Consider the following 56,619-nt stretch of genomic DNA (forward strand, 5'->3'; position numbering starts at 1 on the left):
CCAATCACGCTAGCACACGTTTGGATCGGCGATCCAAACGTGCGATGATGGCGTCGTGACGAAGCGGCGTGCGGACGGCCTGTCCAAGGAAGTGATCGTCAAGGCGGCGACCGGGCTCCTCGACGAAGGCGGCGAGGCGGCGCTGACCTTCCGGGCGCTCACCGCGCGCCTGAGCACCGGCTACGGGGCGATCTACCACCACATCGCGAACAAGAGCGACCTGCTCGCGGCGGCCACCGACGACATCATCGCGGGCGTGATGACCGGCGTGGTCGGCGGTGCGGAGCCGCGGGAGGCGCTGCGCACGGTCGCGCTGCGCCTGTTCGACGCGATCGACGCCCACCCGTGGGTCGGCGCCCAGCTGTCCCGGGAGCCGTGGCGGCCCGCGCTCCTCGAGGTCTACGAGCGCATCGGCGGCCTGCTCGACGCGCTCGACGTCCCGGGGGACGCACTGTTCGACGCCGCCGGCGCCCTCGTGAACTACGTCCTGGGCGTGGCCGGGCAGAACGCCGCGAACGCCCGTCTCCTCGCCGGCGACGCCGACCGGTCGGCCTTCCTGGGCGGTGTCGCCGCCCAGTGGGCCCGGCTCGATCCGGCCCGCTACCCGTTCGTGCGCAAGGCGGCGACGCGGCTGGCCGAGCACGACGACCGCGAGCAGTTCCTCGCCGGCGTCGACATCTTCCTGGCCGGCGTCGCGACCCTCCGCTAGACGGCTTCGAGCTCCGGCTCGGCGTCCGGCACCACGACCCGGCGGCGGACCAGCAGCCCGGCGAGCGCGACGAACAGCCCGGCCACGGTGAACCCGGTGACGACGGCGATCGCCGGCGTCCAGCCCCGCAGCAGCGCGGCGGGGGTGACCTCGCCGCCCCCGGCCGCGGTCAGCACCGCCGTCACGACGGCGAGGCCGATCGCGCCGCCGACCTGCAGCGAGGTGTTGACCAGGCCGCCCGCGAGGCCCTGCTCGCCGTCCGGGATCCCGGCCGTGGCCTGGATGTTGAACGACGGGAAGGCCAGCGTGAAGCCGAGGCCGAGCAGGACCATGCTGGGCAGCACCGAACCGACGTACCCCGAATGCTCGTCGACGCGCAGGAAAAGCGCGTAGGCGAAGACGTGGGCCACCACCCCGGCGAAGATCCCGCGGGTGGTCCCGACGCGCTCGATCAGCGGATCGACGCGCGGGCAGCCGAACGCGACGATCATCGCCGCCGGCAGGAACCCCAGCGCCGTCTGCAGCGGCGTCCAGCCGAGCACGCGCTGGAAGTAGAGCATCACGACGAACTGGACGCTGATGAAGGAGGCGAAGAACAGCGCGGCCCCCAGGTTGGCCCGCGCGAGCGGCCCGGACCGGAAGATGCCCAGGCGCAGCAAGGGGTTCCGGCTGCGCTTCTCGATGAGCAGGAACGCCACCAGCAGCACGAGGGCGACCGCGAAGGTGACGAGCGTGCGTGGTGCGGCCCAGCCGGTTTCGGGTGCTTCGACCACGCCGTAGACCAGCAGCAGCGAGCCCCCGACCCCGGTGAGCGCGCCGGGCAGGTCGTAGCCACCGGCCGGCTCGGTCCGGTACGCGGGGATCAGCTTCCAGGCCACGACGACCACGGCCGCGGCGAACGGCGCGGGCAGCAGGAAGGTCCACCGCCACCCGAGCTCGGTCAGCAGCCCGGAGAACACCAGCCCGGCGGAGTACCCGCTGGCCCCGAACACGGCGAAGATGCTGATCGCCTTGTTCCGCGCGGGCCCTTCCCGGAACGTGGTGGTCACGATGGACAAGGCGGCGGGCACGGTGAACGCCGCGGCCGCCCCCTTGATGAAGCGGCTCGCGACGAGCAGCGCCCCGTCGTCGACGAGCCCGCCGAACAGCGACGCCAGCGCGAAGAGGGACACGGCGGCGAGGAAGACCCGCCGCCGCCCGAGCAGATCGGCGGTGCGCCCGCCGAGCAGCAGCAGCCCGCCGAAGCCCAGCACGTACCCGCTGATGACCCACTGCAGGGCATTGGTGGACAACCCGAATTCGGCCTGGATGGCGGGCAGCGCGACCCCGACCATCGACCCGTCGAGCGCGTCGAGCGCGGTGACGATCGAGACGGTGAGGAGAACCCCCCACAGACGCGCGTCCCACCGGGTCGAGGCGGTGGACAGGTACGTGGAAGAACTCATGGGACCGACGTTAGGTTCGCACGTCCCCGAAGCTCGTCTCATGAACTGCGGTGCGCTCGCCGGGGTCCCGTCCGCCGCGCGCGTCTGGCACGATCGGCTCGTGACCGGGACCCGGCGGACGCGCGGATTCGTGCTGGCGGCTGCCCTCCTCCTGGTCCTCACCGCCTGCACCAGCGGCTTCGCCGACGTCCGGCTCCGCATCGCCGCCGGAAACCCCGGCGGCGTCTACGACAAGCTCGCCCAGACCCTCGCCACCGCCTGGCAGGCCGGGCTCGACATCGAGCGGCCGCAGGTGCTGCAGACCCAAGGGTCGCCCGACAACGTCAAGCGGGTGCTGAGCGGGCAGGCCGAAGTCGCCTTCGTCGCCGCCGATGTCGCCGCGGACCAGTACCGGGCCAATCACGGGCTCGCCGCGCTCGCGCGGATCCACGACGACTACCTGCACGTCGTCGTGCGGTCGGACTCCGACATCCGGTCGGTGGCGCAGCTGCGCGGGCACCGGATCGCGATCGGCTCGCCGTCCTCCGGGGTCGAGTACATCGCCGGGAAGCTGCTCGGCGCGGCCGGACTGACCGGTGCGGTCAGCACCATCACCCGCGGCCTCGACGAGTCCGTCGCGGGGCTGCTGAACGGGGACGTCGACGCGTTCTTCTGGTCCGGCGGGCTGCCGACGCCGAAGCTGGCGGAGAACAAGAGCCGGCTGCGGCTGGTCGACATCGCCGACCTGATGCCGAAGATGCAGGCGATCAGCGAGGTCTACGGCACCGCCACCATCCCGGCGAGCACCTACGACCAGCTCCAGCCGGTGACCACGCTGGTGGTGCCGAACTTCCTGGTGGTGCGCACGTCGATGCGCGACGACGTCGCCGAGGCGCTGGTCAGCGGCCTGTTCGCGGCCCGGCAGCAGCTCGTCGTCGCCAACCCGGCGGCGCTGTCGATCGACGTCCACCCGGGTATCGAGACGCAGCCGCTCCCGCTGCACCCGGGCGCGCTCCGCTACTACCGGGCGCAGAAGACCTAAGCCGCCGGGAACGTCATCGAGATGCGGAGGCCGCCGCCTTCGGGCAGGTCCAGCACCAGCTCGCCGTCGGAGTGGGCGACGATCTCGCTGACGATCGCCAGCCCCAGTCCCGAGCCGGGCACGTTCTGGTGGGCCGGGCTGCGCCAGAACCGGTCCAGCGCGCGGTCCAGCTCGTCCGGCCGCACGCCCGGTCCGTGGTCGCGAACCGACAGGCGCACGCGGTCGCCGTCGCGCTCGACGGCGACCCGGATCTCGGTGCCCGCCGCGGTGAACTTCAGCGCGTTGTCGAGCAGCGCGTCCAGGATCGTCTCGGCGCCGCGCGGCGGCATCCGCACGCACACGCCGTCGCCCGGGGTGTCGACGACCAGCCGCACGTCGCGGGCCTCGCCGACCACCGACCAGTCGGCGACGCGCTCGGCGACGGCCTCGTCCAGCACGACCGGGTCCAGCTCGCCGCCGGAGGCCTCCGCGCGGGCCATCGACAGCAGGCCGTCGAGGATCTGGTGCAGCCGGCCCGCGTCGACCCGCGCGGCCTCCAGGTCGGCGGCGGCCGGCTCGTCGTCGACGTGGCCTTCGAGGTTGCCGAGCCGGATCTTCAGCGCGGTCAGCGGGTTGCGCAGCTGGTGGGAGGCGTCGGCGACGAACGCGCGCTGCGCGGCCAGCGCCCCGGACACGCTCGCGGCCATCCGGTCGAAGGACCGGCCGAGCTGCCGCAGCTCCGGCGGCCCGCCGCTCTCCCCCACCGGCTCGGCCTCGCGCCCGCTGACCACGGACGCCACCAGCGCGCCGGTCGCGTCGTCGAGCCGGTGCACCGGCCGCAGGATCCACCGGACCACCGGGATCGCCACGGCCAGCGCGAGCGTGAACGCGAGGATCCCGCCCGCGGCGAGCAGCAGCCACCACCACAGCACGTCGGCCCGCTCGGCGCCGGTGTCGGACACCGTCAGCACCGCGCCGCGCACCTCGCCGTCGGCGAGCACCGGCTCGGCCAGCACCAGCGGCGTGTCGTCCCACGGCATCAGCACGCCGCCGGGCTGGGAGCGGCGGCCGGCCAGCGCCTCGTGGACCGGGTCGCTGATCCGTTCGGCGTGCACGTCGAGCCGCGCGGCGTTGGGGCCCAGCGCGCTGGCCACCGCCTTGCCGTCCTGGTCGAACACCACCACCTGGACGCCGTACACCTCGGTGTAGCGGCGCAGGTCGGGCTCGATCAGGGTCGGCTTGTTGTCCAGCAGCGGGCGCTGCGCCAGCGACGCGAACCGCGCGGTGTCGGTCAGCCGGTCGAGGAAGAGGTCCTGCTGCGCGCCGGCGGCGATGGTGGTGGCCAGCGGGATACCGAGGCCGAACACCAGCAACGCGACCAGCGTCAGCACGATGCCCTGCAGCCGGACGCGCACCCCGTCAGCTCCGGGCGACCTGGCCGCCGAGCCGGTAGCCGACCCCGCGGACCGTCTCGATCAGCGCCGGGCGGCCCAGCTTCGTCCGCAGCGTGGCGACGTGGACGTCCAGCGAGCGGCTCTCCGCGGGACCGCGGTGGCCCCACACCTCGGTGAGCACGTGCTCGCGCGAGCAGACCGCGCCGCGCGCGCCCGCGACCAGCGCGAGCACCTGGAACTCCTTGCGGGACAACGCGACCGCGCGCCCGTCGACCAGCACCTCGTGCCGGGACAGGTCGACGCTGACGTCCCCGACCCGGATCACCACCGGCTCGGTCGTCGTGTGCTCGCCGCGGCGGCGGCGCACCGCCTCGACCCGGGCGAGCAGCTCCTCGACGTCGTAGGGCTTGACCAGGTAGTCGTCGGCGCCCGCGCGCAGGCCCTTGATCCGGTCGTCGACCTCGCCGCGCGCCGAGACGACGATGATCGCGACGTCGCTGACCGCGCGAATCTGGTGGCAGAGCGTGACGCCGTCGATGTCCGGCAGGCCGAGGTCGAGCAGGACGACGTCGACTTCGTTCACCCGCTCGAGCACACCGGCGCCGGTGGCCAGCCGGGCGATCGCCAGGCCGCGGCGGACCAGCGCCGGGATCAGCGCGCCCGCGACCCGGTCGTCGTCCTCCACCAGCAGCACCCGCACGCCGTCGCCTCCCATGGTGACCTGCTTCACCGGCCGGTAGGGACGAACTCTAGGACCTCGGCGCGCCGGGTGCCGAATCGGACATCGATACCCACTTGAAACCCTAAGAATGGGTCAAGCCGCCTTGCGAGCCGGGAGCACGGCGGTAGGTTCTCGCCATCGCGTGGTGACCCACGCCGCGTTCGACCGATCCTGGAGGCCAGATGACCGCGGAGGTGGCGGCGCCGATGATCAAGGCGGCCGCCGTGAACAAGTACTTCGGCGACCTGCACGTGCTCAGGGAGATCACGCTCGAGGTGCCCCGCGGCCAGGTCGTCGTGGTGCTCGGTCCTTCGGGCTCGGGCAAGTCGACCCTCTGCCGCGCCATCAACCGGCTGGAGCCGATCAACTCGGGCGAGATCGCCGTGGACGGCGTCCCGCTGCCCGCCGAGGGCAAGGCGCTCGCGGCCCTGCGCGCCGACGTCGGCATGGTGTTCCAGTCGTTCAACCTGTTCGCGCACAAGACCATCGTCGAGAACGTCATGCTCGCGCCGGTGAAGGTCCGCAAGACCTCGCAGGCCGAAGCGCGCAAGACGGCGATGGAACTGCTGGAGCGCGTCGGTATCGCCAACCAGGCCGACAAGTACCCGGCGCAGCTCTCGGGCGGCCAGCAGCAGCGCGTCGCCATCGCGCGGGCGCTGGCGATGCGGCCCAAGGTCATGCTGTTCGACGAGCCGACCTCGGCGCTGGACCCGGAGATGGTCCAGGAGGTCCTCGACGTGATGACGGGCCTGGCCAAGGACGGCATGACGATGCTCGTCGTCACCCACGAGATGGGCTTCGCCCGCCGGGCAGCCGATCGGGTGATCTTCATGGCCGACGGTGAAATCGTCGAGGACACGACGCCCGAGGAGTTCTTCACCGCGCCGAAGAGCGAGCGCGCGAAGGACTTCCTCGGCAAGATCCTGACCCACTGACAGAACGTTCCGCGGCGCCGTCGTGCCGCGGGTGACGACACACAGGAGAAATTCACATGAGGATCCGCACCCTCGCGGTGGGAGTGCTCGTCGGTGGCCTGACGCTGACCACCCTGACCGCCTGCGGCAAGGAAGGCACGCCGAGCACCCCGGGTGCCGGCGACCAGAGCGGTTCGAACGCCGCCGCGCTGCCGTCCTACCCGGTCGCGACCGGCGTCGACCTGGCCGGCTCCCCGGTGTTCGCCAAGATGAAGTCGGCGGGCGCGCTGACCGTCGGCGCCAAGGACGACCAGCCCGGCCTGGGCCAGAAGGACCCGACGACCGGCAAGTTCGGCGGCTTCGACATCGAGATCGCGAAGCTCGTCTCGGCCAGCCTCGGCTTCGACCCGGAGAAGATCACCTTCCGCACGGTCGACTCGGGTGCCCGCGAGCAGACGATCGCGAACGGCGACGTGAACTACTACGTCGGCACGTACTCGATCACCGACAAGCGCAAGGCGCTCGTCTCCTTCGCCGGCCCGTACTTCCTCGCCGGCCAGGACCTGCTGGTGCGCAAGGACGACACCTCGATCACCGGCAAGGACACCCTCAAGGGCAAGAAGGTCTGCTCGGTCACCGGCTCGACGCCGATCCAGAAGGTCCGCTCGGAGAACCTGACCGAGCCGGGCAACATCGTCGAGTTCCAGAAGTACTCGCAGTGCGTCGAGAAGCTGCTGTCGAAGGACGTCGACGCGGTCACGACCGACGACGCGATCCTCAAGGGCTACGCGTCCCAGGACCCGGACAACCTGAAGGTCGTCGGCCAGCCGTTCTCCACCGAGAAGTACGGCATCGGCCTGAACAAGGACGACAAGGTCCTGCGCGACAAGGTCAACGAGATCCTGCAGAAGGCGCTGGACGACGGCACCTGGCAGAAGATCTACGACGCGACCCTCGGCAAGTCGGGCTCGGCCGCCAAGAAGCCGACCATCGAGAAGTACTGACGTGACACCGAGGCCGGTGGATCGGGGTTCCCGATCCGCCGGCCTTCCCACATCCACCACCTGACCACCGCCTGAAACGGACGCGGGGAAGGCTCATGGACGTCCTCTTCAACAACCTGGACCTGTTCGGTCCGTTCTTCCTCCGCACGATCGAACTGTTCGTGCTCTCGGCCGTCGGCAGCCTGGTCTGGGGCACGATCCTGGCCATGCTGCGGGTGAGCCCGGTACCCGTCTTCCGCGCCGTCGGCACGGCATACGTGACGATCGCCCGGAACACCCCGCTCACGCTGGTGTTCGCGTTCTTCGTGTTCGCGTACCCCCTGCTCGACATCGTCAAGGTCGACTACTTCCCGGCCGCCGTGATCGCGCTGACCGTGTACACCTCGGCGTTCATCTGCGAGGTCGTGCGCTCGGGCATCAACACCGTGCCGGTCGGCCAGGCCGAAGCGGGCCGCGCGCTGGGGCTGACCTTCGGCCAGATCCTCGGCCAGGTCGTCCTGCCGCAGGCGCTGCGCTCGGTCGTCCCGCCGCTGATCAGCACCCTGATCGCGCTGCTGAAGAACACCACCATCGCCGCCGGTTTCTCCGTCGCCGAGGCGGGCGCGATCCGCTCGTACCTGTCCGAACGCGGGGAGAACCAGCTGGTCGGCCTGCTGTGGGTCGCCCTCGGCTTCATCATCCTGGTCACCGTGCTGTCGTTCGTCCAACGCAGCCTGGAGAAGCGCTGGAGCGTGGCCCGATGAGCAACGTCCTGTTCGACGTCCCGGGCCCGAAGGCCCGGCTGCGCTACCGCACCTACGCGGTCATCGGCACCCTCGTGGTCGTCGCGTTCATCGCCTACATCGGGTGGCGGTTCTACGACAGCGGCCAGTTCACCGCCCGCAAGTGGGAGTGGCTGCAGTACGCGCAGGTGCAGCGCGACCTGGGCAACGCGGTGCTCCAGACCCTCCAGGCGTTCGCGGCCGCGGCCGTGCTGGCCCTGATCTTCGGTGCGATCTTCGCGGCCGGGCGGCTGTCCGACCACGCGTGGGTCCGCCGGATCGCCGGGTTCGTGGTGGAGTTCTTCCGCGCCATCCCGGCCCTGATCCTGATGTTCCTGTTCTACTTCGGCCTGCCGACGCTCGGCGTGCCGATGACGCCGTTCCTCGGCGTGGTGTTCGGCCTGACGCTCTACAACGGCTCGGTGCTGGCGGAGGTCTTCCGGGCGGGCATCCAGTCGCTGCCGAAGGGGCAGAGCGAAGCCGCGTACGCGCTGGGCATGCGCAAGACGCAGGTGATGTTCCTGGTCCTGCTGCCGCAGGCGATCCGGGCGATGCTGCCGACGATCATCAGCCAGCTCGTCGTGCTGCTGAAGGACACCGCGCTCGGCTTCATCATCACGTTCCAGGAACTGCTGTACTACGCGCGGTACATCGGTTCGCAGGGCACGTTCGGGCGGCCGATCGTGCCGTCCACGATCGTGGCGACCGCCATCTACGTCGTGATGTGCCTGCTGCTGACCGCGCTGGCGACGTACCTGGAGCGGCGCAACCGGCGCAACAAGAAGGTCATCGGCGGGACGGGCGGCAAGGTCGAGCAGATCGCGCTCGGTTCGGCCGTCGGCGGTGCCGCGACCTGATCTCCCGGCTGCGGAAAGGCCCCCGGCGGTTACCCGCCGGGGGCCTTTCCATGTCCACCGATCTCCCCTAGCGTCGGTGCCCATGGGTGTCGCACTGGTGACCGGAAGCTCCCGAGGCCTGGGCCGCACGATCGCCCGGCGGCTGGCCCGTGACGGCTTCGCCGTGGCGGTGAACGGGCTGCACGACGATCCCGACCTCAAGGCCGCCGCCGAGGCGGTCCTCGCCGAGGGCGGCCGGGCCGCGGCGTTCGCCGCCGACGTGACCGACCGGCGCGCGGTGGGCGAGCTCGTCGACGCGGTGACGGCGCTGCTGGGCCCGATCAGCGTCCTGGTCGTCAACGCGACCGGCCCGCAGCCGGACGTCCCGCTGTCCGATGTGGACTGGCCGGCGCACCTGGGGCAGCTGGACTTCTTCGTGCGCTCGCCGGTGCTGCTGGGCCACGCGGTGCTCCCGGGCATGCGCGCCCGCGGGTACGGCCGGATCGTCCACATCGATTCGGAGGTGGCGGACCGCCCGCCACCCGGCCGCTCGGCGTACGCGACGGCCAAGGCGGCCCAGGTCGGCCTGGCCCGCGCGTGGGCCCGCGAGCTGGCCCCGGACGGCATCACGGTCAACTCGGTGGCCCCGGGCTTCGTCCCGGTGGAGCGCCACGCGGACGTCCCCGAAGCCGAGCGCGCGGCCTACCTGGCCGACGTCCCGGCGGGCCGCCTGGGCACCCCCGAAGACGTGGCCGCGGCGGTGAGCTTCTTCGCGTCGGAGGGCGCGGGCTTCATCACGGGCCAGCGGCTGCTGGTCGACGGCGGCCGCGCGCTCGGCTAGCCCAGGCAGCCAGTACCGCCGCGACGGCCAGCACGAGCACCAGCGCCAGCGTCAACGCGGCCCACGTGGCGACGTGCAGCTGGAGCATCCCGCCGGCGAACGCGCCCGCGAGCATCGCCGCCACGGCGGCGACCTTCCGCAGCGGGTGCGAACCCGTCCCGCCGGCCGCCTTCGAGTCGGCCGCGAAACCGGTCAGCGTCATCGTCAGCACGGTCGTCGTCAGGTCGGGCGCGCCGATCCGGCGGACCGCCGCGTTCTGCAGCCCCATCGCCAGCCCGAGCACGACGATCAGCAGTTCGCTGCACGCCCGCGTGCCGCTGCCGAGCGTCGCGCACAGCACGACGGCCACCGCGATCAGCCCCGCCTGGACCGCGGTCGCCCGGCGGAGGGCGCCGTGGTCGTCCCCGGCCCGGGCGAGCCGCCCGCCGGCGAGGGCACCGGCCAGGAACGCCAGCACGGCCGTCAGCGAGGCGAGCACGGACAGCGTGGTCTCCCCCGCCGCGGCGAACCCGAGGAACACGACGTTCCCGGTCATGTTGGCCACGAAGACCCGCCCGAGCCCGAGGAAGCTGACGGCGTCGACCACGCCGGTGACGACGGTGAGAGCCAGCAGCAGCGGGGCCAGGTCCCGCGGTTCCGGTTCGGCCATGCGGGCAGTCAACCACCGCGCGCCCGGTACCGCCGCCGGGGCCCCGCCGGTTCGCGCGGAACTGTTCGCACCGGGGCGGACGCGCCGTGAAACCGGTGGCCCGGAAGGATTCCCGGAATTGCCGCCGGGAATGCCTTCTACTCCGCGAAGGTGCGAAGCACGCTTCATTGTGCGAAGGTGCTTCGCAGCGCTTCGCGCGCGAAACCCGTTGTCACACAGGCAGAACAGCAACATCCCTTCCGGTGAACCGCCGCGTGGCAGGAGCCGTTTTGTCGGTGCTTGCCTTTAACGTGCGGGGCATGACCGAAAAGAGCACGGTGCGCACCCGGGAGATGGGTGTCGAGCTGAAAAACCAGCGTGAAGCGAGACAAATGTCGCTGCGCGAGGTCGCCCGGCGCGCCCACTGGTCGGCGTCGAAGGTGTCCGGCTGGGAGAACGGCCGCCGGATCTCGCCGATCGACGCGGCGATCTACCTCGCGCACTGCGGAACCGACGCCGCCGAACGCGACCGGCTGCTGCACCTGACCCGGCCGCCGAGCGAGCTGTACTGGGTGCGGCCGTACTTCGACAAGCTCGTCGACCCGATGAAGTCGCTGATCATCCAGGAAAACCTGGCGACCGCGGTGATCTCGAACAGCCCGCTGGCCCTGCCGGGCATGCTCCAGACCGAAGACTACGTGCGCTCGGTCTACGAGCTGTCCGGCCGGTACACCACGGACCGGCTCAAGGCGCTCGTCCAGGCGAGGATCGACCGGCAGCAGCTGCTGCAACGGCGCAACCCGCCGCAGTGCCTCTACTTCGTCTACGAGCACACCCTGCGGTCGGTCCTGCGCGACCCGGCGCTGATGCACGAACAGCTGCAATACCTGGTACTGGCCACCAATCTCCCGCACTGCACCATCCGCGTCGTCCCCGCCTCCGCGCCGCCGTACCACCTGGCCGGCAGCCGGTTCACGATCCTCGAGTTCGCCGAACACCCGCCGGTGGCCTACGAAGAGACCTTCGCGGCCGGGCTGTTCATCGACGAACGCGTGGCGGTCGAAGCCTTCTACATCTTTCGCACGCGGCTGGAACAGGTTGCCCTGTCGGAACACGAGTCCCGGGCGTTCCTGGTCCGGCTGGCCGAGGAGTTCGACGCCATGGCGAACTGAACGTGCGCTGCCGCCGGGTGCGCCCGGGGGACGCGGCTCGCCGGTGGCGCTGCCGACGAGGACTGGTGCCGACTGCTTGAGATCGATCAGCCGATGCGTACCGGAACCCCTGGACGAGCCGGCCGGGCTGCGAACACTCGCCGACCACCCCGGGCAGGTGTCCGGCGCGGGCCGGGCCGCGAACCGGACGCGGGGTCAGTCATCCGGCGTCCACCCCGAACCCGAAGGCCCTCCCCACGCCGAGATCATCCGGTCAGGCGCCCCCGCGCTCGCCCCCTCCCCGGACATCACACCGCGCCGACCCGTTTCCCGTCGTGCCACACGGCTCGGATGCGGCCCGGCAGGTCGGTCACGTCCAGGTCGGTCCCGTCGAGCAGCACCACGTCGGCCCGCAACCCCACCGCGAGACGGCCCCGGTCGTGCTCCAGCCGCAGCAGACGGGCCGCCTCGGAGGTGGCCGCCTTCAGCGCGGCCGCGTCGCCGAGCACGGCGGCCAGCAGGCGCAGCTCGGTCGTCAAGTCGACATGGGGACGCGGGGCCAGGTCCGAGCCGGCGGCGATCGGGATGCCCGCTTCCGCCGCGAGGCGGACCGAACGGCGGTGCACCTCGGCGAACTCGCTGCCGCTGATCGGCGAGAGCGTCGGGACGTACCAGGCGTTCGCCAGCGCGGCCACGGCGTCGTCGTCGAGGAACGTGCCGTGCTCGATGCTGCGGGCACCGGCGCGGGCCGCCGAGGCGACCGCTGCGGCGGTGTGGGCGTGGGCCAGGACGTCCCGGCCGGCACGGCGGGCCTCGTCGACCAGCGCGACGAGTTCGTCGTCGGTCGGCCGGACGTCCGTGCCCTCGCGCACGGCCCGCATGGCGCCGCTCGCACCGACTTTGATCCAGTCGGCGCCCGCGCGCACCATCCGGCGGACGGCCGCGCGCGCCGCGTCGGGCCCGTCGAACAGCGGATCCGGCAGCGAGGGGTCACCGTAGTGGTCGACGGTGCCCGCGGGCGGCTCCCAGCTGTCGCCGAGCCCGCCGGTCGGCGACAGCTGGCGGAGGCTGACGAGCAGGTCGGGCCCGTCGATCCAGCCTTCGCGCAGCGCGTGCTTGACTCCTGCGTCGGCGCCCCAGGCGTCCCGCACGGTGGTGATCCCGCGGGCCAGCAAGCCACGCAGCACCGGCACGGCTTCGAGGATCCGCGCGCTGCGCGGCAACGGCTCGGGCCGCGGGAAGGCGACGTGCACGTGGCAGTCGATGAGCCCGGGGAGCAGCAGACCTCCCGAGCAGTCGACGCGCCCGTCGCCGTCGAGGCCGGGGCCGATCTCGGCGATCCGGGCGCCGTCCAGCCGGACGTCGGCCCGTGCCGTGTCCCCGGTTTCGGGGTCGAAGACGAGCGCCCCGGCGAGCAGCGTCACGCGAGGTCCTTGCGGTAGACGAGGAAGTCGCACGACGTCGCGAGCGAAGGCGCGAGGTGCGGGTAGTCCTCGGCGAGGTCGGCGCGGTGCGTCACGCGGTAGCCGAGCCGGGCGTACCACTCGGCGAGGAACTGCTTCGACGGGTGCGTCCACTCCCGCGGCACGAGCAGTTCGAGCTGCATCTCGCGGCAGCCGGCGTCCCGGCACGTCCGCTCGGCGAAGCGCACCAGCTCGCGCCCGATCCCGGCCCCGCGCCGGGCGGGATCGGCGGCGAGCATGCCGAACTCGCCGGTCGCGTCGTCGAGCCGCCGCACGCGGACCGAGCCGGCGAGAGCACCGTCCACCGAAGCGACGGCGATCTCCCCGGCCCGCACGAACGCGCCGACCTCGTCAGCGGACGTCCGATCGGTGCTCTGCCGCCAAAGCCCCTTCTCCGCCTCGCCGTAGACGAGGTTGACCAGGTCGGCGATCCGCCCGGCCGAAGCGAGGCCGGACGGCGGCACGAACGCGATCTCCATGCCCCCACCATGCCAGGTGGGTCACCTCATTTGTCGCGGCGGAACAGCTTGTTGCCGAGCCAGACGATCGGGTCGTACTTGCGGTCCGCGACGCGCTCCTTCATCGGGATGAGCGCGTTGTCGGTGATGTGGATGCCTTCCGGGCACACCTCACTGCAGCACTTGGTGATGTTGCAGTAGCCGAGGCCGTGCTCGTCCTGCGCCGCGTCCCGCCGGTCCGCGACGTCGAGCGGGTGCATCTCCAGCTCGGCGATGCGCATCAGGTACCGCGGCCCGGCGAAGGACTCCTTGTTCTCCTCGTGGTCGCGTACGACGTGGCAGGTGTTCTGGCACAGGAAGCACTCGATGCACTTGCGGAACTCCTGCGAGCGCTCGACGTCTACCTGCTGCATCCGGTACTCACCGGGCTTGAGGTCCGCGGGCGGGGTGAACGACGGGATCTCCCGCGCCTTCGTGTAGTTGAAGGACACGTCGGTGACCAGGTCGCGGATCACCGGGAACGTCCGCATCGGCGTCACCGTGATCACCTCGTCCTCGGTGAACGTCGACATCCGCGTCATGCACAGCAGGCGCGGCTTGCCGTTGATCTCGGCCGAGCACGAGCCGCACTTGCCCGCCTTGCAGTTCCAGCGCACCGCGAGGTCCGACGCCTGGGTGGCTTGCAGCCGGTGGATGATGTCGAGGACGACCTCGCCCTCGTTCACCTCCACCGTGAAGTCCTGCAGCTCGCCGCCGGTGTCGTCGCCGCGCCAGACCCGGAAACTCGCCTTGTAGCTCATGCCTTGCTCCCGGGGTGCGCTTCGAGCTCGCCGTCGGTGTAGTACTTCCCGAGTTCGCCGAATTCGAACAGCTCCAGCAGGTCCTGCCGCAGCGGCACCTGCTCCTTGACCACGACGTCGATGTCCGGGACGACCGGGTTGTCCCCCGCCGTCGCCGAGCACACCAGCAGCTTGTTCCGCCACTCGGCGTCCATGCCGGGGAAGTCGTCGCGTGTGTGCCCGCCGCGGCTTTCGGTCCGCGTCAGCGCGGCCTTCGCGACGCATTCGCTGACCATCAGCATGTTGCGCAGGTCGATCGCGAGGTGCCAGCCGGGGTTGAACTGCCGGTGCCCCTCCACCGTGACGCGCAGGATCCGCTGCCGCAGCTCGGCGAGCTTCGTCAGCGCCTGCTCGATCTCCCCGGCCTTGCGGATGATGCCGACGAGGTCGTTCATCGACTGCTGCAGCTCGGTGTGCAGGGTGTACGGGTTCTCGGCCGTGGCGCCCTCGGGCGGGTCGAAGGGCGCGAGCGCCATCTTCGCCGCGGCGTCCACATCGGACTGGTGAACCGCGGGCCGGTCGGCGAGGCCGAGCACGTACTCGGCGGCGCCGAGCCCGGCGCGGCGGCCGAACACCAGCAGGTCCGACAGCGAGTTGCCGCCGAGCCGGTTGGACCCGTGCATCCCGCCCGAGCACTCGCCCGCCGCGAACAGGCCGGGCACGCTCGCCCCGGCCGTGTCCGGGTCGACCTCGATGCCGCCCATGACGTAGTGGCAGGTCGGCCCGACCTCCATCGGCTCGGCCGTGATGTCGACGTCCGCGAGTTCCTTGAACTGGTGGTACATCGACGGCAGCCGCTTCTTGATCTCCTCCGCGGGCAGCCGGCTCGCGATGTCGAGGAAGACGCCGCCGTGCGGGGATCCGCGCCCCTCCTTGACCTCGGAGTTGATCGCGCGCGCGACCTCGTCGCGGGGCAGCAGATCCGGGGTGCGGCGGTTGTTCTCCTGGTCGGTGTACCAGCGGTCGGCTTCGTCTTCGCTCTCCGCGTACTGGCCCTTGAAGACGTCGGGCACGTACTCGAACATGAACCGCTTGCCGTCGGAGTTCTTGAGCACGCCGCCGTCCCCGCGCACGCCCTCGGTGACGAGGATGCCCTTGACGCTCGGCGGCCAGACCATCCCGGTCGGGTGGAACTGGACGAACTCCATGTTGATCAGCTTCGCGCCCGCGCGCAGGGCCAGCGCGTGGCCGTCGCCGGTGTACTCCCACGAGTTCGACGTCACCTTGAACGACTTGCCGATGCCGCCGGTGGCGAGCACGACCGCGGGCGCCTCGAAGAGGATGAAGCGGCCGCTCTCGCGCCAGTAGCCGAACGCGCCGGCGATCTTGCCGTCGGTGGTGAGCAGCTCGGTGACCGTGCACTCGGCGAAGACCTTGATCTTGGCCTCGTAGTCGCCGGTCTCGGCGAAGTCCTCCTGCTGCAGCGAAACGATCTTCTGCTGCATCGTGCGGATCAGCTCGAGGCCGGTGCGGTCACCGACGTGCGCGAGCCGCGGGTAGGTGTGCCCGCCGAAGTTGCGCTGACTGATCCGGCCGTCCGCGGTGCGGTCGAACAGGGCGCCGTAGGTCTCCAGCTCCCAGACGCGGTCCGGCGCCTCCTTGGCGTGCAGCTCGGCCATCCGCCAGTTGTTGAGGAACTTCCCGCCGCGCATGGTGTCGCGGAAGTGGACCTGCCAGTTGTCGTTCGAGTTCGCGTTGCCCATCGACGCCGCGCACCCGCCCTCGGCCATCACCGTGTGCGCCTTGCCGAACAGGGACTTGCACACGACGGCGACGCGGAAACCGCGTTCGCGAGCTTCGATCACGGCGCGCAGACCGGCGCCACCGGCACCGATCACCACCACGTCGTAGCTGTGCCGTTCGACCTCGGTCATGAAGAGATTCCACCTCGGAACTGGGGACGTCGTTGTCGGGAAGAAAACGGATGCGCTAGTTGACGAATCTCAGGTCCGAGATCGCGCCGCTGGCCACGAGCATGACGTAGAAGTCGGTCAGCACCAGCGTGCCGAGCGTCGTCCAGGCCAGCGCCATGTGGCGGGTGTTGAGCTTCGAGACCTTGGTCCAGATCCAGTAGCGCACCGGGTGCTTGGAGAAGTGCTTCAGCCGGCCGCCGGTCACGTGCCGGCACGAGTGGCAGGAAAGCGTGTACGCCCAGAGCAGGACCACGTTGCCGAGCAGGATGATGTTGCCCAGCCCGAAGCCGAAGCCGCCGGTCTTGCCGTGGAACGCCGTGATGGCGTCGTAGGTGTTGATCAGCGAGACGATCAGCGCCACGTAGAAGAAGTAGCGGTGGACGTTCTGGATGATCAGCGGCAGCCGCGTCTCGCCGGTGTACTTGGCGTGCGGTTCCGCGACGGCGCAGGCGGGCGGGGAGAACCACACGGCCCGGTAGTAGGCCTTGCGGTAGTAGTAGCAGGTCAGGCGGAACCCGAGCAGGAACGGCAGCACGACGAAGCCGAGCGGGATCCAGCCGGGTAGGTCGCCGAACCAGTGGCCGAAGTGGCTCGAGCCCTCGACGCAGGAAGTGGACAGGCAGGGCGAGTAGAACGGCGTCAGGTAGTGGTAGTCGGGCACCCAGTACGCGGTGCGCACGAACGAGCGGACCGTCGCGTAGATGATGAACGCCGACAGCCCGAGCACGGTCAGCAGCGGCTGGAGCCACCACCGGTCCGTGCGGAGGGTGCGCTCGGCGATCCGGGCCCGCTTCGGGGCCCGGACGCCGGTGCCGACGCCGTTGTCAGCCGGAGCGCTCACCGCTGGTCGCGCTTGTAGCCGCCGACGCCTTCGTCATCGGCGCCGTGCCAGAGCGCCGGGTCGTAGGGGGTGTCGGGTACCGGGACGCGCTCGGCGGGCTTCGCCTGCGCGGGCACGGCCAGGGGCGTGCCGTCGAGGTCCGCGGTGTCGATGTCGAGGCGCTCCACGTCGTTCGCGAGCCGGCGCACCGCCGAAGCGTCGCCGTAACGAGAGCGCAGTGCGCCGACGCACTGCCGGAGCTGGCCGATGGTTCGCCGCAGCTCGGCGATCTCGGAGGTGGACATCATGCCTCCCGTGGTGGTGGGGCCGACAGGGAACCGGCCGGGCGATCCCTCGCCCCTACGGCTTTGCCGCGCGTCGTGCAGTGTGACAACTAGCACACTAACGGTTCGTGAGGTGATCGGGGTCACGCGGGTCGATCTTCTGAATCGATTTTGATTCGGCGTTTTCCCGAGGTAGTGTGGCCAGTGTCACGACCCTGAGGCGTCAGCGTTGCCGTCCCGCGGACCACCACACACCAGTGATCCGGAGCCGGACATGAGCCCCGCCCCCACCACGAAGCTGCACCGAGTCGTCGCCGACGTCACCGCGCGCATCGCCGAGCGCAGTGCCGCGACCCGCACCGCCTACCTCGCCCGCACGGCCGCCGCACACGAAGAAGGCCCCGTCCGCCGCGGTCTCGCGTGCAGCAACCTCGCCCACGGGTTCGCCGCGATGGACGGCGTCGACAAGGAAGCGCTGCGGGCCGCGCGCGCCCCCGGCGTCGCGATCGTCTCCTCCTACAACGACATGCTTTCGGCGCACCAGCCGATGCAGGAGTACCCGGCCTGGCTGAAGAAGTCCGTGCGGCAGGCGGGCGGCGTCGCCCAGTTCGCCGGCGGCGTCCCGGCCATGTGCGACGGCATCACGCAGGGCCGCGCCGGCATGGAGCTGTCCCTGTTCAGCCGCGAGGTCATCGCGATGTCGACGGCGATCGCGCTCTCCCACGACATGTTCGACGCGGCGCTGCTGCTGGGCGTCTGCGACAAGATCGTGCCCGGCCTGCTGATCGGCGCCCTGTCCTTCGGGCACCTGCCCGCGGTGCTGGTGCCCGCCGGGCCGATGAACTCGGGCCTGCCGAACAAGGAGAAGGCCCGCGTCCGGCAGCTGTATGCCGAGGGGCTCGCGACGCGCGAAGACCTCCTCGACGCCGAAGCGGCGTCGTACCACTCGGCCGGCACCTGCACCTTCTACGGCACCGCGAACTCCAACCAGATGGTCGTCGAGGTGATGGGCCTGCACCTGCCCGGCGCCAGCTTCGTCCAGCCCGGGTCCGCTTTGCGGCGCGCGTTGACCGAAGAGGCCGGGCGCCGGGTCGTCGCGATCTCGCGCGGCGAGGAGTACACGCCGGTCTCGCGAATCCTCGACGAGAAGGCGTTCGTCAACGGCGTCATCGCGCTGCTCGCGACCGGCGGCTCGACCAACCACACGATGCACCTCGTCGCGATCGCCGCGGCCGCCGGCATCCAGCTGACCTGGGACGACTTCTCCGACCTGTCGGCGGTCGTGCCGCTGCTGGCGCGGGTCTACCCGAACGGCAGCGCCGACATCAACCACTTCCACGCCGCCGGCGGCATCCAGTTCCTGGTCGGCACGCTGCTCGACGCGGGCCTGCTGCACGAAGACGTGCACACGGTCGCCGGGTTCGGGCTGCACCGCTACCGCGCCGAGCCGATCCTGTCCGACGGGGAGCTCGTCTGGCGCGACGTCCCCACCCGCAGCCTCGACGAAGAGGTGCTGCGCCCGGTGTGGCGCCCGTTCGCCGCGGACGGCGGGCTGCGGATGGTCGAGGGCAACCTCGGCCGCGCGGTGATCAAGGTGTCCGCGGTGGCGCCCGAGCACCGCGTCGTCCAGGCGCCGGCCCGGGTGTTCACCACCCAGGAAGCGTTCACGGCGGCGTTCCAGGCGGGCGAGCTGGACCGCGACGTCGTCGTGGTGCTCCGGCAGCAGGGCCCGCGGGCGAACGGCATGCCGGAGCTGCACGGCCTCACCCCGGCGCTGGGCGTGCTGATGGACCGCGGGCACGCCGTGGCCTTGCTCACCGACGGCCGGATGTCGGGGGCGTCGGGCAAGATCCCGGCCGCCATCCAGGTGACGCCGGAAGCCGCTGCGGGCGGCCCGATCGCGCGCATCGCCGACGGCGACGTCATCCGCCTCGACGCTTCCTCCGGCAGCCTCGACGTGCTGGTCGGTGACGAAGAACTCGCCCGCCGTGAGCTTGTGGACTCGCCGCCGTCCGAAGCATCCTGGACGGGCACCGGCCGAGAGCTGTTCGCCGCGTTGCGCCGTGCCGTCGGCCCCGCTGACCAGGGCGCTTCCGTCTTCGGCGGCTTGACGCCGGAGCACTTCGGAACGCCCGCTTTCGCAACCCAGGAGGTTGGTCAGTGACCACCGGTCAGGACCTGCTCGCTCTGTCCCCCGTGATGCCCGTCGTGGTGATCGACGACGCCGCCGACGCGGTGCCCACGGCCCGGGCCCTGCTCGCGGGCGGGATCGGGGTCATCGAGCTGACCCTGCGCACCCCGGCGGCGCTGTCCGCGATCGAGCGCGTCGCGGCCGAGGTGCCGGACATCGTGATCGGCGCCGGCACCGTCACCGCGCCGGAACACGCGAAGCAGGCCGCCGACGCGGGGGCGAAGTTCCTCGTGACCCCCGGCTGCACCGACGCGGTCGTCGACGCGTGCTTCGAGACCGGCCTGCCGTTCCTGCCCGGCGCGAGCACCGTGTCCGAGGCGATGCGGCTGGCCGAGCGCGGGCTCACGGCGCTGAAGTTCTTCCCGGCGGAGGCGTCGGGCGGGATCGCGTACCTGAAGTCGATCGCGGGCCCGCTGCCGTCGTTGAAGTTCTGCCCGACCGGCGGGATCACGGTCGCTTCGGCGCCTTCGTACCTGGCGCTGCCGAACGTCGGCTGCGTCGGCGGTTCGTGGCTGACGGCCTCGCTGGAGCCCGCCACGATCGAGAAGCTGGCCGCGGAAGCTTCGCAGCTGTAGCGGAGATCACCCCGCGTCATCACCGCGCCCGAACGGCGGAATACGCGTCCGCATTCCGGGAGCACCGTTCCAGCACCCTGGAACGGTGCTCCGAGCGGGTGTGGCGGCGGTCATGAATCCCGCTGAATGGAGCAATCGCGGCGCCGGTGGGTGATTTACCGGCCTGTTATCGTTTCCCTTCGCTGTTTCGAGCGAGGAGATCCGGTGTCCCTGACCGATGTGGTCGCCCCCAGTCCTGCCCCCGAGAACGTCGCCGCACTCGTCGGCGAACGCCTTTCGCTGTCCGCCCTCCACCAGCTGGGCGGCACCCTCGGCGGCTATTCTTTCGTGAAAGTCGTGGTCGACCGGGAAAACTCGGTGATCCACTTCCTGAACGACGCGCGCCATTCCTTTCACGCGATCTATATCGGCGAAGAGATCCTCGGCGTCCCCGGGGAACGGGTGCGCGCGGAGATCGACTCGTACAACCAGGCTTTCTACCACGCACCGGACCGCCGGTTCCTGCTCGGCATTCTCGCCCGGCACCCGCAGCTGCTTTCGCTGGAGACAGTCGAGGTCGACACGATGCCGGCCGCGCTGATCCGCGAGTTCCACGCCTTCGTCGCGGAGTACGTCGACCCGGCGCTGCCGCTGGTGTTCAAGCCGGCGAACCAGCTGCAGGAGCGGATCGTCCGGGAGATCCCGCCCGAGGAGCTGCCCCGCGTCTTCGCGCACGAACTGTTCTCCACGGCGCCGTTCGTGGCGCTGAACCCCGGCACGGCCACCGGGCGGCTGCGCGCGTTCCGCACCGAGGCCGAGTACCGGGCGGCCACGCTGGACTGGACGGACATCATCGTGATGGACCGCGTCCCCGACGACGTCCCGCGGCTGTCCGGCATCGTCAACGCCCGGCACACGACGCCGTTGTCCCACACCAACGTGCTGGCCACCGGCTGGCAGATCCCCAACGCCGTCCAGCTCGGCGCCCTCGCCGAAGTCGAGCGCCGCGGCCTCGACGGCAAGTGGGTCGAGTACACGGTGGACGCCCAGGCGCTCACCCTGCGGGAGATCCCCGAGCCGGCCGCGGCGACGCCGCCGAGCTGGTACGCCCAGCGCGTCACGCTGGAGCAGCCGGAAGCCGACCACAGCCCGATCGTGAACCTCGCGCGGCTGCGCGCGGCCGACCGGCACCGCTACGGCACCAAGGCGGCCAACCTCGGCGAGCTGCACCACGTCCTGGCCCACGGTTCGCAGCGGCTGCTCGGCTTCTACCAGGTGCCCCGCCCGCCGCGGGACAACCTGCTGCCGTACTTGGCCCGCCTACTGGACATCCCCGCCGATTCCGCCACGGGCCCGGCGGTTCCCGACCTGACCGCCGCGGCCCGCCGCCTGCTCGACGAGCGTGTCCGCGTCCCCCGCGGGATCGCGCTGCCGTTCTCGCTGCAGCGCCGGTTCCTGGAGTCGTCGCCCCGGATCCAGCAGGCCATCGGCAAGCTGAAGATGGCACTGGAGCTGGACGCGCGGGAGATCGAGCCGCTGTGCGTCGAGCTGCAGACGCTGATCCGGACGGCCCGCATGCCGGGCGCGCTGGCCGGCGAGATCGACTCCGCGCTGGTTTCCCAGCTGGCCGGCGTGCGCGCGTTCGTCGTGCGCAGCTCGTCGAACGCCGAGGACCTCGCCGGGTTCTCGGCCGCCGGGATCTACGAGTCGCTCAACCACGTCACCACCGCCGAGCGGATCTTCGCCAGCGTCAAGGAGGTCTGGGCGTCGCTGGTGTCGGTGCGCAGCGTCCGCCTGCGCCGGCAGGCCGGGATCTCCCTCGACGACTGCTACATGGGTGTCGTGATCCAGGAGCAGGTCACGGCCGACTTCGGCGGCGTGCTGGTGACGACGAACCCGATGAACCGCGCGGACTTCCGCACGGTGTACGTCAACGTGTCACCCCGGGTCACCGACGTCGTCGAGGGCTCGGCCCTGCCGATGCAGTACCTGTATTCGACGGTCGAGGGCGGCGGCCGCACGGTGTCGCTGGGCGACGCGGCCGAGGACCTCGACGAGGCCGCCCACGAGCAGCTGCAACGGCTCGCCGTCGCCGGTCGCCTGCTGCAGGGCCACTTCTCGCCCGATTACACGTTCGATTCACCGGTGGACATCGAGTGGCTCGCCGACCGCGAGCACCTCCACCTCGTGCAGCTGCGTCCCTATTCCGTTTGATCTTCCGGGAGACATCACCATGCTGGGCTTGCGCCTGCCCGCGAAACCGGCCGTTCAGCGCGCCGTCCGGCTGACCTACGGGTTCCAGTTCTTCTTCGGCCTGCTGCTGTGGGTACCGATCTTCTACCAGTACCAGAAGCTCGTCGGCCTCTCCGACGGCGAGATCTTCGGCATCCAGAGCATCTACTACGTCGTGTTCTGCCTGCTGGAGATCCCGACGGGCCTGATCGCCGACCGCTTCGACTACCGCACCTCACTGGCCGCGGGCGCCGGCGTGCTGGTGGTGGCGAACCTGGTGCCGGTGTTCCTGGGCTCGTACACCGGCTTCCTGGTGCACTTCGTCCTGATCGCACTGGCCCGCTCGCTGGTGTCCGGCGCGCAGAGCGCGTACCTGTACGAGTACCTGCACGCCCACGGCGAGGGGGAACACTACCTCCGCGTCGAAGGGGTCGGCCGCGCGTACAGCCTGGTCGGCAAGATCGTGTACTGGCCGGTGATCGGCCTGCTGATGACGTGGAACCTCCCTTCCCCGTACTGGCTCACGGCGATCAACGCGGCCGTCGCGCTGGCGTTCGCCTGCAAGCTCCCGCCGATCCCGGGCGGCCGGCGTACGTCGGGCAAGACGGCCTCGCTCCTGTCCGGCGTCGGCGGCGCGTTGTCCGCGCTGCGTTCGTCCCGGTGGCTGGCGCTGCTGATGGTGCAGGGCGTCGCGATGTTCACGCTCGTCCGGATCTGCCAGGTGAACCTGTTCCAGCCGATCCTGGAGTCGAAGTCGCTCTCGGTGAACTGGTACGGCGCGATCCTGGCCGCGATGACGATCTTCGAAGCACTGGGCGCGGCCCGCCCCCACCGCCTCCGCCGCGCGATCGGCCCGGTGGGCTCGGTGTTCACGCTGACGATCGTGATGGCGTCGTGCCTCGGCTTGCTGGTCTGGGCAGGGCCGTTCGCGGCAGTGGTGCTGCTGTGCGTCTTCGCGGTGGCGACGGGCATCGCCTTCCCGGTGCAGAAGCAGCTGCTGAACGACTCCATCCCGGACTCCCGCTACCGCGCGACCCTGCTGTCCATGGAGTCCATTGTGGACCGTGCGGTGTGCGCGCTGGTGGCGGTGGCACTGGGCGCGTACCTGGCGGCCGGGCAGCTGAACGAGTTCCTGCTGCTGTCGACCGTGGTCACGTGCGCCGCGATGGGGCTGCTGGCGGTGCTGCTGCTCGCGGTCCGCAAGCACCGCTCCGACCGCCGGGTGCCGGTGGTCCGCGCACCGGCGCCCGAAACCGTCAGTCGATGAACGCGTCGTCGAGGAGGGTGGACTCCGCGCCGTACTCGCGGAGTTCCTCCTTGATGACGGTGTACGCCAGCCCCTGCGGGTAGCCCTTGCGCGCCAGGAAACCGAGCAGCCGCCGCAACGCCGTCTGTTCGTCGACGTTGCCCAGCGAGCCGAGGCGCTTGCGGACCAGTTCCCTGGCCATCTGCTCCTCGGACTCGCGGTCGACCTCGCCCGCCGCCTGCGCGGCGACCTCGTCGTCGACGCCCTTGCGCCGCAGCTCGGCCAGCAGCGCGGTGCGGGACAGGCCCTGGGTCTCGTGCCGGGACTTCACCCACAGCTCGGCGAACTCCGCGTCGTTCACCAACCCTGCCCGGTCAAGCTTGCCGAGCAGGGTTTCGCTGGTCTCCTCGTCGAACCCCTTGCGGCGCAAGGCCTGCCGGAGCTCCTCCTGAGTGCGGGCACGCACGGCCAGGAGGTCGTAACAGATCTCCTTGGCCTTCTTGTACCGCTCCTCGGGAGGCAACTCCGCCGGCGGGATCTTCGGCGCCCTCGCCACCTGTGGAACTCTCCTTCGATCAGAAGTCGACCGGCGCCGGCACGGCTTCGACGGCCTCGGCGTCGACCTGGGCGCCGATGCCCAGCTTCTCCTTGATGCGCTTCTCGATCTCGTTGGCGATGTCCGGGTTGTCGCGCAGGAACTTCCGCGCGTTCTCCTTGCCCTGGCCGAGCTGGTCGCCCTCGTAGGTGTACCAGGCACCGGACTTGCGCAGGATCCCCTGGTCGACACCCATGTCGATCAGCGAGCCCTCGCGGGAGACGCCGATGCCGTACAGGATGTCGAACTCGGCCTGCTTGAAGGGCGGGGCCATCTTGTTCTTCACGACCTTGACGCGGGTGCGGTTGCCGACCGGCTCGCCGCCGTCCTTGAGCGTCTCGATGCGGCGCACGTCGAGCCGGACCGACGCGTAGAACTTCAGCGCCTTACCACCGGTCGTCGTCTCCGGGGAGCCGAACATGACGCCGATCTTCTCGCGCAGCTGGTTGATGAAGATCGCGGTGGTGCCGGAGTTGTTCATCGCACCGGTCATCTTGCGCAGCGCCTGGCTCATCAGGCGGGCCTGGAGACCGACGTGCGAGTCACCCATCTCGCCCTCGATCTCGGCCCGCGGCACGAGCGCGGCCACGGAGTCGATGACCAGGATGTCGAGCGCACCGGAGCGGATCAGCATGTCCGCGATCTCCAGCGCCTGCTCACCGGTGTCCGGCTGGGAGACCAGCAGCGCGTCGGTGTCGACGCCGAGCTTCTTGGCGTACTCCGGGTCCAGCGCGTGCTCCGCGTCGATGAACGCCGCGATACCGCCGGCGCGCTGCGCGTTGGCCACAGCGTGGAGGGCGACCGTCGTCTTACCGGAGGACTCCGGGCCGTAGACCTCGATCACGCGGCCGCGGGGCAGCCCGCCGATGCCGAGCGCGACGTCGAGGGCGATCGCACCGGTCGGGATCACGGAGACGGGCGCGCGGCCGTCCTGGCCGAGCCGCATGACCGAGCCCTTGCCGTACTGCTTGTCGATCTGCGCGAGCGCGAGCTCGAGCGCCTTGTCCTTGTCGGGTGCTGCAGGCATGGAAGTCCACCTCGCTGGTCGAAGCCCCGGCTCTCCGGGGGCTCTGTGTCGGTTCTTCAGCTGTCCGGTCCGACGCTAGCGGCGGGGACCGACAATTCCAGGCGCGGCGCCCAATCTGTGGATCGCTGGACCCGATGTGGACAACACGATAGACGAACACGTGTTCGAGGTCGGCAGCGACACACCCTTGCGCTAGGATTTTCGCCCGCCCGGGTCAGGACCCGTGCGTATCCGCCCAGGTCAGCGACGTTCGAAGGGGACATCGAAGGCGTCGCAGACCTCGCGCCAGATCTCTTTCGCCGGGATTCCCGCGGTCAGCGCCTGGTCGACGGTGCGCCCGCCGAGCCCGCTGAGGACGTGGTCCCTGGCCAGTACCTGGGCCCGGCCGGGGCCGAACTCCTCGGCCATCAGCCGCCGGAAAACCGTGATCCGCATCGGACCCACTCTAACCGGCGGGCACGAACGGTCCGTTCGCGCCCGCCCAGCCCGGCGTCGGCAGTGCGGTGCCGTCTTGAATGAGTCATTCAGGTCTTCGGAGGTCCTGAACGACTCATTCAAGACCTCCCGGCCGGCGTCACTCCCCCGGCAAAGTCGCGGCCGCGCGGTCTGCCCGGCGTCGCGGGGACGTCATGAACGGGTCGTTCATGACGTCTGGCGACGGGGTCCCGGCAAAGTCACGCGGCCGGGCCGCTCCGCCGTCGGTGACCCGCTCGCCCGACGTCTTGAATGACTCATTCAGGTCTTCGGAGGTCCTGAATGAGTCATTCAAGACGCTGGCGCACCGCTGCGGGCTGCACCGACGCGACTTTGCCGGAGCCCTGACGTCTGGCGAGCCGGCGTCACTCCCCCGGCTGGACGCTCGCCTCGAAGTAGTTGGCCAGCGTGTCCGGCGTGGTCGCCTCGGCCTGCTCGCTCGAGTTCAGCTGGTAGATGAACCCCACCAGCGGCCGGTCCGACACCGTGAACACGAGCACCGCCGCCGTCTTGCCCGCGGCGGACGAGTAGTGGCCCTTGAGCCCGTTGCCGCCCCAGTCGGCCTCGGTACGGTCGCCGCCCGCGGAGGAGAGCAGGCCGTCGGTGTACTCCTTGAGCGTGTCGGCGCTGTCGCCCTGGACGTAGGTCACCTGCGTGCCCGCACGGCCCGGCGCGGAGCAGGTCGAGGCCACGCCGAGGCTCTTCGCCGGCGCCGCCGGGCCGTTGCCCATGCCCGGCTTGCAGTCGCCGGTGTCGGCGATCTTCCCGGCGAGCTGGCGCAGGCAGCCGGTGAGCCCCTTGTCGTCCGCCTGGCCCGGCGTCTTGCACTGGTCCGCGGTGTAGGTCGTCACCGAAGACGACGACGTCAGGAAGAAGGTCAGCCCCGCGGCGAGCACCACGACGACCGCGGCCGCGATCCCGATGAGCAGCTTCTTCTTCCCGCCGGACTTCGGCTCGGCCTTCTCGGCGGAGGCCGCGGGCGAGTACGCGGGGAAGTTCGACGGCATCGGCTGCGGCCCGCTGGGCGGGAAGTAACCCTGGTACTGCGGCGGCGGAGGCGGCGGGGGCGCGTACTGCGGCCGGTGCGGCCCGGTGCCGGCGGCCACCGCGCCTTCGACGTTCTGCGTCCGCGCGCCCAGTCCGTCGCGGGCGACGTGCTGCGCTCCCAGCGCCACGGCGGTTTCCGGCTGGTCGAGGCTGCCCGGCACGACCCCGAGCTTTTCCGCGATCATGGTGCCGACCAGCGGCAGCCGGCTCGACCCGCCGACCAGGTAGATGCCGGCCAGCCGGTCCGGGCTCAGCCCCGACGAACGCAGCGTCCGCGACAGCAGCTCGACGCTGCGCAGCATCGCCGGCCGGACCAGGCCTTCCAGCTCGCCGCGCGTCACCAGGACGTCCTTGAACGGCTCCGGCATCGGCACCTCGGTCTGCGGGTGCCGCGACAGCGCCTCCTTGGCCGCCTTGACGTCTTCCTGCAGCGCGCGCCGGGTGCGCCGGTCGCCGGTGGACTCGGGCCGCAGCAGCCGCTGCCAGCGCTGCGGGTCCGAGTGCGAGACCTCGCGCCCGACGTGCACCATCAGCGCCTGGTCGACGTCGAGGCCGCCGAGGTCGGGCAGGCCGTCCTCGGCGAGCACGGTGAAGCCGTTCTGCGTGGCACCGACGACGGCGACGTCGAAGGTGCCCGCGCCGAGGTCGTAGACCGCGAGCGCCTGCCCGGGCGCGAGGGACTTGCCGGGGAACGACGCGAAGTGCGCCGCCGCGGCGACCGGCTCCGGCACCAGCAGGATGTTCTGGCCCATCCCGGCGAGCCGGGCGGCGGACATCAGGACGTTGCGGCGGGTCTGGCCCCACTGCGCGGGGTGGGTCAGCCGGACCTCGTCGGGCTGCTCGCCGCCGAGCTGGCGGGAAGTCTCTTCGAGCACGCGGCGCAGGATGGCGGCCAGCGCGTCGGTCACCGGGACGACGTCGGTGCCGAGCAGCAGGGTCTGCTCGTCGATGCGGCGCTTGGGGTTCGGCTCGAAGCGGGTCGGGTCGAGCCGGGCGCGGCGCTCGGCGTCGCGGCCGACCATGATCGTGCCCTCTTCGGTGGCGAACACCGCCGACGGCATGTTGGCCGAGCCGTCCACCTCGACGACCCGGGGCGGCATGCCGTGCGCCGAAAGGACGGCGACGGTGTTGGACGTCCCGAGGTCCACCGACAGGATCCGCACTGCACTCCCCTTCACAAAACCCGCCTCGACGGCGTTCGCCGTGATGCTGCCATGCGCGCGGTCACCGTGCGTGCGGACCCGCGAAAGTCCCCCGCCGCTTGACGGAGAGGTGGATCACGAGGCACGATAGTTGCGCAGTTCGGTCATACGAGTTGCACGAACCGCGCAAAGGAGCGTTCAGGATGCCGAAGCTGCTCGTCCTCGGGGACGACCTCACGGGCAGCAACGCGACCGGAGCGCTGTATGCCCGCTTCGGGCTGCGCGCGGTTTCCGTCAACGCGCCGCTGGAGCCGGGCGCACCCTGCTTCCACGCGGACAGCGGGATCGACGCGCTGGTGGTCAACCTGGGTACCCGGCACGCTTCGCCGTCACACGCCGCGCGGGCGGTGCGGGAGACGATCGAGCTGGCCGGACCGGTCGAGCTCACGGTGAAACGCGTGGACACGACGCTGCGCGGCAACGTCGGCGTGGAGACCGAAGCCGTCCTGGCCTCGGCGCCGGGCGCCCGCGCGCTGGTCGTCCCCGCCTTCCCGGACGCCGGCCGGGTCACCCTCGGCGGCCTGCACCTGGTCGACGGCGTGCCGCTCGCCGAAAGCCCCGCCGCACGCGATCCACTGGCGCCGGTCGGGTCCTCCCGGGTCCGCACCCTCCTCGGGCCGACGCACCGCGAGATCGCCGAACTGCCGCTGGACGTCGTCGAGGAAGGCGTGGCGGCGGTCGAAGCCGCCCTACGGTGCCCGGCCGCGATCGTCGTCTGCGACGCCACGACGAACCGGCACCTCACCACCGTCGCCAAGGCCGCGGCCCGGCTGGCGGCCGAAGGCACGCGGTGGATCTCCGTCGACTCCGGGCCGTTCGGCGTCCGGCTGGCGGCGGCGCTGGGCCTCGCCCCCGGCCACGGCACCGTCCCGCCGGTGCTCGCGGTCGTCGGCAGCATCACCGGCCAGACGCACGACCAGCTCCTGGAAACCGAGCTGGTGCTGGACGCGCGGTACGTCGACGTCGACGCGGACCGGCCCGATCCACCGGCCATCGCCGCCGCGGCCGGGCAGCTCCTGGAAGCCGGGCACCGGGTCGTCGGCATCCGCACCCGGGCCCCCGCCCCGGGCACGCCGGTCGACCCGGCGGTCGCGGCGCGGATCCCGCCCGCGCTCGGGGAAGCCGCCCGGCTGGTGCTCGGCGCGCACCGGATCGGCGGGCTCTACGCCACCGGCGGCGACATCGCCGTCGAGGTCACGAAGTCGCTCGGGGCCGAAGGCTTCGAGATCGACACCGAAGTCCTGCCCCTCGCGGTGGCCGGACGGCTCTCCGGCGGGCCCCGTACACCGGGCTGCCCTTCGCCACCAAAGGCGGGCTGATCGGCGGCCGCGACGCCGCGGTCGCCTGCCTGGAACACCTCAACCACGTGCTGGCCACCGGAAGGAAGAACCCGTGAGCGACCTCCCCGTCCTCGCCGTCACCCTCGGCGACCCCGTCGGCATCGGCCCGGAGATCACCCTGAAGACCCTGGCCGAGCCGGAGGCGCTGCAGCTGGCGCGCGGGGTCGCGGTCGGCGACGCGCCGGTGCTCGACCGCGTCGCCCGGCACCTGGGCCTGTCCGTGGAGATCAACCCGATCGCCACGGTCGCCGACGCGCGCTTCACCCCGGGCGTGATCGACGTGCTCAACCTCGGTGTCGTCACCGAAGACCTGCCGTGGGGCGAGGTCAACGCGACCGCGGGGGCCGCGGCGGTCGGCGCGATCGAGGTCGCCACCCGGCTCGCGCTGGCCGGCGAGGTCGACGCGGTCGTGACCGCGCCGATCAACAAGGAGGCGATCTGGGCGGCGGGCTCGAAACACCTCGGGCACACCGAGATGCTCGGCGAGCTGACCGGCTCGACCCGGTTCAACACGATGTTCTGGGTGTCCGGGCTGAAGATCTTCTTCGCCACCCGGCACCTCTCGCTGCGCGAAGCGATCGACCGGATCACGCGGGAGAACATCGAACACGCCATCCGCGAGGCGTACACCGCACTCGAAGTGTTCGGCACGGAGAAGCCCAGACTCGCCGTGGCGGCGCTGAACCCGCACGGCGGGGAGAACGGCAAGTTCGGCGACGAAGAGATCGTCGCGATCGCGCCCGCGGTGGCCGCCGCGCGCGCCGCCGGGCTCGACGTCGTCGGTCCGATCCCCGCGGATTCCGTGTTCCACCAAGGGATCCAGGGCTGCTTCGACGGCGTGCTCTCGCTCTACCACGACCAGGGGCACATCGCGTCGAAGACGTACGACTTCGACGGCACGGTCTCGGTGACGGTCGGCCTGCCGATCCTGCGCACGTCGGTCGACCACGGCACGGCGTTCGACATCGCCGGCACGGGCCGGGCTTCGCACGGCACGATGCGCGCGGCCTTCAAGGCCGCGGCGACGCTGGCGCCGTACGCCCGGAAGCTGCCCGCGATCTACCCGCCGAGCGTCCGGTGATCCCCCGCAAGCGCTGGGCGTACGTCATCCCGGTCGCGGTGGTCATGTACATGCTGGCCTACCTCGACCGCACGAACGTCGCGGTGATCCTGCCCTACATCGGCGACGACTTCCCGCTGTCCGCCAGCGCGAAGGGCCTGGCGAGCGGCATCTTCTTCGTCGGCTACCTCGTCCTGCAGATCCCGGCGGCGGTGCTGGCCGCGAAGTGGAGCGCCCGCAAGACGGTGCTGATCCTGATGATCGCGTGGGCGTTCGCGGCGGTGCTGTGCGGACTCGTGCGGAACGAGACCCAGCTGCATCTGGCCCGGCTGCTGCTCGGGCTGTTCGAAGGCGGCGTGTGGCCCGCGGTGCTGATCCTGCTGGCGTCCTGGTTCCCGCAGGCGGAACGGGCCAGGGCGAACGCGCTGTGGATGACGTGCCTGCCGATCTCGGCGATCCTCATGTCCCCGCTGTCCGGGTTCATGCTCGACCACATGTCCTGGCGCTGGGTGTTCGTGCTCCAGGGCCTGCCGCCGCTGCTGTGGGCGGTCGTCTGGTGGTTCGCGGTGGCCGACCGCCCGGCGAAGGCCCGGTGGATCTCCGCCGAGGAGCGCGACCACCTCGAGCGCACGTTGAAAGCCGAGGAAGACGCGAAGCCGGCCTTCGCGAAACAGGGCTACCGGCAGGCGCTGGCGAACCGCCAAGTGCTGCTGCTGATCGGTGTCTACTTCTTCTGGATCACCGGCTTCTACGGGTTCAGCCTGTGGCTGCCGTCGGTCGTGAAGACGATGACGGGCGGTTCGGCCACCGCGGTGGGGTTCCTCTCCGCCGTGCCGTACGTCCTCGCGTTGGCCGGGATGGTCGCGTGCGCGCACTGGTCCGACCGGACCGGCAACCGGCGGCTCGCGGTCACCGTGCCGCTGCTCGTCGCCATCGCCGGGCTCCTGCTCGGCAACCTCGTGCACTGGCCGCCGGCCGTGCAGCTGGTCCTGCTCTGCGTGGTCGCCACCGGCGTGTACATGCCGTACGGGCCGTTCTGGGCGATCCCCAGCCGGCTCCTCGGCATCGAGGTGGTCGCCGTGGCGATGGGCCTGATCAACGCGCTCGGCAACCTCGGCGGGTTCGCCGGGCCCTACCTGGTCGGCTGGCTCACCGACGTCACCGGTAGCGCGACCACCGGGTTCGTCGTGCTGGCCGCGTTCCTCGCCGTGGCCGCCGGCCTGGCGTTCTTCGGGCTGAAACCCGCGACTGTGGAAGAGTCGGCGCATGTCCCAGCCTCGACCAGGCACCCGTGACCGGCGCGCGATGCTGCTGGAGGCCGTCCGCGACGGCTCCGGCGGCATCGCGGAGCTGGCCGCGGAGTTCGGCGTCTCCGAGTCGACGATCCGCCGCGACCTCGCCTCCCTCGCCGGGGCCGGGCACGTCGTCCGCACCTACGGCGGCGCGCTCGACACCGAACGCAGTCCCCGGGAAAAGGACCAGGAGCACGCGGCGGCCAAGGACGCCATCGCCCGCGAGGCCGCCGCGCTGGTCGAGGACGGCGAGGTGGTGCTGCTCGACGCCGGCACGACCACCGGCAGGCTCGCCCGCCACCTCGCGCACCGGGAGGGGCTGACGGTGGTCACCAACGGCGTCAACGCCATCCGCGAGCTGGCCGGGTTCGCCGGGATCGACCTGATCGTCCTCGGCGGCCGGGTGCGGCACCCCAACGAAGCGATCCTGGGCGAGAGCGTGCTGGCCCAGCTGCGGCACATCTCACCCGATCGGGTGTTCCTGGGTGCGGACGGCGTGGTCGGCGGCCGGGGGCTGTGCTGCCCATCACTGGAGCAGTCGGTGGTCAAGCACGCGATGCTCCACGCGGGCGGGGAAGCCTACGTGCTGGCCGACCACTCCAAGCTGGACCAGGCCCCTTTTTCCTACTGGGCCCCGCTGGACCGCGACTACCGGCTGATCACCGACGAGCCGAGGGTCGACGTCACGTACCCGCAGTTCGCCGAGAGCGTGATCCTGGCGGGCTCGCCCGAAACTGTCGGTGGTGCCGCGCATCATGGACGACGTGGCCACTGACGTGCTCGACCTCTTCTCCCCCGCGACCCGGGACTGGTTCGCGGGGGCCTTCGCCGCGCCCACCGCGGCGCAGGAAGGGGCCTGGCGGGCGGCGCACGCGGGCGAGCACGCCCTCGTCGTCGCGCCGACCGGGTCCGGCAAGACGCTGTCGGCGTTCCTCTGGGCGCTGGACCGGCTCTCGGTGGAGCCGCCGCCGGCGGAGGCCACGAAACGCTGCCGGATCCTTTACGTCTCCCCGCTGAAGGCCCTCGCCGTCGACGTCCAGCGGAACCTGCGCGCGCCCCTCGCCGGCATCTCGCAGGCCACCCGGCGGCTCGGGCTGCCGGTGCCGGAGATCGAAGTGGGCATGCGCACCGGCGACACCACCGCGGCCGAGCGCCGCTCGTTCGGCAAGACCCCGCCGGACGTGCTGGTGACCACGCCGGAGTCGCTCTTCCTGATCCTCACGTCGTCGGCACGGGAGTCGCTGCGCGGCGTCGAGACGGTGATCGTCGACGAGGTGCACGCGGTCGCCGGCGGCAAGCGCGGCGCGCACCTCGCGCTCTCGCTGGAGCGGCTGGACTCGCTGCTGCCGAAGCCGGCGCAGCGGATCGGCCTCTCGGCGACGGTCCGCCCGGTCGACGAGGTGAGCGCGTTCCTCGCCGGCGGGCGCCCGGTGCGCGTGGTCCAGCCGAAGCTGGCGAAGACCATCGAGGTGCGCGTCGAGGTCCCGGTGGAGGACATGAGCAACCTCGACGCGCCGCGCAGCGGCCCGGCGCCGAGCCCGCTCGACGAGCTGGAGTCGCTCGGGTCGCTCGAGTCGCTGACCGAAGCCTTCCCGCCCGGCGAAATCGCACCCGGCGGCCTGGGCACGCTGGAGGAGATGGCGGGCAACCCCGTGCAGCGGCCGTCGATCTGGCCGGCCGTCGAGGAGCGGGTCCTGAGCCTGATCCGGGCCCACCGCTCGACCATCGTGTTCGCCAACTCGCGCCGGCTCACCGAGCGGATGACGGCGCGGCTCAACGAACTGGCCGCCGAGCAGACGGAGCTCACCCCCGCCGACGCGTTCCCGGCCGAAGCCGTCGGGCAGTCCGGCGTGACCACCGGCGCGCCGCCGGTGATCGCGCGGGCGCACCACGGGTCGATGTCGCGGGAGCAGCGCACGCACGTCGAGGAAGACCTCAAGTCCGGGCGGCTGCCGTGCGTGGTGGCGACGTCGTCGCTGGAGCTGGGCATCGACATGGGCGCGGTCGACCTGGTGGTGCAGATCGAGGCGCCGCCGACGGTGGCGTCCGGGCTGCAGCGCGTCGGCCGGGCCGGGCACCAGGTCGGCGCGGTGTCCTCCGGGGTGATGTTCCCGAAGTTCCGCGGCGACCTCGTCTCCTGCGCGGTGGTCGCGGAACGGATGGCGAGCGGCGCGATCGAGGCGGTCCGCTACCCGCGCAACCCGCTCGACGTCCTGGCGCAGCACGTCGTGGCCATGGTGGCGTTGGAACCGTGGACGGTGCCGGACCTGGCGTCGCTGGTGCGGCGGGCGGCGCCGTTCGCGTCGCTGCCGGACGACGCGCTGCACGCGGTGCTCGACATGCTCGCGGGCCGGTACCCGAGCGAGGAGTTCGGCGAGCTGCGGGCGCGGATCACCTGGGACCGCATCAGCGGCGAGCTGCGCGGCCGGCCGGGCTCGCAGCGGCTGGCGGTGACCTCGGGCGGCACCATCCCGGACCGCGGCCTGTTCACCGTGATGACGCCGGGCGCGGACGACAAGCCCGGCTCGCGCGTCGGCGAGTTCGATGAGGAAATGGTGTACGAGTCGCGCGTCGGCGACACCATCCTGCTCGGCACGTCGTCGTGGCGGATCACCGACATCACGCACGACCGGGTCATCGTGGTGCCCGCGCCGGGCGAGCCGGCGCGGATGCCGTTCTGGAAGGGCGACGCGCCGGGCCGTCCGCTCGAACTCGGCCGGGCGCTGGGGAAGTTCGTCCGCGAACTGTCCACATCGGACGATCAGAAGGCCAGGGAGCGGGCCACCGCGGCGGGCCTGGACGAGCGGGCGTCGGACAACCTGCTCGCCTACCTGGCCGAGCAGAAGTCCGCGACGCGGCACGTGCCGAACGACCGGACGCTCCTGCTGGAGCGCTACCGCGACGAGCTGGGCGACTGGCGGATCATCCTGCACTCCCCGTTCGGCGCGCAGGTGAACGCGCCGTGGGCCCTCGCGATCGCCGCGCGGCTGCGGGAAAACCGCGGGGTGGACGCGCAGGTGGCGCACTCCGACGACGGCATCGTCCTGCGCCTGCCGGACGCGCTGGACGCCGACGGCGACGACGTCACCATCGGCGCCGAAGACGTGCTGCTCGACCCCGAAGAGGTGGAGCAGCTGATCGTCGCCGAAGTCGGCGGCTCGGCCGTGTTCGCGGCCCGGTTCCGGGAGTGCGCGGCGCGGTCGCTGCTGCTGCCGCGCCGGGACCCGCGGCGCCGCACTCCCCTGTGGCAGCAACGGCAGCGCGCGTCGCAGCTGCTGTCGGTCGCGGCGAAGTACGAACGGTTCCCGGTCGTGCTGGAGGCGATGCGGGAAGTCCTGCAGGACGTCTACGACGTGGGCGGCCTGCGGGAGCTGATGTCCGACGTCCGCGCCCGCAAGGTCCGGCTGGTGGAGGTCGAGACGCCGGCCGCGTCGCCGTTCGCGCGCAGCCTGCTCTTCGGCTACGTCGGGATGTTCCTGTACGAGACCGACGCCCCGCTGGCCGAGCGGCGGGCGGCGGCTCTGTCGCTGGATTCGGCGCTGCTGGCCGAGCTCCTCGGCACCGAGGCGATCCGAGAACTGCTCGACCCGGAAGCCGTGCGCGAAGTGGAACGGTCGCTGCAGCGGCTCGAACCCGACCGGCACGCGCGCTCGGCCGAGGACGCCGCCGACCTGCTGCGGTTCCTCGGCGACCTGACCGTCGAAGAGGCCGCGGAGCGCGGGATCCAGGCCGACTGGCTCACCGAGCTGGAAGCGGCGCGGCGGGCGATCCGGGTGCGGATCGGCGGCACGGAACGGTTCCTGGCGATCGAGGACGCGGGCCGGGTGCGGGACGCGCTGGGCACCGCGCTGCCGGTGGGCGTGCCCGAGGCGTTCACCGAACCGGTGGCGGACCCGCTCGGCGACCTGCTGTCGCGGTACGCCCGCGGCCGCGGGCCGTTCGCGGCGGCCGCGGTGGCCCAGCGGTTCGGGCTCGGCCTGGCCGTCGTCACCGGCGTCCTCGACCGGATGACCGGCGAAGGCCGGCTGGTCCGCGGCGAACTGAGCCCGGTCGGGCATCCCGACACCCATGGCGTCGGGGTCGAGTACTGCGATTCGGCGGTCCTGCGCCGGCTGCGGCGGGCTTCGCTGGCGAAGCTGCGAGCGGAGGTCGAGCCGGTCGAACCGGCGGCGCTGGGCCGGTTCCTGCCGGCGTGGCACGGGTTCGGCGGGCGCGTCCGGGCGGCACCGACGGCGGACGACGTGCTGTCGGTGGTCGAGCAGCTCGCCGGTGCGCCGCTGCCGGCGAGCGCGGTGGAGTCGCTGATCCTGCCCGGTCGGCTGCCGGGCTACTCCCCCGCGCTGCTGGACGAGCTGACGACGGCGGGCGAAGTCACCTGGGCGGGATGTGGTGCGCTGTCCGGCGGGGACGGCTGGATCGCCCTCGCCCCCACGGACGTCGCGGACCTGCTGCTGCCCGAAGTCGTCGAGGACATCCCGACCGGGCCGCTGCACGACGCGATCGTGTCCACTTTGGAGGGTGGCGCGCTGTTCTTCCGGCAGCTGGTGGACCGCGCGACCGTCCTGCTGGAGAAGGCACCGAACGACGCCGAAGTCGTGGCGGCGCTGTGGGACCTGGTGTGGGCGGGGCTGGTCACGGGCGACACGCTGGGCCCGCTGCGGGCCCAGGTCGCCGGGCACGGCGCGCACAAACCCCGGCGCCAGGCACCGCGCGGCCGGTACGCACGGTTGCGGGCCGGGCGGCCGCAGATGCCGTCGCGGTCCGGGCCGCCGACCGTGGCGGGCCGGTGGGCGCTGACCCCGCCCCGCGAAACCGACGCGACCCGGCGAGCCCACGCGCGCACGGAAGCGTTCCTGGAGCGCCACGGCGTCCTGACCCGCGGCGCGCTCGACACCGAACGCGTCACCGGCGGGTTCTCCGGGATCTACAAGGTCCTCCGCGGCATGGAGGACACCGGCCAGGTGATCCGCGGCTACGTCGTGGAGGGGCTCGGCGCGGCCCAGTTCGCGGCGAAGGGCGCGGTGGACCGCCTGCGCGCACTGTCCGGCCCGGGCCGCCCGGCCCCCGGCCGCGCGGTGGTCCTGGCCGCGGCGGACCCGGCCCAGCCCTACGGCGCCGCCCTCCCCTGGCCGGCGGCGACCGGCGACACGAAACACCGTCCCGCACGCAAGGCCGGGGCGCTGGCGGTACTGGTGGACGGGGTCCCGGCCCTGTACGTCGAGCGAGGAGGCCGATCACTGCTGAGTTTCACCGAGGAACGCCAGCCCCTGTCGGACGCGGCCCAAGCACTGTCGGCCGCGGTCCGCGAGGGCTGGCTGGGCCAGCTGGCCGTCCAGCGCGCGGACGGCGAGCAAGCCCTCACCTCGGAGCTGGCGGAAGTGCTGCGGGAAGCGGGTTTCCGGGCGACGCCGTCCGGTCTGCGCCTCCGGGCCTGACCCGGAGATTCGCGGCACCGCACCCGGGCGGCGCTTGCCGCGTTCGCTCGCGCCCGCCGGGTTGCCGATTGCCCGGCGACCCCCGCACGCGCTGCCCTAAGCTGCCAGTCCGACACCGCACGAAGGATGTTCTGCTCATGGCGATGCGCGAACTGCGCTATTTCGGCGACCCGATCCTCAAGTCCGTCTGCGACCCGGTCACCGTGTTCGACGAGAAGCTCGAGGCGCTCGTGCGGGACCTGGTCGACTCGGTCAAGCCAGCCGGGCGGGCCGGGCTCGCCGCGCCGCAGATCGGCGTCGGGCTGCGGGTGTTCAGCTACGACGTCGCCGGGCTGACCGGGTACGTCGTCAACCCCGAGATCGTCGAACTCTCGGAGGAGACGCACGAAATCAGCGAAGGCTGCCTCTCCGTGCCGGAGCTGTGGTTCCCGACCCGCCGCGCCAAGCACGCGAAGGTCCGGGGTGTCGACGTCCACAACGAGCCCATCGAGGTCGAAGGCGAAGACGTGCTGGCCCAGTGCCTCCAGCACGAGACCGATCACCTCGACGGCGTCCTCTACCTCGACCGGCTCACCGCCGAGCGCAAGAAGTCCGCGCTGCGCGAAGCACGGGAAAAAGACTGGTTCTGGAAGCGCTAGGCGGGCAGGAACAGCCGGAGCTTTGCGCCGTCCTCGACGGCGCGTTCCGTCCGCAGGCCGGCTCGGGCCGCCGTGCGGGGCAGGACATCGTCGCCGGTCAGGGAGTCCGCCGTCAGCTCCGTGATCCCCTGGGCTTCCGCGAGGACGGCGAGCCGCGCCAACAGTGCCGTGCCGATGCCCTGCCGCTGCCAGTCGTCCTCCACCAGCAGGGAGATCTCGGCGGTGCCGGAGGCGCTCGGGATGAGCTGCGCCAGGCCGATCACCTCGCGGCCGAAGACCGCCAGCACGCTGGTTCCGCGCGGCGGCACCAGCAACCGGTGCAGCCAGCGGCGCGGGACCGTCCGCACGCCCGAGTGGTAGCGCCGGAAGAGCGTCGCCATCGAGCAGCGGCGGTGCAGGTCGGCGACCGCGTCGGCGTCGCCGGGGAGGCCCTTGCGCAGGACGATCGCGGCGCCGTCGGGGCGGTCGAGCACGACCGGGCCGGCCGCGTTCCGGGCCGCCGCCGCGAGCAGCGCGACCAGCGCTCCGGCGCGGGTCAGCTCCAGCTGGACGAACGGCGCCCAGCGGCGGCGCGCCACCAGCGCGCGGTCGTCGGCCAGCTCGAACACCGCCCGGTGCCCGCTTTCGGTGCGGGCCGGGTTCGCCTCGGTGGCGGGGACGAGGGTGACAACGTCCGCGGCGAGGACTTCCTTCAGCACTTCGGCGAGGCGGGCCGGGTCGTCGACCGCGCGGCGGGCCGCCTGCAGCGTCGCCGCGGACGGGTCGACCAGCTCGTGGACGTCGGCGTCGATGATCGCGGTGCATTCGCAGCCTTCTTCGCGAATGGCTTCGATCAGGCGCCGCCGGGGCAGGCCGGTCGCGGGGCGCAGCACGATCTCGTCCAGCACCCCGCCGGGCACCGGCAGCACGCTCAGGCCGAGGATGTTGCACTCCAGGTCGGCGAGCCTGATGGCGAGGCGGGCCAGGGTGCCGGGGTGGTCGTGCATCCGGACCCGCACCCGCCACGCCGACGCGCCGGCGGGTTCCTCGACGACGGCCGTCCGGCCCGGCTGGGGCAACGCTCTGGAGGTCTCCATGCCCCCACGGTCCCCGGTGGTTGTTGCCGCGTCAGGACGCCGGTGTTTCGCGCAGATCAGCGTTCGACGCGGCCCGGCAACCCCGCCGAAACACTCGTCAGCCAGGAACGCAGCTCCGTCGCCAGCGCGACCGGGGCATCCAGCTGGACCAGGTGCCCGGCGCCGGGGATCGGGGTGAACTTCGCGCCGGGAATGCCGGCGGCGAGCCGCTCGCCGATCCCGATCGGGATCCAGGTGTCTTCGGTGCCCCACAGGACGTGCACGGGCAGGTCGACCCGGTCCAGGAGCCCCTCGATCTCGGCCAGGTAGCTCTCGTCGTACGCCGCGATCTGGCGGTACAGCGCCGGCTGGCCCTCGTCGCCGAGCCACGGGGCGGCGAGCTCGTCGACGTCGGCTTCGCGCAGCTCGCGGTGGCTCGCGTTGGCGACGTAGGCCCGGACCAGCGCCTCGTGGATGTACGGCGGCACCCGGGCGAGCACATCCGTGTGCTCTTTGACGAGCTGGAAGAACGGCGAGCCCGACGGCGGGATGGCCACGGCGTCGACCAGCAGCAGCGACGCGTACGGCACGCCGTGCACCAGGTGGGCGCGCAGCGAGACGACGCCGCCGTAGTCGTGGGCGACGACGTGCGGCCGGTCGAGCTCCCAGTGCGCGAGCAGCGCCCGGAACGCTTCGGCCTGGACGTCGAAGCCGACGGGGTGCTCCGCGTCCTTCGAAGACCGGCCGTAGCCGGGCATGTCCCAGAGGTACACGGTGAAATCGCTGCTCAGCGCTTCGGCGAAAGGCCGCCACAGCCACGACGACCACGGCGTGCCGTGGCAGAACACCACCGGGGGCCCGGAGCCGGCGCGTTCCCAGGCGATCCGGCGCCCCTCCCAGTCGAAGGTCTCCATGACCTCCAAGCTAGGTCAACGCGGGGTGAGCACGCAGAACTCGTTGCCCTCCGGATCGGTCAGCACGCGCCACGGCAGCGCCGGGGCGCCCAGGTCCGCCGGCGCCGCACCGGCCGCGACGACCTCCTTCACCGCCGCGGCGTGGTCCGCGCCCGCCGGGGGCGCGATGTCCAGGTGGACGCGGTTCTTGCCTCGCTTGACGTCTTCGTTGCGGAGGAACTCCAGCCACGGCCCGCGCCCCGATGGCGCACGCAGCCCCACCAGGACGTCGCCTTCGCGGGCTTGGACCGGCCAGCCGGTGAGCCCGGCCCAGAACGCCGCCAGCTGCTCCGGTTCGCGGGCGTCGACCACGATCGACGCGACCGCGCCCGTCCCGGCGTAGCGCTCCCGGGGCTCGAGGACGCAGAACTCGTTGCCCTCCGGATCCGCCAGCACGACCCACGGCACCGCGCCCTGGCCGACGTCGACCCGCTCACCGCCCAGCTCGAGGGCGCGAGCGACCAGCGCGGCCTGGTGCTCGGGGGTCTTGCTTGCCAGGTCGAGGTGGATCCGGTTCTTCACCTCCTTGGGGTCCGGGACCGGGACGAAGACGAGGTCCAGGTCCCAGCCGTCGGTTTCCGGGGCGCGCACGTCGATCTCGCCGAGCTCTTCGACGACGGCGGTCCAGCCGAGCAGCGCGGCCCAGAAGCCCGCCAGGACCTCCGGGCGCGCCGCGTCGACGACCAGGTTCACCAGGCGCGTGTTCATGCGGCGCAGGCTAACCGCCACCCCCGACAGTTCCGGTTCGGCTTCCCCACCGGCCGGTTCATCGGGTCGCGAGCCGCAGCAGCGCCCAGAGCTGGGCCGCCTGGTCGTGCACGCCCCGCACGGTCACCGAGGTCAGGGACGCGCGGCCCCAGAGCCACAGGTAGACCTGGGCGGGCTTCGCCGTGACGACGTCGTCCGCGTTCTCGGCCTCCTCGGCCGAACAGCGCCAGGCTTCGGTGGTTTCGGGTCCGGCGCGCGCGATCCAGCTGTGGGCGCCGGCGCGCACGCCGACCGAACCCGCTTTCGTGCCGGTCAGCCCGAGCATCGGCAGCTTCTGGCCGAACCACAGGGTGAGCGCCTCGTCGATGCCGTCGATCGCGAGGTCGTCGGGCACGCCGCGCGGGGCGGAACCCGCCGCTTGCTCGACGTCGACGCGGTGGACCAGCGTCTCGTGCAGCATCCGGCGCCGCCAGAACCCGTAGGTCGCGTCCGCCGGCCACCACGTGTCGGCACGCTCCCCGGGTTCGTGGGCGGCGAGCTCGTCGAGAAGCTCGGCGAGGCCCGTTTCGAGGAACTCGTGAAGCGGCTGGCCCGGTTCGGGGTCGCGCTGCCAGTCTTCGGGGACGCGGCCGTCTTCGAGCCGGCGGCGGACCATCCGGTACAGGCTCCCGACGTGCCGCGCGACCTCGCCGAGCGACCAGCCCGGGCAGGCGGGCACCGGCGCTTCGAGCGGAGCGGCGTGCACGGCCTCGGCCAGCACCCGGCCTTCGATCCCCAACGCCGTGAGCAGCCGCCCGTGGTCGACCGGGCCGTGCTCACGCGACATGGGCTTCCCCGCTGATCGGCAGGCCGTGCACGAGCCGGCGCACGAGCTCGAGGAACAGCCCGGCGGCGCGAACCAGCTGAGCGGCCGACTCCCCGGTGACCTTCCCGGTGATCCCGGCCTGCGCGGCGGCGCGCGTGGCGGAGTTGCCCGCGAAGAAGGCGGACCACTCGCGCAGCTCGGGCGCGACGGAGTCGAGCAGCACCCAGCTACTGGCCGGCCGAGCCCGCCCCCGATGCGGCCGCCCCCGCGCTTCGAGCACGGCGGCGGCCCCGCGCAGGGCGGCGAGGTAGGCCCCGATGAACCGCTCGGCGGAGGTGGTCTCCCGTTCGGCCTCGGCCAGCCCCCGCCTGGCCTGCGCCAGCAACGCGGCCGCCGCGGGCGGGGCCGGCGGGCGGAGCGCCATGGGCAGCTGGGACTGATCGGACTCCGCGGCGGGCGGGCTCAGCGGCACGGGCCGCGGAGAGGCCGCGGTAGTTGCCGGCGGGGCCGCCACCGGCAACTCCGTGGCCGGCGAGCCCGAGTGGGACTGCCCGGCCACCGGGGCATCGGCGGGGCCTTCTTCGACGGCCGGCGGTGGCGACATCGGCAGTTCGGGCTGCCTCAGCGCCGAAGCCGGCGGGCTCTGGCGCGGGCGGCGGGGGCGGCCGTGGTGGGTGCCGGGCGCCGCCGGGGTCACCGGGGGGCGCAGCGACATGGGCAGCTGGGGCTGCCCGGGATCCGTGGGGGACACGACCTTGACGGACATGGCGACCCTCCTCCTGCGCGGCGTGAGCTCGATCGGGGGCCCGGCGCCGAGACGCTTCCCCCGTCCCGGAGCCGGGCACCTGACCGGTGCGCGCTCACCAGATGTCGAACGTCTGTTCGAACAATTTCCAGAGTAACCCCGGACTGGGCATCCGCTCAACCCCAGGGGTGGAATCCCGCGGGACACCAGGTCGGCGGCGTGATCTCATAGGCTCATGAGTTCGCTGGACCACCCCGCCGTCGCCAAGGTGGCGGCCGCGCTGGCCGAAGCCGGGCAGCACGCCGCCGCCGAAGGCATCCGTGTCCTGGCCGCCGAGGTGCGGACCGCCGCCCAGGCGGCCGAAGCGCTCGGCGTTCCCGTCGGTGCCATCGCCAACAGCCTCATCTTCCGCCTGGGGTCCGACAAAAACGCGCTCCTCGCCCTGACCTCCGGCGCCCACCGCGCGGATCCGGCGACCCTCGCGCGGCTGGCCGGCGGCGAAATCGCCAAGGCCGACGCCGATTTCGTGCGGGCGCACACCGGGCAGCCGATCGGCGGCGTGGCCCCGGTCGGGCACCCGGCGCCGCTGCCGACGCTGGTGGACACCGCGCTGCGCGCCCACGACGTCGTGTGGGCCGCGGCCGGGCACCCCAAGACCGTCTACCCGACGACGTTCGCGGACCTGGTGGCGTTGACCGGGGGCACCCCCGGCGCGCTCGGCGGCGCGGAGGAAGATGGCTCGCTGTGACCGCGATGCCCGCCGGCTGCTCCCGCTACGTCCAGCTCTCGACGGACGAGTTCCGCGCACGCCTGCCCGAAGCGCTCGACATCTACGTGCGGGCGATGCGGTACCCGGCCGGCACCGCCGAGCAGCGGGCGCCGATGTGGCTCACCCACGCGCTGCGCGAGGGCTGGCGCTGCATGGCCGCGTTCGACGCCGACGACGTCCTGCTCGGGCTGGCCTACGGCTACCGCGGCCGGGCCGGGCAGTGGTGGCACGAGCAGGTGCGCCACGGCCTGAGCCGCCGGTTCGGGCCCGATGAGGCCGACCGCTGGCTGTCCGACTACTTCGAGCTGACCGAGATCCACGTCAAGCCGGAGAACCAGGGCCACCAGATCGGCGAGGACCTGCTGCGCGGCCTGCTCGACGGCGTGCCGAGCGCGAACGTGCTGCTCTCCACGCCCGAGGGCACCAGCCGGGCGTGGAAGCTCTACCGGCGGACCGGCTTCGTCGACGTCCTGCGCGACTACCACTTCGCCGGCGACCCGCGGCCGTTCGCGATCCTCGGGCGGGCGCTGCCCCTCGAGCCTCGCTGAGGGGCAGCGCCCGGGTTCACCGCGGTTCGGGCCGCCAGTAGCCGACCACCAGCGCCGCGACCAGCACGGCCGCGCCGCACCAGGCCGTGACGCCCAGCCGTTCCCCGAGCAGCACCGCGGACAGCACGGCCGCCGTCAGCGGCTCGAGCACCGCCGACAGCGCGCCCAGCAGCGGGTGCGCGTCGGCCAGGCCGCGCAGGTACGCCGCGTAGGCGAGTGCGGTCGGGACGACGCCGAGGTAGCAGGCCACCAGGAGGACGTCCGCGTGCAGCGGCAGCACCATGCCGGTCCAGCTCGCGACCGGGGTCAGCAGCAGCCCGCCGGTCAGGCAGCCGAACGCCGTCGTGGGCAGCGGCTCCAGGCCCTCGACCGGCTTGGCGGTGAGCAGCGTCAGCGCCGCGAAGCCCGCCGCGGCCAGCAGCGCGAAGCCGAGGCCGCCGAGGGTGGCCACGGCGTCCGGTGACCAGCGCAGCAGCACCAGGCCGGCGAGCGTGCCCGCCACCGAGACCAGCGTCCAGCCGCGGGGCTTCCGCGTGCCGGCGAGGGTGACCACGACGGGCGCGGCGCCGATCGTGGTCATGGTCGCGATGCTGACGGAGCTGAGCGCGACGGCGGCGAAGTAGCTCGCCTGGAACAACGCGAACAGCCCGCCGACGGCGAGGACGCGCTTGGCCGCTCCGGCCGTGCGCGGGAAGGTTCCGCCCGTCAGGAGGACGAACAGGGTGGCGGCCCCGCCGCCGACGAGCAGCCGGTAGGCGGCGACGGCGAGCGGGTGGAGGCCGGCGAGTTCGCCGAGCAGCGAGCCGGCCAGGCCACCGGTGCCCCAGAGGACACCGGCGAGGACGAGCGCGGCCGAAGAACGGGCGCGCGTGGGCAGGTACACCAAAGGAACGCTCCTGCGTCGAAGGAAAAGGGAGATCGACGACGCGGGGCGGTGCGCAAGACGAAGCCGCCGCGGGCGCTCAGGCCACGCGGCGAGGGACCACCCCGCTCAGGCGCGGGGCGGTGGGGTGACGAGGAAGATCCGGTGCACGAGGGGAACCTAGCGGCCGGGTGAGTGGTGGCGCGACGGGTTTTCCACAAGGTGGCGCGGTTGTGGACAGCCGGGCCTCGGAGCGGCTTTGCGGGCGGTTTCGTCGGACGGGGCCGATAAACTGGACATGGGACGCCCCCCAGGGAGGGCGGGGGCCCGCCGGCGAACCGGCGGGCCCACACCTCAGTCCAGCTTCGCCAGCTGCTCCCGCAGCGTGTCCAGCCCCATGCCGCCCATCTTCAGCGCCTCCGTGTGGAACCGCTTGATGTCGAACGCCGCCCCCGCGCGGGCCTGGGCCTCCGCGCGGGCCGTCAGCCAGAGGCGCTCGCCGATCTTGTACGCCGGGGCCTGGCCGGGCCAGCCCAGGTAGCGGTCGATCTCGTCGCGGAGGTGGGCTTCGTCGGTGATCGTGCGGGTCAGCATGAACTCCAGGCCCAGCTCCGGCGTCCAGCGCTCGCCCTCGTGGAACCCGGTCCCCGCGGGGATGGTCAGCTCCAGGTGCATGCCGAGGTCGACGACCACCCGGGCGGCGCGGAACAGCTGTTCCGAGAGCATGCCCAGCAGGTCGCCGTCGTCCGACAGGTAGCCCAGTTCCTCCATCAGGCGCTCCGAATACAGCGCCCAGCCCTCCGCGTGGCCCGACGTGAACGCCATCAGGCGCTGGTACTTGTTCAGCGACGCCGACTGGTCGACCGCCGTCGCGATCTGGAGGTGGTGGCCCGGTGCGCCCTCGTGGTAGACCGTGCTCGTTTCGCGCCACGTGCTGAACTCGTCGCGGCCGGCCGGCAGGGACCACCACATGCGGCCCGGGCGGGCGAAGTCCTCGCTCGGGCCCGTGTAGTACGCGCCGACGCCGCCGCCGGGCGGGGCGATCTTGCACTCCAGGGCCATCACGCGGTCGGAGATCTCGAAGTGCTTGCCGCGCAACGATTCCAGGGCGCCGTCGGACAGGCGCTGCATCCACGCCTCGAACTCCGTGCGGCCGTGGACGCGGTAGCGCGGGTCGGCGTCCAGGATCGCCGCGGCTTCCTTCGGGGTCGCGCCGGCCTTGACGCGGTTCGCGACCGCGCGCATTTCCGCTTCGAGGCGGGAAAACTCGGCCCAGCCCCACTCGTAGGCCTCGCGCAGGTCGAGCGCGGCGCCGACGAAGTACCGCGACCACAGGCGGTAGGCGTCCTCGCCGACAGCGTCCTTGACCGGGGCCTTCGGCGCCAGCTCGGCGCGCAGGAACCCGGCGAACTCGGCGAACGCCTCGTCGGCGGCCCGCGCGCCGTGCGCGAGGTCGCTCTTCAGCGCTTCACCCTGCGAAGACGCGCCGTCGACGAGCGCGGCGAAGAAGCCCTTCGCGTCCTTCAGCCCCGCCCACGTCTCGCACTGCCCCGCGACCTTCGAGACCTGCCGCAGCGCCGCGACGTGGCCCGCGTCGGCGCCCGCGAGGAGTCCTGCGCGGACGCCGGCCAGTGCCTTCGGGACCTCGCCGATGCGGGCCGCGACGACCGACCAGTCCTGCTCCGACTCCAGCGGCATCAGGTCGAACACCATCCGCAGCTCCTGGACGGGGCTGGAGATGGGGTTCAGGCTCGCCACATCGAGGCCGGCTTCGTGGATCTCCAGCTCCAGGCCCAGGCGCTCGGTGAAGACGGCCTGCGCGGCCCGTTCCGCGGCGTCCCGGGGTTCGGCGGCCGCGACGGCGGCGTGCGCCCGCGCGGCCAGCCCGGCGCGCTCGGCGAAACCCTCCGCCGAGTAGTCGGTCAGCCGGTGGTCGTGGCCGGCGATGCCGTGGGAGGTCGCGGCGACCGGGTCCGCGGCCGCGTAGTCGTCGACGTAGCGGTCGCAGATGCCGTTGACGTCTGAAGCAGTGGAAGCCATGTGCCGCACGCTACCGGGCCACCCGGACCCGGTGGTACGTACTTAAGCACGGGCCGGGACGAGCCCCAGGCGGGCGACGACCTCGCGCGTCGCCTTCGACCGGTTGAACGTGTAGAAGTGCAGGTTCGGCACGCCCTCGGCGATCAGCCTCTCGCACAGCTCGGTGGTGACGTCGATGCCCGCGGCGCGGAACGCCTTGGCGTCGTCGGCCAGCGGCTCGAGCCGGTCGAGCAGCTTCCGCGGGGCCGGCGCGCCGGACAGCTTGATCGTCGTCTGCAGGGTCCGCATCGTCGTCAGCGGCATGACGCCGGGCAGCACCGGGACGTCGCAGCCGGTCGCGGCGACCCGGTCGCGCAGCCGCAGGAAGTCCTCGGCGTCGTGGAACAGCTGGGCGATCGCGAAGTCGGCGCCCGCCCGCAGCTTGCGGACCAGGTACTTCGTGTCGGTCTCCAGGTCGGCGGAGCGCGGGTGGCCGTAGGTGTACGCCGACACGCCGACGCAGAAGTCGCCCAGCTCGCGCACGAGCTGGACGAGCTCTTCGGCGTAGGTCAGGCCCTCCGGGTGCGGGATCCAGTCGCCGTAGACGTCGCCCGGCGGGTCGCCGCGCAGCGCGAGGATGTTGCGGACGCCGACCGAGGCGTACCAGCCGATGACGTTGCGCAGCTCGGCGACGGAGTGGTTGACCGCCGTCAGGTGCGCCATCGGCACCAGCGTCGTCTCGGTCGCGACGCGCGCGATGCTGCGGATCGTGCCGTCGCGGCTGGAGCCGCCGGCGCCGTAGGTGATCGACATGTAGGCCGGGTCGTACGACTCGAGCTCCCGGATCGCCTTCCACAGGACGGCCTCGTCCGCCGCGTCCCGGGGCGGGAAGAACTCGATGGAGAACTTCGGCCCGTCTCCGCGCAACCGCTCGATCACCGACGTCATGCCTGCATGTTAAGGGCCGACGCCCGCCATGCGGGAGCCCCCGTCCGCGTCGCGAGACTGCGGTTCGACTCACATTCGAGGCGCTATGGCGGACTAAACTGGCTGAGTGCGCGAAGACGACGTGAGCTGGGACGAGGACGTTCGCCTGGCGGTCTACCACGCGTTCGCCGACCGAGGCCGGGCTCCGACCGCCCCGGAGCTGGCCGACGCGGCCGGTGGCTCGCTGGCCGTCGCGAAGCAGGCGCTGCACCGCCTCGCCGACGCCCACCACCTGGTGCTCGACGACTGCGAGCACGTCGTGCTGGCGCACCCGTTCGCCGCGCGGCCGCTCGGGTTCTCCGTGATGGGCTCGCACACGCTGTGGTGGGGCGGCTGCGCGTGGGACTCCTTCGCCATCCCGCACCTGGTCGAGGATGAGCCGGAGGTGCTGATCGCGACGCGCTGCCCCGGCTGCGGCCAGCCGCACGCGCTGGTGGTGAACCGGGCCGGGCCGCCGGAGGGCGCGCAGGTGGCGCACTTCCTCGTGCCCGTCGCGCGGATGTGGGACGACGTGCTGCACACGTGCGCGAACCAGCGGCTGTTCTGCTGCGAGTCCTGTGTGGACGCCTGGCTCGCGGAAACCGGCCGGGACAAGGGGTGCGTGCTGGACCTCGTGACGCTGTGGCGGCTCGCGCGCGGCTGGTACGAAGGCCGGCTCGAGCGCGGTTACCGGCGCCGGGAGCCGGACAGCGCGGCCGCCTACTTCGCCGAGGCGGGCCTGACGGGGTCGTTCTGGGCCGCCACGGCCGGAGTCTGATTCACCACATCCGGGTGCCCCGGCGGCCCGCGCGCCCGCGGGTTCGGCGAGGATGGCGGCATGAACGCGTCCGCCGACACCGACCTGCCCGCCCACGTCGAGCGGGCGCTGGCCGGGTTCCTCGACCGGGCGGGCACCGAGATCCTGGGTACCGAGCCGACGGTGGCCGCCGGCATCGACGCGCTGCGCGGGTTCGTGCTGAACGGCGGCAAGCGGCTGCGCCCGACGTTCGCCTGGTGGGGCTGGCGCGGCGCGGGTGGCGACCCGGCCGGCCCGGACGCCGAGGGCGTGCTGCAGGCGGTGGCCAGCCTCGAGCTGATCCAGGCCTGCGCGCTGATCCACGACGACCTCATCGACTCCTCCGACTCCCGCCGCGGCTTCCCGACCGTGCACATCGCGGGCGCGAAGCTGCACGCCGACCAGGGCTGGCTCGGCTCCCCCGCGACGTTCGGCCTGGCCACCGCGGTGCTCGTCGGCGACCTGGCGCTGGCCTGGGCGGACGACATGTTCGCCGACGCGCCGCTGCCCGCCGGGACGCTCGCCGCCGCGCGCCCGGCGTGGCGCGCGATGCGCACCGAAGTGCTCGCCGGCCAGTACCTCGACGTCCGCACGCAGGCCACCGGCGACGCTTCCGTCGAAGCCGCGCTCAAGATCGACCGGCTCAAGACCGCCGCCTACACCGTGCAGCGGCCGCTGCACCTGGGCGCCGCGCTCGGCGGGGCCTCCCCCGAGCTGATCGCCACGCTGCTGGAGTTCGGCGGTGAGGTCGGCGTCGCGTTCCAGCTGCGTGACGACCTGCTCGGCGTGTTCGGCGACCCGTCGGTCACCGGCAAGCCCGCCGGCGACGACCTGCGCGAAGGCAAGCGCACGCTGCTCGTCGCGCTCGGCCTGCAGCTCGCCGCCGAAAAGGGCGAGCAAGCCGCGGCCACCGTGATCGCGGACGCGATCGGCGACGCCGACCTCTCCGACGAGGGCGTCGAGACCGTCCGGATGGCGTTGCAGCAGGTCGGCGCGGTCGACGCCGTCGAGCGCCGGATCGACGAGCTGACGACGGCGGCGATGGCCGCGCTCGAGCGCGCGCACCTGGCCGAGCCGGCGCCGGAGGCGCTGACCGGGCTGGTCGTCAAGGCCACCCAGCGGACGTACTGACGTGCGGCGCATCGACGGGGCGACCGACCACGTCGTCGTGATCGGCGCCGGGCTGGCCGGCCTTTCCGCGACCCTGCACCTGCTCGGCTCGGGCCGGCGCGTCACGCTGCTGGAGCAGGCGGACACCCCCGGCGGCCGGGCGGGCCAGCAGAGCTTCGACGGCAACGCGGTCGACACCGGCGCGAGCGTGCTGACCATGCCGGAACTGCTGGAAGAGGCGTTCGCCGCGGTCGGCGAACCGCTGGCCAAGAACCTGCGCCTGACCCGGCTCGACCCGGCGTACCGGGCGCGCTTCGCCGACGGCAGCTCTCTCGCGCTGCGCACCGACGGCGACGCTATGGAGGCCGAGATCCGCGCCTTCGCCGGCGCCCGCGAGGCGGCGGGCTACCGGGCGCTGCGGCGCTGGCTGAGCGAGCTGTACGCGGTGCAGAAGGACCGGTTCATCGGGACGAACTTCGATTCGCCCGCCGACCTGGCCCGCCCCGAGCTGGTGAAGCTCGCCGCGCTGGGCGGGTTCGGCAGGCTCGGCCCGCGCATCGGCCGCTACCTGCGCGACGAGCGGGTCCGGCGGCTCTTCTCCTTCCAGGCGCTGTACGCCGGTCTCGACCCGGCGCGGGCGATCGGCGCGTACGGCGTCATCGCCTACATGGACACCGTCGGCGGCGTCTACTACCCCGAAGGCGGGATGGGCGAGATCGGCCGGGCGATGACCGGCGCCGCCGCCCGGGCGGGCGCGGACGTCCGGTTCGGCACCGAAGCGGCCTGGCTCGAACGGGTGAATTCGCGGGTGCGCGCCGTGCGGACGCGCTCGGGCGAGCGGATCGCGTGCGACGCCGTCGTGCTGGCGACCGAGCTGTCGTCGGCGTACCGGCTCATCGGCGCGCGGCCTCGGCGGCCGCTGCCGCTGCGCTACTCGCCGTCGGCCGTCGTCCTGCACGGGCGGACCACCGCGAAATGGGACCTCGGGCACCACACGATCTTCTTCGGCGACGCCTGGGAGCGGACGTTCGCGGAGATCATCCGCGACGGCAAGCTGATGAGCGACCCGTCGCTGCTGGTCACCCGGCCGACCGCGACCGACCCGGGGCTGGCCGGGCGCGGTGGCGAGATCGTGTCGGTGCTCGCGCCGGCGCCGAACACCCAGCGCGGCCCGATCGACTGGGACCGCGTGCGCGGGCCGTACCGCGAAGAGCTGTTCCGCACGCTGGAAGCGCGCGGCCTGACCGGTTTCGGCGACGAGTTCAGCGTGGACGAGACGATCACCCCGGCGGACTGGGCGGCGCGCGGGCTTGGCGCCGGAACGCCGTTCTCGCTGGCGCACACGTTCGCGCAGACCGGCCCGTTCCGGCCGGCGAACCTGGTGCGCGCGGCGGGCAACGTCGTGCTCGCCGGCTCCGGCACCACCCCCGGCGTCGGCATCCCGCCGGTGCTCATCTCGGGACGACTCGCGGCGGAAAGGATCACCGGCCGGTGAACGAACTCGACGCCGCGGGCATCCGCGCGCCGGAGCTGCGGGCCGCCTACACCGAGTGCCGGCGCATCAACGCGCACCACGGGCGCACGTTCTTCCTGGCCACCCGGCTGCTGCCGGCCCGGGCCCGCCCGGCGGCGCACGCGCTGTACGGGTTCGCGCGGATGGCCGACGAACTGGTCGACAACCCGGTGCCCGGCAGCGACCCGGCGGCTTCGCTCGACCGCGTCGGCGCCATGGTCGACGTCGTCTTCGACGGCGGGACCCCGGACGACGCGGTGCTGGTGGCGCTGGCCGACACCGTGCGCCGCTACGACCTTTCGCGCGACTTGTTCGCCGCGTTCCTGAAGTCGATGCGGATGGACCTTTCGCCGGTCGAGTTCGCGACCTTCGCAGAGCTGGGCGAGTACATGTACGGCTCGGCGGCGGTGATCGGGCTGCAGATGCTGCCGGTGTTTGGCACGATCGGGCCGCTTGCGGACGCCGAGCCGGGGGCGATCGCGCTCGGTGAGGCGTTCCAGCTGACGAACTTCCTGCGCGACGTCGGCGAAGACCTCGACCGGGGCCGGCTGTACCTGCCGGTTTCGGAGCTGGCCGCGTTCGGCGTCTCACGCTCGATGCTGGAGCGGCGCGCACCGGACCCGCGGATCCGCGCGGCGCTGGCGTACTTCGTCGCGCGGACGCGGGCGGTGTACCGGCGGGCCGAAGCCGGGGTTTCGTTGCTGCGCCCCGAATCCCGGCCGTGCGTGCGGACCGCGCTGACGCTGTACCAGGGCATCCTCGACGAGATCGTCGCCTTGGACTACGACATCCTGACGCGGCGAGCGGTGGTGCCGAAGTCACGCAGGCTGGTGGTCGCGCTACCTCCCTTGGCCGCGGTCTGGGCGCGCGAGACGTTCGGGGGCAGTCGTAGGCTGCGATCATGACCGAACGACGCATCCGGATCGGCCTGCAGCTCCAGCCGCAGCACGCCGACTACGACAGCATCCGGCGCACCGCGTCGGCCGCCGAGGATCTCGGGGCCGACATCGTCTTCAACTGGGACCACTTCTACCCGCTGTACGGCGACCCCGACGGCATGCACTTCGAGTGCTGGACGATGCTCGGCGCGTGGGCGGAGTCGACGTCCCGCGTCGAGATCGGCGCGCTGGTGACCTGCAACAGCTACCGCAACCCCGAACTGCTGGCCGACATGGCCCGCACGGTCGACCACATCTCCGGCGGCCGGCTCATCCTCGGCATCGGCTCCGGCTGGTTCGAGAAGGACTACGACGAGTACGGCTACGAGTTCGGCACCGCGGGCGGCCGCCTCGACGACCTCGCGGAGTCCCTCCCGCGCATCGAGTCGCGCCTCGGCAAGCTGAACCCGGCCCCGACGCGCAAGATCCCGGTGCTGATCGGCGGCGGCGGCGAGAAGAAGACGCTCAAGCTGGTCGCCAAGCACGGCGACATCTGGCACGGCTTCGGCGACCCGGAGGTCGTCGAGCGCAAGGTCAAGATCCTCGACCAGCACTGCGCGGACGTCGGCCGCGACCCGGGCGAGATCGAGCGCTCGTGCGGCGTGCAGGGCGAGCCGGACGAGCTGGGCCCGAAGCTCCTGGACCTGGGCGTCACGACGTTCACGGTCGGCGTGGGCGGCCCGGACTACGACCTGGGCGCGCTCGAGAAGTGGGTCGCCTGGCGGGACAAGACCAACAGCTGAGTTTCACCTTCGCGCCCGGTGCGCGGCGACCCGCTCTCTCGTCGCGCACCGGGGCGAGCAAAACCTCCGGGGGCTGCCGCCGCCGGTGTGGGCGAACGGCCTGCCGCACGACGGGGACGCGCACAGCCCGCCCGGTACGTCCTGGCGCTCGGCCAGCAGCGCGGCCAGTCCCAAGGCCGACGACGTCACCAGCCACGCGCCCCACGGGCCGTCGTCCGCGGCGTCGACGTGCAGGTGCCAGCCGTACCCGTCCTCGTGGTCGGTCAAGCGCGGCGGACGCGCGTACGCGGCGAACAACGCGTTGAGCACCGAAGCCGCCGAAGCCACGTCCGGCGCCGCGAACACCGCGCGCAGCTCCACCGCCGCCGCCCGCAGCTCGGCCACGTCAGAAGGCGAGAGCCGGACGTCCGATTCGCCGTGCGCCTGCAGCACACGCGACACAGAAGCCGCGTCGGCGTCGAAGAGCAACACGTTCAGCAGGTCCACCGCGCGCTGCACGGAATCCCGGTGCGGAAAGGCCATGCCCCACTGTAACGTCTCGCTCATGATAAGGCGTTACTTGGCCGGAGCGACGCTCGCGCGGACCGGGGACGAGCTGTCCGGCCCCGCCCTGCTCCTGCTCGGCCTCACCGCCGGCCCGCACGCCGGGTCGGCGCTGCTCGCCGGGCTGACCGCGGCCGCCGCCGTGGGCGGGCCCGTGTTCGGGGCCTTCCTCGACCGCAGCGCGGCGCCGGGACGGCTGCTGGCCGTCGCGCTCGCCGGGTACGCCGGCGGGCTCGCGCTCGTCGCCGCCACTTTCGGGCACCTGCCGCTGGCCGGGGTGGTCGCCGTGGCGGCCGTGACCGGGCTGCTGAACCCCGCCGTCGCGGGCGGCTGGACCGCTCAGCTGCCCGCCGTCGCCGGCGCCGGGCTGCCCCGGGCCAGCCGGCTCGACGCGCTCACCTTCACCGCCGCCGCGCTGGCCGGACCCGGGCTCGCGGGGCTGCTCGGCGGGCCGGCCGGGCTCGTCGCGGCCGTCGCGCTGGTCGCCGCCGCGGTCCCGGTCGCGTGGTCCCTGCCGGGGAAACAGCGCAAGGCGAAGACGCACCTCAAGGACGGCTTCACGGTCCTGGTCCGCAACGTCCCGCTGCGGCGGGCGACGATCGCGTCGACGCTGTCCTGCGCCGGCATCGGCATGGTCACCGTCTGTTACCCGCTCCTGGGCGCGGCGCACCTGCGCGGCCCGGCGGACGGCGCCCTGCTGCTGACCGTCCTGGCCGTGACGTCGCTGCTGGCCAACGCGGCTTTCGCGAGGAAACCGCTGCCGTGGTCCCCGGACCGGACGGTGTGGCTGAGCACGCTGGTGCTGGCCGCGAGCGCCACCGTGGCCGCGCTGGCCAACGGCGTGACCCTGCTCGTCGTGGCCGCGGCGACGGCCGGGTTGGCCGAAGGACCGCAGCTCACGGCGTTGTTCGCGATCCGCCACCGCGAAGCGCCCGAGCACGTCCGGGCACAGGTGTTCACGACGGCGGCGAGCGTGAAGATCACCGGGCTGGCGGCGGGGGCGGCACTGGCCGGCCCCCTTGCCGCGTGGTCGCTGCCGGCGTGCCTGAGCGTCGCCGCGGCCGTGCAAGTGGCCGCGGCGATCAGCTATTTACCCAGGTCAGAACGCCATCGCCTGGGCGCGCCGCTTGACCTCGGTGCCGTGGCTGGTGCGCAGCGCGTTGACGGGGGTGCTGCCGGGCAGGCTGTCGTCCGCGGTGAACAGCCACCGCAGCATCTCCGTCCGGCTGAACCCGGAGTCGGCGAGCACGGTGATGGTGCCCGCGAGGCCCTTGACCACGCCGTCCTTGACGAAGAAGTCGCTGGGCACGCACAGTTCGCCACCGCGCTTCAGCGCGATCAGCTGCCCGTCGCGCAGCATCTGCCGGACCTTGTTGGCCGAAGTCCCCAGAGCCTTCGCGACCTCGGGCAACGGGAGGACCGCGATGGCGGTGTCGAGGACGTCGTCGGCGACCGGAATCCCACTCACAGGTGACACTGTGCCACATTCGGCCCCCGCACCCGCTAGTGCGCACGGGTGACCCGCGAGGTCTCCTCCACGAGGCGTGTGCGGTTCCGTACGATCCATACCCGTGACACGCACCCATCCCAGCCTGGTCGGCACGCTCCTCGAGCACCGCTACCGGGTGGACCGGCTGCTCGCCCACGGCGGAATGTCTTCCGTCTACCGGGGGACGGACACCCGGCTGGACCGTCCGGTCGCGATCAAGATCATGGACCCGCGGTTCGCCGACGACCGGTCGTTCGTCGACCGGTTCGTGCGCGAGGCCCAGTCCGCGGCGCAGCTGCACCACCCGCACGTCGTGGCGGTGCACGACCAGGGCTTCGACCTGCCGCCGGGCGCGGAGTCGGGGCTGGCGTTCCTGGTGATGGAACTGGTGGACGGCGGGACGCTGCGCGACCTGCTCGACGAGCGCGGCCCCCTGGACGTCGCCTTGGCGCTGAGCGTGGCCGAGCCGGTGCTCTCGGCGCTGGCCGCCGCGCACCAGGCGGGGCTGGTGCACCGGGACGTCAAGCCGGAGAACGTGCTGATCGGCCGGTCCGGCCCGCACACCGGCGGCGTGGTGAAGGTCGCGGACTTCGGCCTGGTGCGGGCGGTGGCGAGCGCGGGCACGACGAGCTCGAGCGTCATCCTCGGCACGGTCGCCTACCTCTCCCCCGAGCAGGTCGAAACCGGCGCGGCGTCTTCGCGCGGCGACGTCTACTCGGCCGGGATCCTGCTCTACGAAATGCTGACCGGCCAGGTGCCCTACACCGGGGACACGGCGATCTCCGTGGCCTACCGGCACGTGAACGACGACGTGCCGCGCCCCAGCGGACTGCGCCCGGACCTGCCGCCGGAGCTGGACGACCTGATCACGCGCGCGACGCGGCGGGACCCGGAACAGCGCCCGGCCGACGCCGGCGAGTTCCTCACCGAGCTGACCGCGGTGCGCGCCCAGCTGGGGCTGCTGCCGGTCACGGTGCCGATCCCGGTCTCGCGCGGCCAGGGCGACGTCGCCGACACCGAGCGCACGCTGCCGCGCATCCCGCAGGTGCCGGGCGGCGAGAAGACGATGCCGGTGCACCGCCCGAACGCGACGCGGGCGCTGAGCCACCCCGGCACCCCGCCGCCGGGGATCACCCAGCAGATCCCGCCGGTCCGGCCGACCCCGCCGCGGCGGCGCGGCGAGCCGGAACCGGAGAAGCCGGCGGACAACCGCAAGCGCATCGCCATCATCGCCGGTGCGGTGCTGCTGTTCGGCGGGCTGATCACCGCGTTCATCTTCATGCTCACCGACACCGGTGGCGACAAGACGGCGACCGTGCCGAAGCTGGTCGGGCTGAACCAGGCCGCGGCGGGCGACGCGCTGCGCGCGGTCAAGCTGACCCCGCGGTTCAGCCAGGAGTACGACAACTCGGTCCCGTCGAACACCGTGCTGCGCGCCGAGCCCGCCGAGGGCACGCCGCTCACGCCGAACTCGACGGTGTCGGTGGTGCTGTCCAAGGGCCGCCCGGCGGTCCCGGACATCCGGCCGGGCACCGCGCTGCCCGACGCCGAGAACGCGATCAAGACGGCGCAGCTGACCCCGGTCCGCGGCACCGACGACTACGACGCCGAGGTCCCGCAGGGCGCGGTCATCCGCACCGAGCCCGCGGCCGGCAGCCAGCTGAACATCGGCGGCCAGGTCACGATCATCGTGTCCAAGGGCCCGATCCCGCTGCCGCCGGTCCCGGACGTCACCGGGCGGAGCAAGGACGAGGCCTTCCAGCTGCTGCAGCAGGCCGGCTTCGAGCCGTTCCAGGCGGGCGAGGAGTTCAAGCAGGAGGTGCCGGGCGGCGCCGTCACCCGGACCGACCCGCCGGCCAACTCGCAGGCGAAGGAAAAGCGGATCGGCGTCTTCGTCAACAACGCCGTCCAGGTGCCGGACGTCCGGTTCCGCTCGTTCGACGACGCCCAGAAGATCCTCGAGCAGGCCGGGCTGAAGGCCGACCGCGACGGCGGCCGGGGCCGCGGCCCCGGTGGGGGCGGCGGGTTCGACTTCGTCTTCAACCAGGACCCGCAGCCGGGGACGTTCGTGCAGAAGGGCTCCAAGGTCAAGCTCAAGGGCTTCGGTCAGTGATCGGCAGCCGCGGCCGCGTCACCGGCACGATCGGCCCCGGCCTCATCGGCGAAGTGCTGCTCAACGTCCGGGGCGGCACGGAGGCGTTCTACGCCTACCCGGCCGACCCGGACGAGACGTTCAGCTCCGGCACGCAGGTGCTCGTGGTCGACTTCGAACCCCCGCGGACGGTTTATGTCGAACGGTGGCAACCGCTGAGCCGCTGACGGCGTCGTAGAGGCACCAACACACCCACAACAGAAGAGCGAGGGGGTCGGTGCCATGAGTCTCGTGGAAATCGTGCTGCTTTCCATCGGTGGTCTCATCGTCGCGCTGGTGGTCATCTTCGGCATCCTGCGGCTGCTCTACAAGGTCGCCGAGCCGAACGAAGCCCTGATCATCTCCGGGCTCGGCGTCCGCGTCGACCGCGCGGACACCGCGGACAGCCTGG

The 56,619-nt window shown here is 72.2% G+C and carries 55 protein-coding genes (1 of these 55 only partly in view); 28 read left to right on the top strand and 27 right to left on the bottom strand.

The window, feature by feature from the left end; all coding sequences use genetic code 11:
* Positions 1-55 precede the first annotated feature (55 nt).
* Positions 56-709 (top strand): TetR/AcrR family transcriptional regulator, encoded by a 654-nt coding sequence (locus tag H4696_RS21530; protein WP_338078695.1) that lies wholly within the window; start codon positions 56-58, stop codon positions 707-709.
* Here H4696_RS21530 and H4696_RS21535 read toward each other — a convergent pair.
* Positions 706-2,154 (bottom strand): MFS transporter, encoded by a 1,449-nt coding sequence (locus H4696_RS21535; RefSeq protein ID WP_086862420.1) that lies wholly within the window; start codon positions 2,152-2,154, stop codon positions 706-708. The genes H4696_RS21530 and H4696_RS21535 overlap by 4 nt on opposite strands.
* Positions 2,155-2,254: 100 nt before the next feature.
* Between H4696_RS21535 and H4696_RS21540 the strand changes: the two genes are divergently transcribed.
* On the top strand, positions 2,255-3,175 hold the full coding sequence (locus tag H4696_RS21540) for a TAXI family TRAP transporter solute-binding subunit (RefSeq protein ID WP_086862441.1): 921 nt from the start codon (positions 2,255-2,257) through the stop codon (positions 3,173-3,175).
* Here H4696_RS21540 and H4696_RS21545 read toward each other — a convergent pair.
* A complete protein-coding gene (locus H4696_RS21545; RefSeq protein WP_086862421.1) occupies positions 3,172-4,569 on the bottom strand; it encodes a sensor histidine kinase in 1,398 nt (465 codons plus the stop codon). The genes H4696_RS21540 and H4696_RS21545 overlap by 4 nt on opposite strands.
* Positions 4,570-4,573: 4 nt before the next feature.
* Positions 4,574-5,248 (bottom strand): response regulator transcription factor, encoded by a 675-nt coding sequence (locus tag H4696_RS21550; RefSeq protein WP_169735070.1) that lies wholly within the window; start codon positions 5,246-5,248, stop codon positions 4,574-4,576.
* A 227-nt stretch (positions 5,249-5,475) separates the two neighbouring features.
* Here H4696_RS21550 and H4696_RS21555 point away from each other — a divergent pair, with 227 nt between their 5' ends.
* The 5 genes from H4696_RS21555 (at position 5,476) to H4696_RS21575 (ending at position 9,625) form a co-directional block, all read left to right on the top strand.
* The gene (locus H4696_RS21555) at positions 5,476-6,204 is read left to right on the top strand and encodes an amino acid ABC transporter ATP-binding protein (RefSeq protein WP_192783056.1); all 729 of its coding nucleotides are present in this window, start codon (positions 5,476-5,478) and stop codon (positions 6,202-6,204) included.
* Between the two features lie 56 nt (positions 6,205-6,260).
* Positions 6,261-7,187 (top strand): glutamate ABC transporter substrate-binding protein, encoded by a 927-nt coding sequence (locus H4696_RS21560; protein WP_086862424.1) that lies wholly within the window; start codon positions 6,261-6,263, stop codon positions 7,185-7,187.
* 95 nt (positions 7,188-7,282) lie between these two features.
* A complete protein-coding gene (locus tag H4696_RS21565) occupies positions 7,283-7,930 on the top strand; it encodes an amino acid ABC transporter permease (RefSeq protein ID WP_086862425.1) in 648 nt (215 codons plus the stop codon).
* Complete coding sequence (locus H4696_RS21570) at positions 7,927-8,805, top strand: amino acid ABC transporter permease (protein WP_086862426.1); 879 nt, start codon at positions 7,927-7,929, stop codon at positions 8,803-8,805. Before H4696_RS21565 ends, H4696_RS21570 begins: the two co-directional genes overlap by 4 nt.
* 82 nt (positions 8,806-8,887) lie before the next feature.
* A complete protein-coding gene (locus H4696_RS21575) occupies positions 8,888-9,625 on the top strand; it encodes an SDR family NAD(P)-dependent oxidoreductase (protein ID WP_086862427.1) in 738 nt (245 codons plus the stop codon).
* Here H4696_RS21575 and H4696_RS21580 read toward each other — a convergent pair.
* Positions 9,579-10,274 carry a YoaK family protein gene (locus H4696_RS21580; RefSeq protein WP_086862428.1) on the bottom strand — a complete coding sequence of 232 codons (696 nt, stop codon included), beginning with the start codon at positions 10,272-10,274 and terminating at the stop codon, positions 9,579-9,581. The two genes, H4696_RS21575 and H4696_RS21580, sit on opposite strands and share 47 nt — an antisense overlap.
* Before the next feature lie 299 nt (positions 10,275-10,573).
* On the opposite strand from H4696_RS21580, the gene H4696_RS21585 reads away from it, so the two are divergent.
* The gene (locus H4696_RS21585; protein ID WP_086862429.1) at positions 10,574-11,425 is read left to right on the top strand and encodes a helix-turn-helix domain-containing protein; all 852 of its coding nucleotides are present in this window, start codon (positions 10,574-10,576) and stop codon (positions 11,423-11,425) included.
* 287 nt (positions 11,426-11,712) lie between these two features.
* Here the strand turns inward: H4696_RS21585 and H4696_RS21590 are convergent, their stop codons facing one another.
* The 6 genes from H4696_RS21590 to H4696_RS21615 are packed head-to-tail and all read right to left on the bottom strand — an operon-like array spanning position 11,713 to position 17,202.
* Entirely contained in the window at positions 11,713-12,828 is a 1,116-nt protein-coding gene (locus tag H4696_RS21590) for an amidohydrolase family protein (protein ID WP_158104361.1), read from the bottom strand.
* Positions 12,825-13,346: a GNAT family N-acetyltransferase gene (locus H4696_RS21595; protein WP_086862431.1), complete on the bottom strand. Its 522-nt coding sequence runs from the start codon at positions 13,344-13,346 to the stop codon at positions 12,825-12,827. The genes H4696_RS21590 and H4696_RS21595 overlap by 4 nt, the downstream gene beginning before the upstream one ends.
* A gap of 26 nt (positions 13,347-13,372) precedes the next feature.
* Positions 13,373-14,125 carry a succinate dehydrogenase/fumarate reductase iron-sulfur subunit gene (locus H4696_RS21600; RefSeq protein ID WP_086862432.1) on the bottom strand — a complete coding sequence of 251 codons (753 nt, stop codon included), beginning with the start codon at positions 14,123-14,125 and terminating at the stop codon, positions 13,373-13,375.
* Complete coding sequence (locus tag H4696_RS21605; protein WP_086862433.1) at positions 14,122-16,038, bottom strand: fumarate reductase/succinate dehydrogenase flavoprotein subunit; 1,917 nt, start codon at positions 16,036-16,038, stop codon at positions 14,122-14,124. The genes H4696_RS21600 and H4696_RS21605 overlap by 4 nt, the downstream gene beginning before the upstream one ends.
* A gap of 55 nt (positions 16,039-16,093) precedes the next feature.
* Positions 16,094-16,918 carry a hypothetical protein gene (locus H4696_RS21610; RefSeq protein WP_086862434.1) on the bottom strand — a complete coding sequence of 275 codons (825 nt, stop codon included), beginning with the start codon at positions 16,916-16,918 and terminating at the stop codon, positions 16,094-16,096.
* Positions 16,915-17,202 (bottom strand): hypothetical protein, encoded by a 288-nt coding sequence (locus H4696_RS21615; protein WP_163046790.1) that lies wholly within the window; start codon positions 17,200-17,202, stop codon positions 16,915-16,917. The genes H4696_RS21610 and H4696_RS21615 overlap by 4 nt, the downstream gene beginning before the upstream one ends.
* 253 nt (positions 17,203-17,455) lie before the next feature.
* Between H4696_RS21615 and edd the strand changes: the two genes are divergently transcribed.
* The 4 genes from edd to H4696_RS21635 all read left to right on the top strand — a co-directional run bounded on the left by edd (position 17,456) and on the right by H4696_RS21635 (position 23,425).
* The gene (gene edd / locus H4696_RS21620) at positions 17,456-19,345 is read left to right on the top strand and encodes a phosphogluconate dehydratase (RefSeq protein WP_169735069.1); all 1,890 of its coding nucleotides are present in this window, start codon (positions 17,456-17,458) and stop codon (positions 19,343-19,345) included.
* Positions 19,342-19,947 (top strand): bifunctional 4-hydroxy-2-oxoglutarate aldolase/2-dehydro-3-deoxy-phosphogluconate aldolase, encoded by a 606-nt coding sequence (gene eda, locus H4696_RS21625; RefSeq protein ID WP_086862436.1) that lies wholly within the window; start codon positions 19,342-19,344, stop codon positions 19,945-19,947. The genes edd and eda overlap by 4 nt, the downstream gene beginning before the upstream one ends.
* Before the next feature lie 204 nt (positions 19,948-20,151).
* Positions 20,152-22,140, top strand: coding sequence for a PEP/pyruvate-binding domain-containing protein (locus H4696_RS21630; RefSeq protein ID WP_143265214.1), 1,989 nt, complete (start codon positions 20,152-20,154; stop codon positions 22,138-22,140).
* Positions 22,141-22,159: 19 nt separating this feature from the next.
* Positions 22,160-23,425, top strand: coding sequence for an MFS transporter (locus H4696_RS21635; protein WP_086862437.1), 1,266 nt, complete (start codon positions 22,160-22,162; stop codon positions 23,423-23,425).
* Here the strand turns inward: H4696_RS21635 and H4696_RS21640 are convergent.
* From H4696_RS21640 to H4696_RS21655, 4 genes are all read right to left on the bottom strand, one after another.
* A complete protein-coding gene (locus H4696_RS21640) occupies positions 23,415-23,942 on the bottom strand; it encodes a regulatory protein RecX (RefSeq protein WP_086862444.1) in 528 nt (175 codons plus the stop codon). The genes H4696_RS21635 and H4696_RS21640 overlap by 11 nt on opposite strands.
* 37 nt (positions 23,943-23,979) lie before the next feature.
* A complete protein-coding gene (gene recA, locus H4696_RS21645; protein ID WP_086862438.1) occupies positions 23,980-25,026 on the bottom strand; it encodes a recombinase RecA in 1,047 nt (348 codons plus the stop codon).
* 240 nt (positions 25,027-25,266) lie between these two features.
* Positions 25,267-25,461, bottom strand: coding sequence for a DUF3046 domain-containing protein (locus H4696_RS21650; RefSeq protein ID WP_086862439.1), 195 nt, complete (start codon positions 25,459-25,461; stop codon positions 25,267-25,269).
* Positions 25,462-25,865: 404 nt separating this feature from the next.
* Positions 25,866-27,710, bottom strand: coding sequence for an Hsp70 family protein (locus H4696_RS21655; RefSeq protein WP_086862440.1), 1,845 nt, complete (start codon positions 27,708-27,710; stop codon positions 25,866-25,868).
* 182 nt (positions 27,711-27,892) lie between these two features.
* Between H4696_RS21655 and H4696_RS21660 the strand changes: the two genes are divergently transcribed.
* From H4696_RS21660 to def, 6 genes are all read left to right on the top strand, one after another.
* Complete coding sequence (locus tag H4696_RS21660) at positions 27,893-29,068, top strand: four-carbon acid sugar kinase family protein (protein WP_225955767.1); 1,176 nt, start codon at positions 27,893-27,895, stop codon at positions 29,066-29,068.
* 73 nt (positions 29,069-29,141) lie between these two features.
* Positions 29,142-30,170: a 4-hydroxythreonine-4-phosphate dehydrogenase PdxA gene (gene pdxA, locus H4696_RS21665; protein ID WP_192782461.1), complete on the top strand. Its 1,029-nt coding sequence runs from the start codon at positions 29,142-29,144 to the stop codon at positions 30,168-30,170.
* The gene (locus H4696_RS21670; protein ID WP_086864422.1) at positions 30,167-31,444 is read left to right on the top strand and encodes an MFS transporter; all 1,278 of its coding nucleotides are present in this window, start codon (positions 30,167-30,169) and stop codon (positions 31,442-31,444) included. Before pdxA ends, H4696_RS21670 begins: the two co-directional genes overlap by 4 nt.
* The gene (locus H4696_RS21675) at positions 31,416-32,216 is read left to right on the top strand and encodes a DeoR/GlpR family DNA-binding transcription regulator (protein WP_086864423.1); all 801 of its coding nucleotides are present in this window, start codon (positions 31,416-31,418) and stop codon (positions 32,214-32,216) included. The genes H4696_RS21670 and H4696_RS21675 overlap by 29 nt, the downstream gene beginning before the upstream one ends.
* Positions 32,197-36,876 (top strand): DEAD/DEAH box helicase, encoded by a 4,680-nt coding sequence (locus tag H4696_RS21680; RefSeq protein ID WP_192783057.1) that lies wholly within the window; start codon positions 32,197-32,199, stop codon positions 36,874-36,876. The genes H4696_RS21675 and H4696_RS21680 overlap by 20 nt, the downstream gene beginning before the upstream one ends.
* 137 nt (positions 36,877-37,013) lie before the next feature.
* Positions 37,014-37,514 carry a peptide deformylase gene (gene def / locus H4696_RS21685; protein WP_086864425.1) on the top strand — a complete coding sequence of 167 codons (501 nt, stop codon included), beginning with the start codon at positions 37,014-37,016 and terminating at the stop codon, positions 37,512-37,514.
* On the opposite strand, the gene H4696_RS21690 is transcribed toward def, so the two are convergent.
* The 5 genes from H4696_RS21690 to H4696_RS50265 form a co-directional block, all read right to left on the bottom strand.
* Positions 37,511-38,572 (bottom strand): GNAT family N-acetyltransferase, encoded by a 1,062-nt coding sequence (locus H4696_RS21690; protein WP_169735165.1) that lies wholly within the window; start codon positions 38,570-38,572, stop codon positions 37,511-37,513. The two genes, def and H4696_RS21690, sit on opposite strands and share 4 nt — an antisense overlap.
* 74 nt (positions 38,573-38,646) lie before the next feature.
* Positions 38,647-39,483, bottom strand: coding sequence for an alpha/beta fold hydrolase (locus tag H4696_RS21695; protein WP_086864429.1), 837 nt, complete (start codon positions 39,481-39,483; stop codon positions 38,647-38,649).
* 15 nt (positions 39,484-39,498) lie between these two features.
* Positions 39,499-40,230, bottom strand: coding sequence for a VOC family protein (locus H4696_RS21700; protein ID WP_086864427.1), 732 nt, complete (start codon positions 40,228-40,230; stop codon positions 39,499-39,501).
* 58 nt (positions 40,231-40,288) lie between these two features.
* Positions 40,289-41,056 (bottom strand): maleylpyruvate isomerase family mycothiol-dependent enzyme, encoded by a 768-nt coding sequence (locus H4696_RS21705; protein ID WP_086864428.1) that lies wholly within the window; start codon positions 41,054-41,056, stop codon positions 40,289-40,291.
* A complete protein-coding gene (locus H4696_RS50265) occupies positions 41,046-41,801 on the bottom strand; it encodes an SAV_6107 family HEPN domain-containing protein (RefSeq protein ID WP_225955768.1) in 756 nt (251 codons plus the stop codon). The genes H4696_RS21705 and H4696_RS50265 overlap by 11 nt, the downstream gene beginning before the upstream one ends.
* 214 nt (positions 41,802-42,015) lie before the next feature.
* Here H4696_RS50265 and H4696_RS21715 point away from each other — a divergent pair, with 214 nt between their 5' ends.
* Both H4696_RS21715 and H4696_RS21720 read left to right on the top strand, forming a co-directional pair.
* Complete coding sequence (locus tag H4696_RS21715; protein ID WP_086865265.1) at positions 42,016-42,528, top strand: YbaK/EbsC family protein; 513 nt, start codon at positions 42,016-42,018, stop codon at positions 42,526-42,528.
* Entirely contained in the window at positions 42,525-43,097 is a 573-nt protein-coding gene (locus H4696_RS21720) for a GNAT family N-acetyltransferase (RefSeq protein WP_192782462.1), read from the top strand. Before H4696_RS21715 ends, H4696_RS21720 begins: the two co-directional genes overlap by 4 nt.
* 16 nt (positions 43,098-43,113) lie before the next feature.
* Here H4696_RS21720 and H4696_RS21725 read toward each other — a convergent pair whose 3' ends face one another.
* From H4696_RS21725 to metF, 3 genes are all read right to left on the bottom strand, one after another.
* Positions 43,114-43,983 carry a DMT family transporter gene (locus tag H4696_RS21725; protein ID WP_086857214.1) on the bottom strand — a complete coding sequence of 290 codons (870 nt, stop codon included), beginning with the start codon at positions 43,981-43,983 and terminating at the stop codon, positions 43,114-43,116.
* A 330-nt stretch (positions 43,984-44,313) separates the two neighbouring features.
* Positions 44,314-45,999 carry a DUF885 domain-containing protein gene (locus H4696_RS21730; protein WP_192782463.1) on the bottom strand — a complete coding sequence of 562 codons (1,686 nt, stop codon included), beginning with the start codon at positions 45,997-45,999 and terminating at the stop codon, positions 44,314-44,316.
* A 42-nt stretch (positions 46,000-46,041) separates the two neighbouring features.
* Entirely contained in the window at positions 46,042-46,926 is an 885-nt protein-coding gene (metF, locus tag H4696_RS21735) for a methylenetetrahydrofolate reductase [NAD(P)H] (protein ID WP_086857212.1), read from the bottom strand.
* Between the two features lie 106 nt (positions 46,927-47,032).
* Between metF and merB the strand changes: the two genes are divergently transcribed.
* The 5 genes from merB to H4696_RS21760 are packed head-to-tail and all read left to right on the top strand — an operon-like array spanning position 47,033 to position 52,044.
* Positions 47,033-47,722, top strand: coding sequence for an organomercurial lyase (merB, locus tag H4696_RS21740; RefSeq protein ID WP_086857211.1), 690 nt, complete (start codon positions 47,033-47,035; stop codon positions 47,720-47,722).
* Between the two features lie 60 nt (positions 47,723-47,782).
* Positions 47,783-48,871, top strand: a complete 1,089-nt coding sequence (locus H4696_RS21745; protein WP_086857210.1) for a polyprenyl synthetase family protein — start codon at positions 47,783-47,785, stop codon at positions 48,869-48,871.
* Position 48,872: 1 nt separating this feature from the next.
* Positions 48,873-50,345, top strand: a complete 1,473-nt coding sequence (crtI, locus tag H4696_RS21750) for a phytoene desaturase family protein (RefSeq protein ID WP_086857209.1) — start codon at positions 48,873-48,875, stop codon at positions 50,343-50,345.
* Positions 50,342-51,268, top strand: a complete 927-nt coding sequence (locus H4696_RS21755; protein WP_192782464.1) for a squalene/phytoene synthase family protein — start codon at positions 50,342-50,344, stop codon at positions 51,266-51,268. Before crtI ends, H4696_RS21755 begins: the two co-directional genes overlap by 4 nt.
* Positions 51,265-52,044, top strand: coding sequence for an LLM class F420-dependent oxidoreductase (locus H4696_RS21760; protein ID WP_086864697.1), 780 nt, complete (start codon positions 51,265-51,267; stop codon positions 52,042-52,044). The genes H4696_RS21755 and H4696_RS21760 overlap by 4 nt, the downstream gene beginning before the upstream one ends.
* A 3-nt stretch (positions 52,045-52,047) precedes the next feature.
* On the opposite strand, the gene H4696_RS21765 is transcribed toward H4696_RS21760, so the two are convergent.
* The 5 genes from H4696_RS21765 to H4696_RS21785 all read right to left on the bottom strand — a co-directional run bounded on the left by H4696_RS21765 (position 52,048) and on the right by H4696_RS21785 (position 54,055).
* Entirely contained in the window at positions 52,048-52,566 is a 519-nt protein-coding gene (locus tag H4696_RS21765; protein WP_086864698.1) for a CGNR zinc finger domain-containing protein, read from the bottom strand.
* Positions 52,567-52,599: 33 nt separating this feature from the next.
* Positions 52,600-52,839: a hypothetical protein gene (locus H4696_RS21770; protein ID WP_192782465.1), complete on the bottom strand. Its 240-nt coding sequence runs from the start codon at positions 52,837-52,839 to the stop codon at positions 52,600-52,602.
* An 87-nt stretch (positions 52,840-52,926) separates the two neighbouring features.
* Positions 52,927-53,226, bottom strand: coding sequence for a hypothetical protein (locus H4696_RS21775; RefSeq protein WP_192782466.1), 300 nt, complete (start codon positions 53,224-53,226; stop codon positions 52,927-52,929).
* Positions 53,227-53,232: 6 nt separating this feature from the next.
* Positions 53,233-53,571, bottom strand: coding sequence for a hypothetical protein (locus H4696_RS21780; RefSeq protein WP_192782467.1), 339 nt, complete (start codon positions 53,569-53,571; stop codon positions 53,233-53,235).
* Between the two features lie 115 nt (positions 53,572-53,686).
* On the bottom strand, positions 53,687-54,055 hold the full coding sequence (locus H4696_RS21785) for an Rv2175c family DNA-binding protein (protein ID WP_158104421.1): 369 nt from the start codon (positions 54,053-54,055) through the stop codon (positions 53,687-53,689).
* Between the two features lie 103 nt (positions 54,056-54,158).
* Here H4696_RS21785 and pknB point away from each other — a divergent pair, with 103 nt between their 5' ends.
* The 3 genes in view from pknB to H4696_RS21800 are tightly spaced (at most 55 nt apart) and all read left to right on the top strand, a layout consistent with a single transcriptional unit that may run on beyond the window.
* The gene (gene pknB, locus H4696_RS21790; RefSeq protein WP_086864700.1) at positions 54,159-56,189 is read left to right on the top strand and encodes a Stk1 family PASTA domain-containing Ser/Thr kinase; all 2,031 of its coding nucleotides are present in this window, start codon (positions 54,159-54,161) and stop codon (positions 56,187-56,189) included.
* Entirely contained in the window at positions 56,186-56,395 is a 210-nt protein-coding gene (locus H4696_RS21795) for a hypothetical protein (RefSeq protein WP_020644793.1), read from the top strand. Before pknB ends, H4696_RS21795 begins: the two co-directional genes overlap by 4 nt.
* A gap of 55 nt (positions 56,396-56,450) precedes the next feature.
* Positions 56,451-56,619, top strand: the 5' portion of a protein-coding gene (locus H4696_RS21800; protein WP_086864701.1) for an SPFH domain-containing protein. It continues 1,337 nt past the right edge of the window; the window shows 169 of its 1,506 coding nt (coding positions 1-169); it begins with the start codon at positions 56,451-56,453; its stop codon lies off the right edge, out of view.

Origin of the sequence: Amycolatopsis lexingtonensis (genome assembly GCF_014873755.1) — a bacterium.
GTDB lineage: Bacteria > Actinomycetota > Actinomycetes > Mycobacteriales > Pseudonocardiaceae > Amycolatopsis > Amycolatopsis lexingtonensis.

What these genes read in the sequence shown, in the direction of transcription:
- H4696_RS21660 (WP_225955767.1), top strand. Translation starts at nt 27,893, where the DNA reads ATGCCGAAGCTGCTCGTCCTCGGGGACGACCTCACGGGCAGCAACGCG.
- H4696_RS21760 (WP_086864697.1), top strand. Translation starts at nt 51,265, where the DNA reads ATGACCGAACGACGCATCCGGATCGGCCTGCAGCTCCAGCCGCAGCAC.
- H4696_RS21715 (WP_086865265.1), top strand. Translation starts at nt 42,016, where the DNA reads ATGAGTTCGCTGGACCACCCCGCCGTCGCCAAGGTGGCGGCCGCGCTG.
- H4696_RS21615 (WP_163046790.1), bottom strand. Translation starts at nt 17,202, where the DNA reads ATGTCCACCTCCGAGATCGCCGAGCTGCGGCGAACCATCGGCCAGCTC.
- H4696_RS50265 (WP_225955768.1), bottom strand. Translation starts at nt 41,801, where the DNA reads ATGTCCGTCAAGGTCGTGTCCCCCACGGATCCCGGGCAGCCCCAGCTG.
- H4696_RS21695 (WP_086864429.1), bottom strand. Translation starts at nt 39,483, where the DNA reads ATGGAGACCTTCGACTGGGAGGGGCGCCGGATCGCCTGGGAACGCGCC.
- H4696_RS21575 (WP_086862427.1), top strand. Translation starts at nt 8,888, where the DNA reads ATGGGTGTCGCACTGGTGACCGGAAGCTCCCGAGGCCTGGGCCGCACG.
- H4696_RS21605 (WP_086862433.1), bottom strand. Translation starts at nt 16,038, where the DNA reads ATGACCGAGGTCGAACGGCACAGCTACGACGTGGTGGTGATCGGTGCC.
- edd (WP_169735069.1), top strand. Translation starts at nt 17,456, where the DNA reads ATGAGCCCCGCCCCCACCACGAAGCTGCACCGAGTCGTCGCCGACGTC.
- recA (WP_086862438.1), bottom strand. Translation starts at nt 25,026, where the DNA reads ATGCCTGCAGCACCCGACAAGGACAAGGCGCTCGAGCTCGCGCTCGCG.
- H4696_RS21580 (WP_086862428.1), bottom strand. Translation starts at nt 10,274, where the DNA reads ATGGCCGAACCGGAACCGCGGGACCTGGCCCCGCTGCTGCTGGCTCTC.
- H4696_RS21600 (WP_086862432.1), bottom strand. Translation starts at nt 14,125, where the DNA reads ATGAGCTACAAGGCGAGTTTCCGGGTCTGGCGCGGCGACGACACCGGC.
- H4696_RS21560 (WP_086862424.1), top strand. Translation starts at nt 6,261, where the DNA reads ATGAGGATCCGCACCCTCGCGGTGGGAGTGCTCGTCGGTGGCCTGACG.
- H4696_RS21705 (WP_086864428.1), bottom strand. Translation starts at nt 41,056, where the DNA reads ATGTCGCGTGAGCACGGCCCGGTCGACCACGGGCGGCTGCTCACGGCG.
- def (WP_086864425.1), top strand. Translation starts at nt 37,014, where the DNA reads ATGGCGATGCGCGAACTGCGCTATTTCGGCGACCCGATCCTCAAGTCC.
- H4696_RS21700 (WP_086864427.1), bottom strand. Translation starts at nt 40,230, where the DNA reads ATGAACACGCGCCTGGTGAACCTGGTCGTCGACGCGGCGCGCCCGGAG.
- H4696_RS21555 (WP_192783056.1), top strand. Translation starts at nt 5,476, where the DNA reads ATGATCAAGGCGGCCGCCGTGAACAAGTACTTCGGCGACCTGCACGTG.
- H4696_RS21570 (WP_086862426.1), top strand. Translation starts at nt 7,927, where the DNA reads ATGAGCAACGTCCTGTTCGACGTCCCGGGCCCGAAGGCCCGGCTGCGC.
- H4696_RS21745 (WP_086857210.1), top strand. Translation starts at nt 47,783, where the DNA reads ATGAACGCGTCCGCCGACACCGACCTGCCCGCCCACGTCGAGCGGGCG.
- H4696_RS21650 (WP_086862439.1), bottom strand. Translation starts at nt 25,461, where the DNA reads ATGCGGATCACGGTTTTCCGGCGGCTGATGGCCGAGGAGTTCGGCCCC.
- H4696_RS21565 (WP_086862425.1), top strand. Translation starts at nt 7,283, where the DNA reads ATGGACGTCCTCTTCAACAACCTGGACCTGTTCGGTCCGTTCTTCCTC.
- H4696_RS21675 (WP_086864423.1), top strand. Translation starts at nt 31,416, where the DNA reads ATGTCCCAGCCTCGACCAGGCACCCGTGACCGGCGCGCGATGCTGCTG.
- H4696_RS21765 (WP_086864698.1), bottom strand. Translation starts at nt 52,566, where the DNA reads ATGGCCTTTCCGCACCGGGATTCCGTGCAGCGCGCGGTGGACCTGCTG.
- metF (WP_086857212.1), bottom strand. Translation starts at nt 46,926, where the DNA reads ATGACGTCGGTGATCGAGCGGTTGCGCGGAGACGGGCCGAAGTTCTCC.
- H4696_RS21680 (WP_192783057.1), top strand. Translation starts at nt 32,197, where the DNA reads ATGGACGACGTGGCCACTGACGTGCTCGACCTCTTCTCCCCCGCGACC.
- H4696_RS21595 (WP_086862431.1), bottom strand. Translation starts at nt 13,346, where the DNA reads ATGGAGATCGCGTTCGTGCCGCCGTCCGGCCTCGCTTCGGCCGGGCGG.
- H4696_RS21730 (WP_192782463.1), bottom strand. Translation starts at nt 45,999, where the DNA reads ATGGCTTCCACTGCTTCAGACGTCAACGGCATCTGCGACCGCTACGTC.
- H4696_RS21585 (WP_086862429.1), top strand. Translation starts at nt 10,574, where the DNA reads ATGACCGAAAAGAGCACGGTGCGCACCCGGGAGATGGGTGTCGAGCTG.
- H4696_RS21535 (WP_086862420.1), bottom strand. Translation starts at nt 2,154, where the DNA reads ATGAGTTCTTCCACGTACCTGTCCACCGCCTCGACCCGGTGGGACGCG.
- H4696_RS21635 (WP_086862437.1), top strand. Translation starts at nt 22,160, where the DNA reads ATGCTGGGCTTGCGCCTGCCCGCGAAACCGGCCGTTCAGCGCGCCGTC.